At 39.4% G+C, this 56,273-nt stretch carries 52 protein-coding genes, 4 pseudogenes and 1 other annotated feature; of the genes and pseudogenes, 26 read left to right on the top strand and 30 right to left on the bottom strand.

From position 1 onward, the window contains the following. The first annotated feature begins 378 nt into the window (after positions 1-378). From hppD to AAEZ18_RS13490, 4 genes are all read left to right on the top strand, one after another. Complete coding sequence (gene hppD, locus AAEZ18_RS13475; protein WP_011328825.1) at positions 379-1,425, top strand: 4-hydroxyphenylpyruvate dioxygenase; 1,047 nt, start codon at positions 379-381, stop codon at positions 1,423-1,425. Positions 1,426-1,637: 212 nt separating this feature from the next. After that, positions 1,638-2,951: a fumarylacetoacetase gene (gene fahA / locus AAEZ18_RS13480; protein WP_350594124.1), complete on the top strand. Its 1,314-nt coding sequence runs from the start codon at positions 1,638-1,640 to the stop codon at positions 2,949-2,951. Between the two features lie 143 nt (positions 2,952-3,094). Beyond that, positions 3,095-4,258, top strand: coding sequence for a M23 family metallopeptidase (locus tag AAEZ18_RS13485; protein ID WP_197182108.1), 1,164 nt, complete (start codon positions 3,095-3,097; stop codon positions 4,256-4,258). After that, a complete protein-coding gene (locus tag AAEZ18_RS13490) occupies positions 4,248-4,730 on the top strand; it encodes a bactofilin family protein (protein WP_350594126.1) in 483 nt (160 codons plus the stop codon). The genes AAEZ18_RS13485 and AAEZ18_RS13490 overlap by 11 nt, the downstream gene beginning before the upstream one ends. Here the strand turns inward: AAEZ18_RS13490 and AAEZ18_RS13495 are convergent, their stop codons facing one another. After that, a complete protein-coding gene (locus AAEZ18_RS13495; RefSeq protein ID WP_089368608.1) occupies positions 4,731-5,204 on the bottom strand; it encodes a hotdog fold domain-containing protein in 474 nt (157 codons plus the stop codon). It abuts the gene before it with no gap. A gap of 380 nt (positions 5,205-5,584) precedes the next feature. On the opposite strand from AAEZ18_RS13495, the gene AAEZ18_RS13500 reads away from it, so the two are divergent. Genes AAEZ18_RS13500 through AAEZ18_RS13510 form a run of 3 tightly spaced genes read left to right on the top strand, consistent with a single transcriptional unit; the run spans position 5,585 to position 7,896 of the window. Beyond that, positions 5,585-6,778, top strand: a complete 1,194-nt coding sequence (locus AAEZ18_RS13500) for a multidrug effflux MFS transporter (RefSeq protein WP_011328830.1) — start codon at positions 5,585-5,587, stop codon at positions 6,776-6,778. Positions 6,779-6,780: 2 nt separating this feature from the next. Further along, the gene (locus AAEZ18_RS13505; protein WP_011328831.1) at positions 6,781-7,413 is read left to right on the top strand and encodes a LysE family translocator; all 633 of its coding nucleotides are present in this window, start codon (positions 6,781-6,783) and stop codon (positions 7,411-7,413) included. 18 nt (positions 7,414-7,431) lie between these two features. After that, complete coding sequence (locus AAEZ18_RS13510; RefSeq protein ID WP_011328832.1) at positions 7,432-7,896, top strand: methylglyoxal synthase; 465 nt, start codon at positions 7,432-7,434, stop codon at positions 7,894-7,896. Positions 7,897-7,907: 11 nt separating this feature from the next. On the opposite strand, the gene yegD is transcribed toward AAEZ18_RS13510, so the two are convergent. From yegD to AAEZ18_RS13535, 5 genes are all read right to left on the bottom strand, one after another. Next, positions 7,908-9,272, bottom strand: coding sequence for a molecular chaperone (gene yegD / locus AAEZ18_RS13515; protein WP_350594128.1), 1,365 nt, complete (start codon positions 9,270-9,272; stop codon positions 7,908-7,910). A gap of 82 nt (positions 9,273-9,354) precedes the next feature. Beyond that, positions 9,355-10,197: a DNA ligase gene (locus tag AAEZ18_RS13520; protein WP_350594130.1), complete on the bottom strand. Its 843-nt coding sequence runs from the start codon at positions 10,195-10,197 to the stop codon at positions 9,355-9,357. Positions 10,198-10,229: 32 nt separating this feature from the next. Then, complete coding sequence (locus tag AAEZ18_RS13525; RefSeq protein WP_350594131.1) at positions 10,230-10,886, bottom strand: HAD family hydrolase; 657 nt, start codon at positions 10,884-10,886, stop codon at positions 10,230-10,232. Between the two features lie 59 nt (positions 10,887-10,945). Further along, a complete protein-coding gene (locus tag AAEZ18_RS13530; protein WP_011328836.1) occupies positions 10,946-11,245 on the bottom strand; it encodes a hypothetical protein in 300 nt (99 codons plus the stop codon). 63 nt (positions 11,246-11,308) lie between these two features. Continuing rightward, positions 11,309-11,403, bottom strand: a sequence feature (Trp leader region). After that, positions 11,367-13,604, bottom strand: coding sequence for a TonB-dependent receptor (locus AAEZ18_RS13535; RefSeq protein WP_350594133.1), 2,238 nt, complete (start codon positions 13,602-13,604; stop codon positions 11,367-11,369). It overlaps the preceding feature by 37 nt. Positions 13,605-13,995: 391 nt before the next feature. Between AAEZ18_RS13535 and AAEZ18_RS13540 the strand changes: the two genes are divergently transcribed. Continuing rightward, entirely contained in the window at positions 13,996-14,544 is a 549-nt protein-coding gene (locus AAEZ18_RS13540) for an HdeD family acid-resistance protein (RefSeq protein ID WP_086998845.1), read from the top strand. 59 nt (positions 14,545-14,603) lie between these two features. Here AAEZ18_RS13540 and AAEZ18_RS13545 read toward each other — a convergent pair whose 3' ends face one another. Then, entirely contained in the window at positions 14,604-15,464 is an 861-nt protein-coding gene (locus AAEZ18_RS13545; RefSeq protein ID WP_011328839.1) for a mechanosensitive ion channel family protein, read from the bottom strand. Positions 15,465-15,653: 189 nt separating this feature from the next. Between AAEZ18_RS13545 and AAEZ18_RS13550 the strand changes: the two genes are divergently transcribed. The 6 genes from AAEZ18_RS13550 to AAEZ18_RS13575 all read left to right on the top strand — a co-directional run bounded on the left by AAEZ18_RS13550 (position 15,654) and on the right by AAEZ18_RS13575 (position 22,816). Then, positions 15,654-15,863 carry a hypothetical protein gene (locus tag AAEZ18_RS13550; protein WP_011328840.1) on the top strand — a complete coding sequence of 70 codons (210 nt, stop codon included), beginning with the start codon at positions 15,654-15,656 and terminating at the stop codon, positions 15,861-15,863. 218 nt (positions 15,864-16,081) lie between these two features. Next, complete coding sequence (locus tag AAEZ18_RS13555; protein ID WP_208834135.1) at positions 16,082-18,217, top strand: M3 family metallopeptidase; 2,136 nt, start codon at positions 16,082-16,084, stop codon at positions 18,215-18,217. A 147-nt stretch (positions 18,218-18,364) separates the two neighbouring features. Next, positions 18,365-19,792 carry an amidohydrolase family protein gene (locus AAEZ18_RS13560; protein WP_086998837.1) on the top strand — a complete coding sequence of 476 codons (1,428 nt, stop codon included), beginning with the start codon at positions 18,365-18,367 and terminating at the stop codon, positions 19,790-19,792. Positions 19,793-19,884: 92 nt separating this feature from the next. After that, entirely contained in the window at positions 19,885-20,739 is an 855-nt protein-coding gene (locus tag AAEZ18_RS13565) for a carboxylate/amino acid/amine transporter (protein WP_011328843.1), read from the top strand. Positions 20,740-20,780: 41 nt separating this feature from the next. Further along, on the top strand, positions 20,781-22,022 hold the full coding sequence (locus AAEZ18_RS13570) for a glycerophosphodiester phosphodiesterase family protein (RefSeq protein ID WP_350549667.1): 1,242 nt from the start codon (positions 20,781-20,783) through the stop codon (positions 22,020-22,022). A gap of 59 nt (positions 22,023-22,081) precedes the next feature. After that, the gene (locus tag AAEZ18_RS13575; RefSeq protein WP_350549670.1) at positions 22,082-22,816 is read left to right on the top strand and encodes a dienelactone hydrolase family protein; all 735 of its coding nucleotides are present in this window, start codon (positions 22,082-22,084) and stop codon (positions 22,814-22,816) included. 58 nt (positions 22,817-22,874) lie between these two features. On the opposite strand, the gene AAEZ18_RS13580 is transcribed toward AAEZ18_RS13575, so the two are convergent. Beyond that, positions 22,875-23,798, bottom strand: a complete 924-nt coding sequence (locus AAEZ18_RS13580) for a LysR family transcriptional regulator (protein ID WP_350549673.1) — start codon at positions 23,796-23,798, stop codon at positions 22,875-22,877. Positions 23,799-23,941: 143 nt separating this feature from the next. Between AAEZ18_RS13580 and AAEZ18_RS13585 the strand changes: the two genes are divergently transcribed. The 3 genes from AAEZ18_RS13585 (at position 23,942) to yghU (ending at position 26,245) form a co-directional block, all read left to right on the top strand. Further along, positions 23,942-24,625, top strand: coding sequence for a type 1 glutamine amidotransferase domain-containing protein (locus tag AAEZ18_RS13585; RefSeq protein WP_350549676.1), 684 nt, complete (start codon positions 23,942-23,944; stop codon positions 24,623-24,625). A gap of 113 nt (positions 24,626-24,738) precedes the next feature. Beyond that, complete coding sequence (locus AAEZ18_RS13590; RefSeq protein ID WP_192532112.1) at positions 24,739-25,332, top strand: rhomboid family intramembrane serine protease; 594 nt, start codon at positions 24,739-24,741, stop codon at positions 25,330-25,332. Between the two features lie 73 nt (positions 25,333-25,405). Further along, entirely contained in the window at positions 25,406-26,245 is an 840-nt protein-coding gene (yghU, locus tag AAEZ18_RS13595) for a glutathione-dependent disulfide-bond oxidoreductase (RefSeq protein WP_192532113.1), read from the top strand. A 75-nt stretch (positions 26,246-26,320) separates the two neighbouring features. Here yghU and AAEZ18_RS13600 read toward each other — a convergent pair whose 3' ends face one another. From AAEZ18_RS13600 to AAEZ18_RS13630, 7 genes and pseudogenes are all read right to left on the bottom strand, one after another. Then, positions 26,321-26,776, bottom strand: coding sequence for a hypothetical protein (locus AAEZ18_RS13600; protein ID WP_350549678.1), 456 nt, complete (start codon positions 26,774-26,776; stop codon positions 26,321-26,323). A 12-nt stretch (positions 26,777-26,788) separates the two neighbouring features. After that, the gene (locus AAEZ18_RS13605) at positions 26,789-27,067 is read right to left on the bottom strand and encodes an EF-hand domain-containing protein (protein ID WP_350549681.1); all 279 of its coding nucleotides are present in this window, start codon (positions 27,065-27,067) and stop codon (positions 26,789-26,791) included. 209 nt (positions 27,068-27,276) lie between these two features. Beyond that, positions 27,277-27,956: pseudogene (locus tag AAEZ18_RS13610) on the bottom strand (response regulator). 8 nt (positions 27,957-27,964) lie between these two features. Then, a pseudogene (locus AAEZ18_RS13615) lies at positions 27,965-29,415 on the bottom strand (ATP-binding protein). Then, positions 29,415-29,945, bottom strand: coding sequence for a hypothetical protein (locus AAEZ18_RS13620; RefSeq protein ID WP_350549684.1), 531 nt, complete (start codon positions 29,943-29,945; stop codon positions 29,415-29,417). The pseudogene AAEZ18_RS13615 and the gene AAEZ18_RS13620 overlap by 1 nt, the downstream one beginning before the upstream one ends. Positions 29,946-29,954: 9 nt before the next feature. Next, positions 29,955-31,613: pseudogene (locus AAEZ18_RS13625) on the bottom strand (YHYH protein). Between the two features lie 33 nt (positions 31,614-31,646). Continuing rightward, complete coding sequence (locus tag AAEZ18_RS13630; protein ID WP_011328856.1) at positions 31,647-32,255, bottom strand: flavin reductase family protein; 609 nt, start codon at positions 32,253-32,255, stop codon at positions 31,647-31,649. A gap of 120 nt (positions 32,256-32,375) precedes the next feature. Here AAEZ18_RS13630 and AAEZ18_RS13635 point away from each other — a divergent pair, with 120 nt between their 5' ends. The 4 genes from AAEZ18_RS13635 to AAEZ18_RS13650 all read left to right on the top strand — a co-directional run bounded on the left by AAEZ18_RS13635 (position 32,376) and on the right by AAEZ18_RS13650 (position 35,716). After that, on the top strand, positions 32,376-33,887 hold the full coding sequence (locus tag AAEZ18_RS13635) for a cryptochrome/deoxyribodipyrimidine photo-lyase family protein (protein WP_182684390.1): 1,512 nt from the start codon (positions 32,376-32,378) through the stop codon (positions 33,885-33,887). After that, the gene (locus tag AAEZ18_RS13640) at positions 33,877-34,014 is read left to right on the top strand and encodes a DUF2256 domain-containing protein (protein WP_182678345.1); all 138 of its coding nucleotides are present in this window, start codon (positions 33,877-33,879) and stop codon (positions 34,012-34,014) included. The genes AAEZ18_RS13635 and AAEZ18_RS13640 overlap by 11 nt, the downstream gene beginning before the upstream one ends. 124 nt (positions 34,015-34,138) lie before the next feature. After that, positions 34,139-34,567 carry an OsmC family protein gene (locus tag AAEZ18_RS13645; protein WP_197182172.1) on the top strand — a complete coding sequence of 143 codons (429 nt, stop codon included), beginning with the start codon at positions 34,139-34,141 and terminating at the stop codon, positions 34,565-34,567. A gap of 369 nt (positions 34,568-34,936) precedes the next feature. Further along, positions 34,937-35,716: an EAL domain-containing protein gene (locus AAEZ18_RS13650; protein ID WP_350549689.1), complete on the top strand. Its 780-nt coding sequence runs from the start codon at positions 34,937-34,939 to the stop codon at positions 35,714-35,716. Positions 35,717-35,782: 66 nt separating this feature from the next. On the opposite strand, the gene AAEZ18_RS13655 is transcribed toward AAEZ18_RS13650, so the two are convergent. Then, the gene (locus AAEZ18_RS13655; RefSeq protein ID WP_350549692.1) at positions 35,783-37,276 is read right to left on the bottom strand and encodes a dipeptidase; all 1,494 of its coding nucleotides are present in this window, start codon (positions 37,274-37,276) and stop codon (positions 35,783-35,785) included. Positions 37,277-37,451: 175 nt separating this feature from the next. On the opposite strand from AAEZ18_RS13655, the gene AAEZ18_RS13660 reads away from it, so the two are divergent. Then, entirely contained in the window at positions 37,452-37,640 is a 189-nt protein-coding gene (locus AAEZ18_RS13660) for a DUF2986 domain-containing protein (protein ID WP_011328862.1), read from the top strand. A gap of 147 nt (positions 37,641-37,787) precedes the next feature. On the opposite strand, the gene AAEZ18_RS13665 is transcribed toward AAEZ18_RS13660, so the two are convergent. After that, positions 37,788-39,914: a TonB-dependent receptor plug domain-containing protein gene (locus AAEZ18_RS13665; protein WP_350549695.1), complete on the bottom strand. Its 2,127-nt coding sequence runs from the start codon at positions 39,912-39,914 to the stop codon at positions 37,788-37,790. Between the two features lie 158 nt (positions 39,915-40,072). Continuing rightward, positions 40,073-41,371, bottom strand: coding sequence for a methyl-accepting chemotaxis protein (locus AAEZ18_RS13670; protein ID WP_208835185.1), 1,299 nt, complete (start codon positions 41,369-41,371; stop codon positions 40,073-40,075). Positions 41,372-41,907: 536 nt separating this feature from the next. Between AAEZ18_RS13670 and AAEZ18_RS13675 the strand changes: the two genes are divergently transcribed. Beyond that, positions 41,908-43,110, top strand: a complete 1,203-nt coding sequence (locus tag AAEZ18_RS13675; RefSeq protein WP_208835186.1) for an MFS transporter — start codon at positions 41,908-41,910, stop codon at positions 43,108-43,110. A gap of 60 nt (positions 43,111-43,170) precedes the next feature. Here AAEZ18_RS13675 and AAEZ18_RS13680 read toward each other — a convergent pair whose 3' ends face one another. The 7 genes and pseudogenes from AAEZ18_RS13680 to AAEZ18_RS19960 form a co-directional block, all read right to left on the bottom strand. Beyond that, positions 43,171-44,217: an NAD(P)-dependent alcohol dehydrogenase gene (locus AAEZ18_RS13680; protein WP_179807884.1), complete on the bottom strand. Its 1,047-nt coding sequence runs from the start codon at positions 44,215-44,217 to the stop codon at positions 43,171-43,173. Between the two features lie 158 nt (positions 44,218-44,375). Then, positions 44,376-45,089, bottom strand: coding sequence for a DUF1499 domain-containing protein (locus tag AAEZ18_RS13685; RefSeq protein ID WP_182678333.1), 714 nt, complete (start codon positions 45,087-45,089; stop codon positions 44,376-44,378). An 82-nt stretch (positions 45,090-45,171) separates the two neighbouring features. Next, positions 45,172-46,519: pseudogene (locus AAEZ18_RS13690) on the bottom strand (DUF1501 domain-containing protein). A gap of 10 nt (positions 46,520-46,529) precedes the next feature. Next, the gene (locus tag AAEZ18_RS19945) at positions 46,530-46,943 is read right to left on the bottom strand and encodes a hypothetical protein (RefSeq protein WP_407072699.1); all 414 of its coding nucleotides are present in this window, start codon (positions 46,941-46,943) and stop codon (positions 46,530-46,532) included. After that, positions 46,940-47,368: a DUF1800 family protein gene (locus AAEZ18_RS19950; protein WP_407072700.1), complete on the bottom strand. Its 429-nt coding sequence runs from the start codon at positions 47,366-47,368 to the stop codon at positions 46,940-46,942. The genes AAEZ18_RS19945 and AAEZ18_RS19950 overlap by 4 nt, the downstream gene beginning before the upstream one ends. Positions 47,369-47,373: 5 nt before the next feature. Then, on the bottom strand, positions 47,374-48,039 hold the full coding sequence (locus AAEZ18_RS19955; RefSeq protein ID WP_407072701.1) for a DUF1800 family protein: 666 nt from the start codon (positions 48,037-48,039) through the stop codon (positions 47,374-47,376). Between the two features lie 21 nt (positions 48,040-48,060). Continuing rightward, positions 48,061-48,423: a PKD domain-containing protein gene (locus AAEZ18_RS19960; RefSeq protein ID WP_372811437.1), complete on the bottom strand. Its 363-nt coding sequence runs from the start codon at positions 48,421-48,423 to the stop codon at positions 48,061-48,063. A gap of 170 nt (positions 48,424-48,593) precedes the next feature. On the opposite strand from AAEZ18_RS19960, the gene AAEZ18_RS13700 reads away from it, so the two are divergent. Further along, positions 48,594-48,809: a hypothetical protein gene (locus AAEZ18_RS13700; protein ID WP_011328869.1), complete on the top strand. Its 216-nt coding sequence runs from the start codon at positions 48,594-48,596 to the stop codon at positions 48,807-48,809. A 136-nt stretch (positions 48,810-48,945) separates the two neighbouring features. Here the strand turns inward: AAEZ18_RS13700 and AAEZ18_RS13705 are convergent, their stop codons facing one another. Next, positions 48,946-50,076: an S-(hydroxymethyl)glutathione dehydrogenase/class III alcohol dehydrogenase gene (locus AAEZ18_RS13705; protein WP_011328870.1), complete on the bottom strand. Its 1,131-nt coding sequence runs from the start codon at positions 50,074-50,076 to the stop codon at positions 48,946-48,948. A 135-nt stretch (positions 50,077-50,211) separates the two neighbouring features. Then, positions 50,212-50,538 carry a DMT family transporter gene (locus AAEZ18_RS13710; protein ID WP_011328871.1) on the bottom strand — a complete coding sequence of 109 codons (327 nt, stop codon included), beginning with the start codon at positions 50,536-50,538 and terminating at the stop codon, positions 50,212-50,214. 167 nt (positions 50,539-50,705) lie between these two features. Between AAEZ18_RS13710 and AAEZ18_RS13715 the strand changes: the two genes are divergently transcribed. Further along, on the top strand, positions 50,706-51,572 hold the full coding sequence (locus tag AAEZ18_RS13715; RefSeq protein WP_011328872.1) for a LysR family transcriptional regulator: 867 nt from the start codon (positions 50,706-50,708) through the stop codon (positions 51,570-51,572). Between the two features lie 75 nt (positions 51,573-51,647). On the opposite strand, the gene hrpB is transcribed toward AAEZ18_RS13715, so the two are convergent. Beyond that, entirely contained in the window at positions 51,648-54,074 is a 2,427-nt protein-coding gene (gene hrpB, locus AAEZ18_RS13720) for an ATP-dependent helicase HrpB (RefSeq protein ID WP_350549700.1), read from the bottom strand. Between the two features lie 149 nt (positions 54,075-54,223). Then, positions 54,224-54,637: a group II truncated hemoglobin gene (locus AAEZ18_RS13725; RefSeq protein WP_011328874.1), complete on the bottom strand. Its 414-nt coding sequence runs from the start codon at positions 54,635-54,637 to the stop codon at positions 54,224-54,226. Between the two features lie 266 nt (positions 54,638-54,903). Between AAEZ18_RS13725 and AAEZ18_RS13730 the strand changes: the two genes are divergently transcribed. Beyond that, on the top strand, positions 54,904-55,107 hold the full coding sequence (locus tag AAEZ18_RS13730) for a CsbD family protein (protein WP_350549703.1): 204 nt from the start codon (positions 54,904-54,906) through the stop codon (positions 55,105-55,107). A gap of 56 nt (positions 55,108-55,163) precedes the next feature. Here the strand turns inward: AAEZ18_RS13730 and AAEZ18_RS13735 are convergent, their stop codons facing one another. Beyond that, positions 55,164-55,919: a hypothetical protein gene (locus tag AAEZ18_RS13735; protein ID WP_350549706.1), complete on the bottom strand. Its 756-nt coding sequence runs from the start codon at positions 55,917-55,919 to the stop codon at positions 55,164-55,166. Positions 55,920-56,273: the final 354 nt, after the last annotated feature.

Here is a 56,273-nt window from a genome sequence, read left to right on the forward strand (position 1 = left end):
TTATCTTCCCCTTAGTCAGGGTGATAAGGCATCTTTCAGCCTATCGGGTTTGCCAGCTTCGCTGGGCAAACAAAAAACCTTGTTTTTACTAGAGTAAAAAAAGAGATTTAAGTTAGCTTAAATCTCTTTATAAAAAATAAACCACAACAAAATCAATAGCTAAAACTTAAAATACCGCACTTATTCAAACGTTTTAATACATACGCGTATTTAAAGCACTCAGCAAAAAAGTAACTTACTGCTAACCGTCCTATAAAATTTACACACGCGCTGTTTACTAAATAACAACGCCCTCTTCCCCAAAGTATAAATTTAGTTAATCATCTACAGCAATACGACAACAAATAATCGCAGTGCTTAATTGCGGGAGTAATGATAATGAGTGAAGTAAATAACCCTTTAGGTTTAGTTGGTATCGAATTTACCGAATATGCAACACCTGATGCAGATTACATGGATAAAGTATTTACCGACTTTGGCTTTTCAAAGCTAAAAAAATTCAAAGGTAAAGACATTGTTTATTACAATCAAAACGATATTCATTTTTTATTAAATAACGAGCGTGATGGCTTTTCGGCACAGTTTGCTAAAGATCATGGCCCGGCTATTTGTTCTATGGGTTGGCGAGTAGAGAATGCACAAAAAGCATTTGAAGCAGCGGTAGAGCGCGGTGCAAAACCAGCAACCGACTCGGCAAATAAAGATTTACCTTACCCTGCAATTTATGGCATTGGCGACAGCTTAATTTACTTTATTGAGCAATTTGGCGAAAAAGGCTCTATTTACGCACAAGACTTTGAAGATCTAGCCGAGCAAAACGTGGTTGACGATAAAGGCTTTATTCGCATCGACCATTTAACTAATAATGTTTATAAAGGCACCATGGAAAAATGGGCTAACTTTTATAAAGATGTATTTGGTTTTACTGAAGTACGCTACTTTGACATTAAAGGCCAAAAAACAGCGTTAATTTCGTATGCGCTTAAATCGCCTTGTGGCACTTTCTCTATTCCTATTAACGAAGGTAAAGGCAACGATAATAACCAAATCGATGAATACCTTGGTGAATACAATGGCCCTGGCGTACAGCATTTAGCATTTTTAACTGACGACTTAGTAAGCTCACTTGATAAGCTTGATAAATCGACTATTGCAACTTTAGATATTATTCCTGAGTACTACGATACTATTTTTGACCGTGTACCTTGGGTTGCTGAAGACAAAGAAAAAATTCGTGAGCATCAAATTCTAGTAGATAGCCAAAGTGAAAACTGTTACTTACTACAAATTTTCTCTAAAAACCTATTTGGTCCTATTTTTATTGAAATGATTCAGCGAGTTGACGATGGTGGCTTTGGTGAAGGTAACTTCCAAGCACTATTTGAATCAATTGAACGCGACCAAGAGCGCCGTGGCGTTTTATAAGTAGTTAGCATTTATATTTTAAAAGCAGCGTAACTCGCTGCTTTTTGTCGTTTTACGCTGATATTGAGTAACAATTCTACTCTGTCTGTTTAAATCGTGCTATTCATCACCATATAAGCTGTTAATAATAGATGTTTTTAATCTTTATATGCTTATTTAATAAATTGATATTTATACTGATTAGCACGACCAACTAAACCAAAGGAAATGTAATGAGTTTAATTAACGAAACCCATGATATAAATTTAACAAGCTGGGTAGCCTCTGCAAACGTTGCAGATTGCGACTTCCCTATTCAAAATCTACCTTTTGCTGAAGTTCGTCGTAAAAATAGCAACGAAGCTTTTCGTGGCGCTGTCGCTATTGGCGATCAGGTTATCGATTTAGCAAAACTAAATGAACTCGCTATTTTTAGTGGTGATGCGCAAACAGCCATTGCTGCTGCAAGTAACACAACATTAAATGAATTTATGAGCCTTGGGCAGCAATATTGGTCAGCACTGCGTTTAGCATTATCTAAAGCGCTGCGTGAAGGCTCTGAGCATCAGGCTAAATTAAGCGAAGCGCTTATTGCACAGGCTGATATTGAGTTTGCATTGCCGTGTCGCATTGGTGATTACACCGACTTTTACACCTCTATTTACCATGCAACTGCTGTGGGTAGCTTGTTTCGCCCAGACAACCCTCTACTACCTAACTATAAATGGGTACCTATTGGTTATCATGGTCGCTCATCATCTATTGGTGTATCGGGCCAACAATTTCATCGCCCTAAAGGCCAAACCAAAGCGCCAGATGCTGAAGTACCATCGTTTGGCCCGTGTAAACGCCTTGATTATGAACTAGAAGTAGGTATTTACTTAGGTAAAGGTAACGCGTTAGGTGATGTTATAGCGATTGAAAATGCTGAAAACCATGTATTTGGCTTTTGTGTATTTAACGATTGGTCAGCACGTGATTTACAAGCGTGGGAATATCAGCCGTTAGGGCCGTTTTTAGCTAAAAACTTTGCATCAACGGTATCTCCTTGGATAGTGACAACTGAAGCGCTAGCACCATTTAGAACAAGCTGGACACGAGATGAAAACGATCCACAACCATTGGATTATTTAGAATCTAAAGCGAACCGTGAACAAGGCGCGTTTGATATTCAAATGGATGTAAAAATTCAAACTCAGCAAATGCGTGATGAAGGTCATACACCAACGCGTGTATCAACCTCAAGCTTTAAGCACTCATACTGGACAGTTGCGCAAATGGTAACGCACCATACTGTGAATGGTTGTAACTTTATGCCAGGTGATATGCTGGGCTCGGGTACGCAATCTGGCCCAACCCATGAAGAAGCGGGTTCGTTACTTGAGCTTTCTCGTGGTGGTAAAGAAAAAATCACGCTGAGCAATGGCCAACAACGTAGCTTTTTAGAAGACGGCGATAACGTTATTATGCGTGGCTGGTGTGAAAAAGAAGGTTACGCACGCATTGGTTTTGGCTGTGTAGAGAGTACTGTACTCGCTGCAAAATAATTTAAAGAATAAATTGTTTTGCTAAAAAGGATGGCATTTATTGCCGTCCTTTTTTATTAATTCAGTCATAGTTACAATTTTTTTCTAGCTTTTTAAACTCAAATTGCTATCTTAGCTTGGTTAATAGCCAGTATTTATGTGTCATGCCTATATTTATAAAGTCTTTTTTTGAACAGTTTTTTCCCTCTCGTCAACTACTTATTCGCCAAAATGGTGAAGTTAAGCATGTGGTTTTGGCGCCTTGGCTGCAAGTTTTTATCGTATTACTTGTATTAGTTACTCTTAGTTGGGTAAGTATTTCGAGCTTTCGGGTTTACTCACAAACTACAAAAATATCAGATATTGAGCAAACTCAACTCGATGAGCAAAAACAATGGCAACAGCAAGTCAGCGAGCAAAAAACACGCCATGACGAACAAATAGCACAATTAGCTGAGCTTGAACAAAAACAAGCTTTACTCCAAAGCATGATCGAATCTCTTCCTGCTTCTCTTAGTAAAGATGTTATAAAGCTGGGTGACGAACTTGAATCTCCTATTGAAGAAGAGCAAAGCGAGTTTCATGAACCTTTAGTCGATGACAGCGCTCAAAGTAAACAGGGGCAAAATACGCTCCCTAGTACATTCGCTGCTCGCTATGCACAGCTAAATCAATACTACGAGCAAAATTTTTTATCGCTTGAAAGTCAAATTACCCAACGTCATAACGCCATTTTAGCCATGCTTAAAGGTGCAGGGCTAGAGTCTGCATTAGCGCAACATTTAGCATTAAGCGAGCAAACAACCGCTCAAGGTGGTCCGTTAGATGTATTCGATGAAGCAAAAATTCCTGGCACATTTTTAGCTATTGCCGATAAATTATTACTACTAAATAATTTAGAAAACTTTTTAAATGAACTGCCTAATACCTTACCGCTGCCAGCTGCAAAGTATTATATTTCTAGCAACTTTGGATTGCGAAAAGATCCAATGAATAGTCGCCGCGCCTTTCATAAGGGCGTTGATTTAGCCGGCTGGCATAAAACTGAAATATTTGCTCCTGCCGACGGTACTGTACTGCGCGCTGGGCGCAATGGCGGTTATGGTAACTTTATAGAACTTGAACATAAAAATGGCTTAGTCACTCGCTTTGGTCATTTAAATAAAGTTAAAGTAAAAAAAGGCCAAGCAGTCACTAAGCACGATGTAATAGGCTTAATGGGCAGCACCGGCAGAAGTACCAGCACTCACTTACATTATGAAGTGCTTATTGATGGCAAGCATGTCAATCCTCTTAAAATAACAAAGGCGCTCTCTCGTGTTTGGTAAAAAAAAGCAAGTAACAAATAACGCTTCATTAAAACGCGTTAATCACGCTCCTTCTATTATTTCAGAAGATATGCGCCTTACCGGGTCAATAATAAGCCAAGGTGAAGTGCAACTTGATGGCCGCATTGATGGCGACATTAAAGCTACTCATATAGTAATTGGCACTACAGGCGTAGTTGAGGGTATTGTTGAAGCGACAAGCGTGATTGTTAAGGGCAAAATAATTGGTTCATTAAATGCCAGTGAAGTTAACATTAAAAATAACGCTCATGTGCATGGTGATATTTTTCACGATACGCTTAGTATAGAAGCTGGTGCAATTATTGAAGGTAATTTAAAACAGCGCTTTGAAAAAGAAAACTTAACACTCATTAATGATGAGTCAAAGCCGGTGAGCGATGTAAAACCATTAATTAACGAGGACGATATCGGCTTGTCATTCGTAAATAAACAAGCCCCTAAAAAAAGCTAGTTACTTTTTAGCTGTAATGTACATAGTAATATCTGCAGTGAATACTAGTTCATTGCGGGTATTATATAATTTTACTGGCACCACTAAGTCTTCTTTATCTAGCCACTGGTGCGGTAAATCAATCTCTGCAATAGCGGTTACATCGGTATCTACTTTAGCTAAATACTGTACCGTCATACCTTTTGGGATCCAACGGTGAGTTTTAACCGGTACCGTGGCATCCACCATCACTCCAGCACATAACTCGGCCAAATTACACTGCGCTATTGCATGTATTGTACCTATGTGATTATGAACCCTACGCCGGTTTTTAACCCGCGCACTACAATGTCCTGCTTTTAAATTAAGTATGTAAGGCTTCATCGAGCCAAAGTATGGCGCTTTAAAACAGACTATTTTAGTAAATAGCCAGTGCCCAAAGGGTAGCTTTTTAACAATGCGCCATGCTGTTAAAACTGAAGATTTATTGCTCATTATTATTTTCCATCGTTCATTCTTTTGTAAAAGTAACACATCAGACCAGTTTGAGGTAGTGTCTTTAAAAGTCCCTTTTAGCTATTTAACCTTAACTTTGGTGAAGAGATTTACTAACGTATTGAATCATAGTTATATTTAAATTTATTTTTTCTAACCAGTGATTTTCAGTGACAATAAGGCGAATTTACGCGTCAACTGCTGATCTATTGCAAGTAAATTCAGCGCAGTTAGCGCTGAAAATATCTGCTTGAGATAGATTTATTACCCAGAGTTCATGTTATTTAAATTAAAAAATATCAATGTCGACGATACTAAGGGTCATAAGCCCTTTCTTTTTTATTAGTCCCCCCCTAAAATACGCGACAAAAGGAGAACTAATGCAAACACAGCCCGCTAAACCAAACTTAACTTTATTACTTATATTAGCGTTACTCGTTATTTTTTGCCCTATGGCTATTGATATTTACCTACCTGCATTTCCAACTATTGCTGAGCAATTTGCTGTTTCAGAGCAGCAAGTACAACAAAGTGTTGCTATTTTTATGCTCACTGTAGGCTTAGGGCAATTAATTGCAGGCCCCCTTGCCGATAAGTTTGGTCGTAAACCGGTCGCTGTCATTGGTATTAGCCTGTATGCGGGCTCTGCCTTGTTAGCCTATTACGCTCCTTCATTTAATATATTGCTGCTCGCGCGTGCTTTACAAGGATTAGGAGCATGTGCCACTTTTGTGGTTGCTTTTGCCATAGTACGTGATAAATACGGTGCACAGCGAAGTGGGCAAATGATCACTTATTTAAATGGTATTATTTGTTTTATTCCAGCATTAGCGCCCATTTTAGGGGCATGGTTAACCGTGCAGTTTGGCTGGCGGATGAATTTTTTATTTTTAACTTTTTTTGCCATTTTTGGCTTAGTTATAACCTTATTATTTTTTAAAGAAACACGCCCAGCAGACAGCTACTATCAAGGCCATATTTTAGATTTACGCCGTTTTATGCCCATTATTAGCACTCCTATATTTTTATTTAATAGCTTACTTTGTATGGTCGCAATGTCGGCAATACTGGTGTACGTAACACTTGCGCCGGGTTGGTTAATTACTCACTTAGGCGGTACAGTTGCTGACTTTACTTTTTGGTTTACACTCAATGCGGTATGTAGCATTGTGGCGAGTTTTATAGCGCCTATGTATATTAAAAATAATAGCCAGCGTGCTTTGCGTCTTGGGGTTGGTTTATTGATTTTTTCGGGGTTATTAATGCTTGCGCTTAGCACCATACAAACCGCGCTGGCACTTATGTTACCTATGCTTATTGCTGCACTTGGTTTTGCTTTAAGTTTAGGCTCAGCAGCTGGTATGGCACTCTCTCGCTTTGCAAAACAAGCCGGAACCGCTTCAGCGCTACTTGGCGCAATGCAAATGAGTGGTGCGAGTATATTAGTGTTTGCAACACAGTTTTTAGGGTTAACTACACCATGGCTAATAGCCTTTCATTTACTATTGTTACTTCCTCTTTGGCTTATTTTAATAAGTAAAAAAGGACATGCTTTACACCCAACTCAAGGCTGATCATGATAAACCCTGATTTTTTAGTTTCTTTTTTACTGGCTAGCTTTTTAATTGCGGTGGCCCCAGGGCCTTCTAATGCCTTTTTAATGGCACAAACCTTTGCTAATGGCCGTACGGCAGGAATGCAAAGTGCGTTTGGTTTTGCTCTCGGTGGAGTAGTACATACATTTTTTGCTGTTGTTGGTTTAACCGCCATACTTAAAGCCTCTGAGGTAGCTTATAGTGCAGTGCAATATGCAGGCGCTGCTTATTTGTGCTACTTAGGGATAATGATGCTTAAAAGCACTTTTATAAAAGAGCCTATTGAGCAATCAGACAAACCACATATAACTACGAAGAAAAGTAAAAATGTAATGTTTCAAGCTATGATGACCGAAGTACTTAACCCTAAAGTGGCATTATTTTTTATCGCGTTTATTCCACAATTTGTTGATCCAGCACTTTCTTCGGCTACTTTTCAGCTCGCCTTTTTTGGTTTGCTGTATCCGCTTTTTGCTTTTCCGATTGATTGCGCTTATATTTATTTTGGCGATAAAATTGCGCGCTTTTTTAGAGATAACCCAAATAGCCAAACTTGGATAGATAGGATCACCGGCATTGTTTTCATTGCCCTTGCTATTAACTTATTACTTTAACAATAAAAAGAATTTTTTATGGACCAAAAAATACAATCGCTACCGGCTAAAAAAAATATTGCACTAGTAGCGCACGATGGTAAAAAAGCGGCTTTAAAATTATGGTGTATAAAACACCTAAACGCACTGAGCGAGCATACATTATATGCCACAGGCACCACAGGGCATTTAATCAATAAAACCACAGGGCTAGATGTAATTCAATTGCTTAGCGGCCCAATGGGTGGCGATCAGCAATTAGGGGCTAAAATTGCTGAGCATGAAATACATATGCTGGTGTTTTTTTGGGACCCGCTGGCATCGCAACCCCACGACCCAGATGTAAAAGCACTACTACGCTTAGCGGCAGTGTGGAACATACCAGTAGCTTGTAATGAAGTAAGTGCTGACATGCTCCTAAGCTCGCCATTAATGAATGTTGAGCTTGAGCGCACCTTGCCAGATTACGAAAAGTATTTAGCAACCCGACAAATAGATATTTAATATTTAATGGCTTAGCTGTAAAGCATGCTAGCCCATTTAGTTAAACCGGCGGTTACACTACCAAAGTGATCGCCATTAACCATTTTAATATCGCCTAAATGTTGGCTAAGCGCTGCTTTAATAAGAGGCGACTGTGCACTACCTCCGGTTAAATAAATAACATCAGGCGTAGTATCTGCATCATTTATAGCTTGCTTCGCTAAAGTGACTATTTGGCTAATGCTATCATCTACCGCTAATGCTAAATCACTGACTGAAACATCTTTACTTAATGACGCATCTAAAAAGCTAAGATCGCAGTTATAATTAGTGGCTGAAGTTAATGCTATTTTAGCAGCCTCAGCTTGTTGTACTAATTGATGCCCTTGCCTATTTTGCTGCAAATGTATTAATCGTTTAAATAGCTCTGGCGCGCTTACATCACGCAATTGTGCGCTAAGTTCTCTATAATGGTTAGCACTATAAAATTGGCTTTGTAAGTTTACATCGTTAATTTTACAGGCTTGCCAAAAAGCTTGATTAGGCAAAGGTAGCCCTGATTTAAACGTACTGCCTAAGCCTAAAAGCGGCATCAAGCCATAGTAACTTAAAGCTATGTCTAAATCGTTTCCACCAATACGCTTACCGCTGTGAGCTAAAAAGTCAGCGTCACGGTCATTTTTATCCCGAAAGCTTGGCCCCATTTGCACAAACGAGCAATCGCTGGTACCGCCACCAATATCAATAACCAGTACTTTTTGGTTTTGTGTTAAGTTGCTCTCGTAATCAATACCGGCCGCCAGTGGCTCGTATAAAAATGCTACATCTTTAAAGCCGGCACGTTTTGCAGCGCGCTCTAAAATACCAATTGCTTGCTGATTTGACTCCTCACCGCCTACCGCCTGAAAGTTAACCGGACGACCAATAACGGTTTGGGTTAACGTTTTGCTTAGTGATTGCTCAGCACGTTGTTTTATTTTTAAAATCATTGCGGTGGCAATGTCTTCAAAAAAGTTAATTTGTCCTTGTTTTAAACCTGTAGCGCCAAAAAATGATTTTGGTGATTTAACAAAATAACCCTCTTCAGGAAATTGCACATACTCGCTAATTGCTTCGCGACCAACAAATAAGGTTTCGTCTGTGGGGTGTAAATCTAAGTCAGATTTAATTCGTGGTAATGAATTTAGCAATGCTTGGCGCTGGGTTTTAAACGCAAGCTCATCGCTGCTACCTTGTAAATGCTTGGCAACATAGTCAACTACCAACGCACTATGGTGGGTATAAAGTGTTGAAGGTAGGTAATGTTTTCCTTGCTCTAACGGCACTAATTGAACGTTACCCTCGTTCATTACACCCATAGCACAATTAGAACTACCATAATCAAAACCAACAAACATATATCACCATACATCACTAAAAAGGCCGCGCAATTTAGCATACCTAGCAATAAATATATACTCATATAGGGCTGAATAACTGTTAGAGTGACTCTCTCACGCGTAAAAAACTAGCAAAACGAGGTAAGCCATTTTTTGTTAAACCATGGAATCGATAAGTAATGGTGCTACCCAATGCTGGCGGGCTTTCGCGCTCGGCATCGCTAAATCCGGTGCCAATTGAAAACAGTTGCCCTTGCGGTGTTTTTACTCTTAACGCTCCTAACATGCCTTGGTATTTACCTTTACCCGGTAGGTATGCAATCACTATTGCCTCTGCATCTAAGTAGGGCTTTAATTTTAATAGCGCATCGCTGCGCCCATCGGCATGTTTTGCGCTTGCTAAATGCAGCATAACGCCTTCGCCACCTTGCGCTGTTATATTTTTAAAATAGTTAGTTAATAATTGGTTATTAGTAAACTGATGCTGCTTTATAGCTTTTATATGAGGTGAATTTAAACCAGCAACAAGGTGGCTGTAATTGCTGTAGCGCTGGCTAAAAGGCACGTTTGCATCAGGCATATCAAATACTTGATACGTAATACTTTGCCAATCATGATTATTGGGAGTTTTAGTGCGCACAATGCCACTGAGCACCGCAAAGTGCTGATGTTTAGTCCACAGTTCACCATCAAGCCATACTTTAGGTAAGGGTGCTGTAAACCATTCAGGCGCGTTTATTACATTACCTTGTCGGGTAACAAACTGTTTGCCTGTCCAAATAGCCCTTACACCATCAAACTTTTCACTAACTAAATAGTTACTTACATCGCTGTGCTTAGTTTCATCATACACTTTAGCAAGCAGCACCTTGGGCAATGTTGCATTCACAATAGAGCTAAAAAGTACTGCTGTGATTAAAGTAATTAATTTTATATAAAACATCAGCGCGTCCAAGCAAGGTAATGTGGCTTAAACTATAGTTGAGATTGCAGCCATTGCCAAAACTCTTGCAGATCATCCATACGGTAACTGGCTTGGCTAAAGTCATGGTTTTGCGTATGGCTATTAGCAATCGCCACAACACTTACAGCGGCGTTGTTTGCTGCAGTTACTCCGGTAAAGGTATCTTCTACTGCAATGGCATCTTTAGCAGCTACATTTATCTGCTTGAGTGCTAATAAGTAAGGATCTCCGGCTGGCTTTGGATTAATAACATCATCTTTAGTGACTACTGCGTCAAATAGATCATAAAAGCCAAGCCCTTTTAATATTGGTTCTGCTTCGTGGCGAGCGCTGCCTGTTACTAACGCCATTTTTAAGCCGCTGCTTTTAACCGCTATTAATGCTTGTTCTGCAAAAGGCATTAGTGCTGGTAAATTGGTTTTTACATATTGTGCAAATAAACAGTATTTTTCATCGGCTAAATAGTCACTGCTAACCGATAAGTTATGCTGTTGCTTTATTTCACTTGCAGCTTCGAGCGTTGGCCGCCCCAAAAAACGCTGACAAAACTCACCCTCTTCGTAGTTTACATTAAATGGCGCAAGTACCTGGCTCCAACATGCAAAGTGCATGCTCTCAGAGTCGACTAACGTGCCATCCATATCAAATAATACTGCTTTTAAAGTCATTTTTATTCCTTATCACAGCGCTAAAAAAGACGCCTAAGCGCCTTTAATATGTTTATAAATTACTCCGTTAAACCCGCCGGTGGCTCACCAGTGGCCTCTTCACCTGTTTCAACATCAACCAACTCATAACCACGCGCTTTACGCGCCACTTTTAAAACAGGTTTTTCAAACGCTGTTTTTAATCGCTCAGAATCAGCTTTTAATTCATCAAGCGATGTACCAAAAGGAGCTGCTCCGGTTTCAGACCAATTAGTTACTTTACCATTAAGGTTATATTCTACTTCATGTATTTGATACTGCGCTGCTTCATCTTTTGTGGCTTCACAAAAAATCACTCGGTAGTTCCAAAATCCAGCCATTTTTCATCTCTTTATTTTGCAAATCAATTAACGCTACTTTAGCAGTAATATTAATGAATATAAACGAAAAAGCCCGCTATAAAAGCGGGCTCTGTAGTATTTTTACTATTAGTGTTTAAGCTTAAAAGAAGTTAACTTTAAACTCTACACCAACGTAACGCTCTTCATTAACCATTACAGTATTATTGTTGAAGTCTACGCCACCAATAGATTGTTGCTCGTCAAATAAGTTACGCACAAATGCTGACACTTGGTATTCATAGTCGCCATCTGCCCATGCGTAACCGGCACGTAAGCCAGTTTCAACAAGCGGCTTACCTTCAAACTCAACTGATTCATATAAGAAAAAGTTAATTTTGCTACGATAAGAAACATCGCCATAAGCAAAGAATTCACCATCAGCTAGCTCTTTGGTATAACGTAATGTGAAGTTAGAAATCCACTCTGGAGCATGCGGTAAGCTGTTACCATCGAGTAATACTTTACCATTTACTACTGGGTTAGTAATTGTCAACGTTGGGCGGCTTGGAGCTGCTATGCTAAGCGTGTCATCTTTAAGCTCAGTTTTGTTATAACTTAAGTTGAATGTAGCATTTAGCTCATCACTTAACACCCACTCAGAATCTAGCTCAAAACCATAACCTGTGGTTTTATCAACATTTAACAAACGGTTAAAGTTAGCACCACCACCTACAGCTGTTAACTGTTGGTCATTCATTGTGTAGTAAAAAACAGTGGCGTTAACACGGCCTTGACCGTCTAGTACGTCTGACTTAATACCTGTTTCGTATGAGGTTACCGTTTCTGTTTCTGCGGTAGTTACATCATTACCATATAAAATACGCCCTTGTAAGCTAGGTGCACGGAAGCTATTAGCAATACGTGTGTACCAGTTTACGTCATCATTTACTTTATAGCTTGTTGAAATATCCCAGCTAATATGGTCATCACTTACATTGATGAGTCCACTAGATAGCGGACCAGCACCAATTGGGCTTTGAGTACGGTTTGCAGAAAATTCTTTTTCATCGTCTGAATAACGCAGACCTGCAGTTACCTTTAAATCATCGCTAATCGTGTAATCAACTGAGCCAAATACCGCCCATGCTTTTGTATCTTGTTGCTGTATTACATAACCGGTTTCATTACCTGCAGGTGATGAAAACGTATCATAGCTGAAATTTTCAATTGTCAGCGCTTCATCAAAGTAAAACACACCTACTTGGTAGTTTACATCGCCAGCAAAGTTGCTTGATAAGCGTAACTCTTGAGTGTATTGATCGTGGTCAGGAATACCATCAGCACTTTCTGCTGAGCTAAAACCAGCCTCATAAGCACCATCAATGTCTGCACGAGAATATATTTCTGCACTTTCCCACGCCGAAATAGAGGTTAATGTGTGATTATTAAAATCCCACTCAAGCTTTAAGCTCGCACCTTCTGACTCAACTTGCTGCGTCGCACGTGATGCCGCATCGTGGTAAACCACGTCATTTTCAAAGCCATCAACTAAATCGTTAGTACCTGGCTTGATAGAATTACCAAAGAAGGCAATTGGTTTACCGTCCATATCACGCACGTGGTAGTTAAATAAACCAGTGAAGTCATCGCCTTCGTATAAAAACTGAATACGGGCTGCTTTATCTGTGTAGCCGCCTAGCGCGTCTTTTTGTTCAAACCCTGGAGCACGACTATCAATGTAATCGTCTTTATCTTGCCACAGTACTGATACACGCGTTGATAAACGGTCAGTTAAACCACCGCCTACCGCACCTTCAAAATCTACAGCGCCACGGCTACCGTAAGATACCGAGCCGTAACCTTCAAATTCTTGGCTTGGTTTTACTGAATCAAATTTAACAAGGCCCGCAGGCGTGTTACGCCCAAACAAAGTACCTTGTGGTCCACGTAGTACTTCTACACGTGAAACGTCAAATACTGGAAAGCCTTTTAAAATAGCGTTTTCTTGTACTACTTCATCTACAACCAATGATACCGGTTGTGATGCGTTTAAATCGAAATCTGTATTACCTAAACCACGTACATAAAAGCGTGGGAATGAACGACCAAATGAAGACTCAATTGATAAACTTGGGATTTTCGCATTCATAAAACGAATATCCATACCAGCAGAGCTGTAAGCATCCAAGCTATCGCCTTGCAGTGCAGAAACAGCTACTGGTACTTCTTGTGCATTTTCTACACGTTTACGAGCAGTAACTTGAATAACTTCTAATTGATTTTTCTTTACCGCTGGCGCTTGCTCAGCAGCAATAGTAGAAAATGAAGTGCCTGCTACGGCAGAGAGTAACGCTGCATTTACTAGGGTTGCTAACGTAGATCTTTTCATTGCTTTCATGTCGGGGATTAACCTTTTTAGTGCACTCTTGTTCAACGGTTGATGTGTTGCGCCACTTACAATAGCGGACTCAGGCAATTTTTCGCGATACGCTACGCGGACCTCTTTCTCGAGAGTGCAAAACGAATTAAAGAGGCTGAATGAGTGGTTAATATTATAACACCCTGACGCTCTTTTACTGCATAAAAGAAACATAAAAAAAACAATTTGTGCAAAAAATACATCTCTTAAAATAATTAAAAATAAACCCTTTAAAAAACAAAAATAGCGGACATTTGACCTGTTTCAAATTAAAGTTATGCTATATAGACTTGATATTAAACTTGTTTGACCCTGCTAATAACAATAGCTACCTTATCTGGGCGCTCATACTATTTACTTAAGGATTAAAATGAATCTTACGAATACACTCACCAAAAACTGGTCGTTACTTTTACTTCGTGGTGTTATAGCCATACTGTTTGGTTTAATAACCTGGTTTGCACCTGAGGCGTCGTTGCAAGTTATGTTATTAGTTTTTGCTGGCTACTTTTTATTTGATGGCATATTAAGAGTTTGGGTTGCCATAACATCAAAAAAATCAAATCCCTTTTGGATGCTATTATTAATTGGTGGCTTACTGAGTATTATTGCCGCTTTTGTCACTTTACTTGCACCAAACCTTACCGCCTTATTGTTACTTTATTATGTTGCTGCGTGGGCGATTGCAATTGGTGTAGTAGAAATATTTTTAGCCCAAAAGTTACGTAATGAAATTAGTAACGAATGGATTTTAATTATTAGTGGTTTTATTTCTATAATATTTGGACTGTACTTAGTATTTAACCCAGGTGCAGGCATTTTAACCTTGCTTTGGTTAGTTGCTGCATACGCTATAGTATTTGGCGCGCTTATAGTTGGTTTAGCGCTTAAATTAAAAAAATTAAATCAAAGCCGCTAATTCAGTTGGCTTAGCACCAAAATGCTAAGCCACTTTTCTTTATATTTAATGGGTGCTAATTACAGTGGCGTATTGAATTTTTTATCATCAATATGAATAATACGTTGTGGTAAGGCAATTTTAATATTATTTAACTTAAACTGCTTATAAAGACTAAAACGAATATCGCTGCGAACTTGGCGCAACATCGTTTCAGACTCTGCATACACCCAAAAATAAGCACTAAACATCATCGCGCTTTCAGCAAAGTCATCTAACAACACCGCTTTTGGTAAGGTGGGTAATATTGCCGGATGATCTGCAAGCACTTGTTGCATCAGTTTTTCAACCAATTCAACATCTGAGCCATACATTACACCCACATTAACCGAGGTACGTGCATTACGATCAATTAGCGTCCAATTAGTTACTGTGTTTTCTAATAATTGGCTGTTTGGTACTAGCATATGTACGCCATCGTTACGGCGAATACGGGTTGAGCGAGTGTTTATCGTTTCAACTACGCCCTTAGCATTGCCCACCTCTAAAAAGTCACCAATACGAATTGGTCGCTCCCACATTAATATCCAGCCACTAATAAAGTTATTAATGATATTTTGCGCACCAAAACCAACACCTATCGCAATAGCACCCGATACAAAAGCAAAAGCGGTAAGCGGTATATTTAACACCTCTAAAGAAGTGAAAATTAAAATTGCGATACTTAAAATAAAATAAATTCGCGTAAACAATAGCACCGCATCAGGGTTCATTTTACGTTTAAGTAATGATTTTTTTATTAACTTACCAATACGAGTAACCACAAACCACATAGTAAATAATATCAATGGGATCTGAATTACTTTTACCACTGTAATTTGCACATCGTTGTAACTAAAAAGTACAAAAGCAAGCATTTGATTTAATTGTTCTAGTGTCATTTATTATCCAAATAAGTAAGAAGATACCGCTCTATAAACGTGTGTCTAAAATAAAAGTAAAACTGGTTCAGGGTTCGCTAAGTTTAGCACGTCATAATATTAGGGGAATAAAATCAATTTATACAATCAACTAACCTTTTATGGTACTTAGTGCTATATAAATAGTGTACTTGCACTGGAGATAACATTATGACGCAACTAACTTTAGCTCAAAAACTAGCAACCTTGCAGCCGCAGGTTGACCTTAATTTATTTGAAACTAGCCTCGAATACCGTAATAAAATTTTATCTTTACTCGCTCAACAAGAACAAGCACTGGCAACTATTAATCAAGAATTTGGCCAACAGCAACCGGTAAACTTTAGCTCTGATAAAAAATTTGTACTAGGTTACAATTAAAATTTGGATACTTTTTTTGCTTATTTACTTAACTAAGTAGCTCAAACGTTTATATTTAGAGCTACTTTTACCCACCTTTTCCTCTATTATTCGCTAATTTGCGTTTAAATCCCGCTTAATACCGATAAACATGATTGTATATAACTCTAAATTTGATAAGTTAACTGTGTTTTTCGACTCGCACAGCCTATTTCGGCTAATATTTTTATGGAGTTACTATGCGTAAAACATTGATCGCCACTACTATTGCTAGTGTTTTAGTATTATCTGCCTGTACATCAAACGATTCAAACAACATGGCAAAAGAGAGCGCTACACAAGTGCAAAACATTAACGCAAACAATGTATTGTTCAAATCAAGCCCATTACAATATATGGCACCAGAATTTAATAAGTTCTCTACTAAAGATTACGAAGCTGCTTTCGATGCCGGTATTGCTCAGCATAAAGCACAAGTATTAGCAATTGCTAACAACCCTGCCCCAGCTACATTTAAAAATACGTTAGTTGAAATGGAGCTGTCGGGTGAGTTATTAAATCGCGTATCTACTGCATTTTATAACTTATCAGGATTAATTTCTGACAGTGAATATCAACGTATCGATGAGAAAATGGCGCCTGTACTTTCAGCGCACTCAGACGATATTTACTTAAATGGCGCATTATTTAAACGCGTACAAACTATTTACGACAATAAAAGCAAACTAAATGCAGAAGATCAGCGTCTTGTTGATTTTTACTACAAACAGTTTGTTAAAGCCGGTGCCAAATTAAACGACGCTGAAAAAGCAAAAATGCGTGAAATTAACTCTGAGCTTGCTAAGCTTTCAACGGCATTTTCGCAAAACGTTTTAAAATCGTTTAAAGAAGATGTAATTGTTGTTACCGATAAAAGTAAATTAGCCGGTCTTTCTGAAGGCGAAATTGCAAGCCTAGCCGATGCAGCTAAAAAAGCAGGCAAAACCGGTTACATGATCACTTTAGTAAACACCACGCAGCAGCCAATTTTAAGTAGCCTAGAAAACCGCGACTTACGCGAGCAAGTGTTTACAGCTTCAACTAAGCGTGCGGCTAAAACTAACGGCCCTATTATTATTAAAGAAACCAACCTTCGCGCTCAAAAAGCAGAGCTTTTAGGCTATAAAGATTGGGCTTCTTATGTAATGACTTCGCGTATGGCGCAAACCACTGAAAATGTTTACGGCATTTTAGATGACCTTGCACCTAAAGCAGTTGAAAAAGCAAAAATTGAAGCTGCAGCAATTCAAAAAGTAATTAACGATTCTGGCGAAAGTTTTGAACTTAAACCGTGGGATTGGGCTTTTTACGCTGAAAAAGTACGTGCTGAAAAGTACAACCTAGACCCAGCCCTAGTTAAACCTTACTTTGAATTACAATCGGTAATTCATAATGGTTTATTCTTCGCTATGGAAAAACTATACGGTATTACTTTTAAAGAACGTAAAGATCTGCCGGTTTACCACGAAGATGTAACTACCTTTGAAGTATTTAATGCTGATGGCAGTGCAATTGGTTTATTTTACATGGACCCATACGCACGTGAAGGTAAGCGTGGCGGTGCTTGGATGAGTGCATACGTAGGACAAAGTGGTTTAAAAAATACTAAACCTGTTATCTACAACGCGCAAAACATTCCAAAACCAGCAGCAGGTCAGCCTACATTATTAACGTTTGACGAAGTATCTACTTTGTTCCATGAGTTTGGTCATGCGGCGCATGGTTTATTCTCAGATGTTAAGTACCCAAGTCTAGCGGGCACAGCAACAGCGCGTGACTTTGTTGAGTTTCCTTCTCAAGCAAATGAAGATTGGATGATTGAACCGACTGTATTAGCTAACTACGCTAAGCACTACAAAACTGGTGAGCCAATTCCACAAGACTTGCTTAACAAAATGTTAGAATCACAAAAATTCAACCAAGGCTTTGGTACTACTGAGTACTTAGCTGCGGCATTGCTTGATATGGAATGGCATTCATTTGGTTCTGATAAAAAAATAGCTGATGTAGAAGAGTTTGAGCAAAGCGCGCTAGAAAAACATGGTATTGCTTACTACCCTGTACCACCGCGTTATAAATCAAACTACTTTAGCCACACTTTTGCCGGTGGTTACTCTGCAGGTTACTACGCGTACCTTTGGACTGAAGTATTTGCAGCCGACGCCTTTGCCCATATGGAAAACAACGGTGGCTTAACGCGCAAAAATGGCGATAAGTTCCGTAAAGAAATCCTATCTAAAGGCAATAGCCGCGACTTAATGCAAAGCTACATTGAATTTAGAGGTCAAAAACCAACTACCGACGCACTTCTTAAGCGCCGTGGTTTAGTAGACTAATTAGTTAACTAATTAACACCTTTTAAAGAGCCCGCTTGCGGGCTCTTTTATTGCCATTAACTTAACCCACTTTTATAACCTTTTAACTCAAAGAAAATACCACTTTAAACAACTATGTTAATCTGAATAAAAAATTCAGGTGCCGCTATGAAACTCATATTAATACTCCCCATCACGCTTATTTTAGCTGCTTGTAACCAAGTGACTCAAAAACAACAAGCCGACATTATTATTAACCACGCCAATGTAATTAATATGATGACAGGGCAAATTACGGCTAATCAATCCATTGTTATCAAAAACTCTACTATTGTAGCCCGCGGCGGCAATGAGCTAAATTTACGTTACAGCGCTACGAGTCAAATTGATGCCAGTGGTCAATATGTAATGCCTGGGCTTTGGGATATGCATGTACACTTTGGCGGCGGTGAGCAACTAATAACAGAAAACAAACAGTTACTGCCGTTATATTTAGCCTATGGCATAACCACAGTGCGCGATGCAGCCGCTGATTTAAGTGAATCGGTATTACAATGGCGCGAGCAAATTAATCAAGGCACATTAATAGGCCCTACTATTTATACCTCAGGGCCAAAGCTAGAAGGTAAAGACTCAATTTGGCCTGGCGACTTAGAAGTAGAAACCAGCGCAGAAATGCACGCCGCCATTGATAAACTTGAGGCCATGAATGTCGATTTTATTAAAATTACCGACAGCGCTTTAACGCCACAGTTATACTTACAAGCAGTAAAAGAAGTTAAAAAGCGCGGTTATCAAATTTCGGGGCATATTCCTTTTTCGCTTTCGGTAACCGATGTGTCAAACGCAGGGCTTGATGCGATTGAGCATATGACCTACATGTTAAAAGCCGCCGCCGATAACGAACAAGAAATTTCTGCTAAGGTAAAATCAGGTATACTGAGCTACTCCAGTGCGCTGCCAATTATTACTGAGCATGTTGACAAAGCCACAGCAATGAAAAAATATCGCGTACTCGCAAAAAATAATACCGCTGTTGTGCCTACCTTAATTGGCGGCCAAATTACGGCCTACATTGATGAAAACGACCATCAGCAAGACGAGTACCTAAATTATTTAGGCAAAGGATTAAAAGCCACCTACCAATGGCGAGTTGATCGCGCAAATAAAGATACCCCTGAGCAAATAACACAACGCAAAGAGCGCTTTATAAAAACGGCAAAATTACTCCCTTGGGTGCAGCAAGCTGGCGTATCAATTATTGCAGGTACCGACGCCGGTTTTTTAAATTCTTATATTTATCCGGGATTGTCGTTGCATCAAGAACTCGCTATTTTTAGTGATTATGGGCTTACCCCGTTACAAACACTACAAAGTGCCACAATAGCTGGGCCTAAATTTTTAGGAAAAACGCAGCAATTTACCAGTTTAGAGGTAGGTAAAGTGGCAGATATTATTATTTTAGCGCGCAATCCGTTAGTTGATATTCGTAACACGCAATCATTACAAGGCGTTATTAGCCATAACCGCTACTACAATAAAAAAGCGCTAGAGCATTTAAAACTACAAGCAAAGCAATTTGTAAGTTCACAATAGTTACTTTTTAGTCCACTTATTTATCAAGTGGACTATTACCCTTTTTTATTATCTAGGTTAAACTCGTTGTTTTATTTGGAGTTATAAAAACCATGGCTTACTTGTTTGCCGTCACCCTATTATGGGCGTTCTCGTTTAGCTTAATTGGTGTGTATTTAGCAGGCCAAGTTGATGCATGGTTTAGTGTGCTAATCCGCATTGCACTGGCTGCATTAATCTTTTTACCGTTTTTAAAGGTTAAACAGACTCCTAAACCATTGGCGTTAAAATTAATGCTTATTGGTGCAGTGCAACTTGGTGCTATGTACAGCTTTTACTATCACTCATTTTTATATTTAAGCGTGCCTGAAGTACTACTATTTACAGTGATGACCCCGCTTTATATCACCCTACTAAACGATGCTTTAGAAAAACACTTTAACCCTCGCTTTTTTATTGTTGCTATTATTGCTATTGGCGGCGCGGTAGCCATTAGGTATGAAGGCATAAGTAGCGACTTTTTGCTTGGCTTATTATTAGTCCAAGCGGCTAACCTGTGCTTTGCCATTGGCCAAGTGGCCTATAAACGCTTAATGAGTAACAGTACTCTTGAGCACAAATCGGTGTTCGGTTGGTTTTTTATCGGCGCTTTGTGCGTTGCTTTAGTGTGCTACCTGCTGTTTGGCAATACCGATAAACTACCGACAACCACAACTCAATGGAGCGTGCTTATTTATTTAGGAATCGTAGCGTCTGGGTTTGGTTATTTTGTTTGGAACAAAGGGGCTACCTTAGTAAATGTGGGGGCGCTGGCGGTAATGAATAACTTACTGATCCCTGCTGGTATTATTGTTAATGTGCTTATTTGGAACAGAGATGCCGATTTATTCAGGCTAGCTATTGGTGCTGGAATTATTTTAGCTGCATTATTGGTGAATCAATACTTTAATAAAAGTGCCATAAAATAGCGCTACACTTACAGCATCTTAATAATTTAAAGTTGTTTTAAATGCTCGGTAAAATAATTTTAGTCGCCTGTTTTATTTTTATAATTACTGGCTGTAGCAATACCCTAATTAACAAACAAAATACTCAACTGGGTACGCGTCCTTATTATTTAATTAACGATATGGACGCTGGTGATTTAAAGGCACAATTAGAATCGTGTAGTGAAGGCCCTTTTTATCGCACCGACTTTTCAATTGGGCATCGCGGTGCGTCTATGCAGTACCCTGAGCACACTAAAGAAGCCTACACTGCTGCAGCAAGAATGGGCGCAGGTGTTGTAGAGTGCGATGTTACATTTACAAACGATAATGAGCTTGTATGTCGCCATTCACAATGCGATTTACACACCACAACCAATATTTTAGCCATTCCTGAATTAGCTGCTAAATGCAGCGAACCATTTATCCCCGCCGACGCTGAAAACGCAGTAACCGCCTCTGCAAAGTGCTGTACTAGCGACATTAGCTTGAGCGAGTTTTTAACGCTTAAAGGCAAAATGGATGGTGCAAACATTCAAGCAACTACTGTTGCACAGTATATGCAGGGCACACCTAGTTGGCGCACCGACTTATACGCAACTAATGGCACATTAATGACGCATAAACAAAGTATTGCGTTATTTAAAGCACTCGGGGTAAAAATGACCCCTGAGCTTAAATCACCAGAAGTTAGCATGCCTTTTAAAGGCATGACGCAAGAGCAATACGCGCAAAAAATGTTAGATGAATACACTCAAATGGATATACCGGCGTCGCGAGTATACCCGCAATCATTTAATCTTGATGACGTAAAATATTGGATAAACAACAATCCTGATTTTGCTGATCAAAGTGTCTATCTTGACGGGCGCGATAGCGATGCTGGGTTCGATCCAAGTAGTCCACAAACATGGCAACCTAGCATGGATGAACTGGTTGCTAATGGGGTGAAAATTTTAGCCCCGCCTATTTGGATGATGTTAAAAATAGATAACGAAAGCAATATTGTGCCATCACAATACGCAATTGCCGCTAAAGCTGCAGGCTTAGAGCTTATTGCATGGAGCCTTGAGCGATCAGGTCCACTTAACCAAGGTGGTGGCTATTATTATCAATCAATTGCTGATGTAATAAATAACGATGGCGACATGATGAAAGTAGTTGATGTACTTGCGCAAGATGTTGGCGTAATGGCTATATTTTCCGACTGGCCAGCAACCGTAAGCTACTACGCAAGTTGCAATAAAATGCCTGCTAGTCTTTAACTAGTCGTATATTTTATCGCGCTCAGTTACCATATAAATTTATATAACTGAGCGCAATTATGATCATCGAACAACATAACGCCGACTTGCCTACCCCTACAGGGTTGATGCGAACCACTATATACCGCCCTCAGGCGCAAGGGTTGTTTCCTGCACTTATTTTTTACTCTGAAATTTTTCAGCAAACCGCCCCTATTGCCCGCAGCGCCGCTATTTTAGCAAGCTATGGCTTTGTAGTATTAGTACCTGAAGTATTTCATGAGTTAAATCCTATTGGCACTGTGCTCGCTTACGACGACGCAGGTAAAGACAAAGGTAATGCCGACAAATGGGCTAAACCTTTAGAGCATCACGATAGCGACACCCAAGCCATGATCGACTTTGTAAAACAACAAAACTATTGCACAGGTACGCTTGGTGTAATGGGTGTATGTATTGGTGGGCATTTAGCATATAGAGCCGCATTAAACCCTGAAATTAAAGCTGCATTTTGTTTATACGCAACCGATATTCACAGTAATACATTACCGGCAAAAGCAGGTAATAATTCATTTGAACGTATGGCTGATGTACAAGGCGAAATTCACTTTATATGGGGTAAACAAGATCCACATGTGCCGCAAGAAGGCCGCACTAAAATTTATCAGCAATGCGTTAATACGGGTATAAATTACCAATGGCAAGAAGTAAACGCACAACATGCCTTTATGCGCGACGAAGGTGAGCGATACGACGCAGCGCTTGCAATAAGTATGTATCAACAAGCTGTGGCATTATTTAACCGCACTTTATAAATTAGATGATTAAATTAATCCAAACGCTGGATAATAAATCTTTTAACCAGCGTTCATGTTAAATATTTTTTAGCATGCCTAAAGCAGTATGTTGTTTTACAAAGTAGGCTTTTAAATAATCTATAAATAGCCGCAATTTTTTAGAGCCTGCTGCGCCTGGCGGAAACACCCCATAAAGCTCAATATCTTTGCTTTTGTAATCGTCTAATATAATTTCTAGCAACCCTGCTTGCACTTTAGGCCACGCATCGTACAGCGGTATACGGCCTATGCCATGCCCGGCTTCAACAAAAGCAGTACGGGCAGCAGCGTTATTGGTACTTAAACCGCCTTGCATTGTAATGTCGTATTTTTTACCTTCTTTTGAAAAGGTTAACGTTTTACTGCCCAATTGATACACCACCCATTGATGCTGAGCTAACTCAACAGGGTTTTTAGGTTTGCCAAAATGAGCAAAGTAATCTGGCGAGCCACAAATACAGGTACTCATTGTTGTGAGTTTCGTTGCTTGTAAATTAGAGTCGCTTAGCGCCACCCCACGAATGGCAAAATCAAAACCATGCTTTATAATATCAACTACATCATCGCTAAGTTGTAGGTCTATGTTAATTTTGGGGTATTGGCGTTTAAAGCTATTAATAGCAGGCACTATTAATTGCATCCCTACATTTACCGGACAACTAATTTTGAGCAGCCCCTGAGGCTCACTTTTTATATTTTCTATTTGTTGATTTGCCGCATTGGCTTGCTCAGTAATTATTCTGCAGCGCTCGTAATACGCCACTCCCGCCTCTGTTAATGCCATAGTGCGTGTTGAGCGATTTAGTAGGGTAATTTCAAGTTGGGTTTCTAATTTTTTTAAATGGTAACTTGCCACCGCACGCGTTAAACCTAAATGCTTAGCCGCAGCGGTTAAACTACCCTGCTCTACAATTTGTGCAAACACCACCATACTTTTTAACTGCTCAAACGACACTTTCATAACATCTCCTAAATCCACTGTATTATTGTATCAATTATTGAATCAATAAAGTTAAATTTATCATCGTTGTTTAAAGCATTATTAGTGCATATAGTAGTTGGTAGCAAAGTTAACTAATTTAAATCATCAAAAGGAATATCCTAATGGCTAAAAAAATACTTATGGTTTTAACCTCACATGCAGAATTGGGCAACACAGGTGAAAAAACAGGTTTTTGGGTAGAAGAATTCGCAGCCCCTTATTACGCATTTAGAGATGCAGGCGTTGAAGTCACTCTTGCATCGCCAAATGGCGGCCAGCCCCCGATAGACCCTACAAGTACTCTTGCTGATTTTCAAACTGATGCAACTAAACGCTACGACGCAGACAGCGCCGCACAAACATTAATGGCCAATACCAAAGTGCTTAGTGAAGTAAATTCGACAGATTTTGACGCGGTATTTTACCCAGGTGGCCACGGCCCACTATGGGACTTAGTAGAAAACACCGACTCTATTGCACTTATTGAAAGCTTTATTAAAGAGCAAAAGCCAGTAGCGGCTGTTTGTCATGCCAGTGCCGTATTTTTGAATACTAAAGATGCCGATGGTAATGCACTTGTTGCTGGTAAAAAAGTAACTGGTTTTACTAACAGTGAAGAAGCGGCAGTACAACTTACCGACATAGTGCCGTTTTTAGTAGAAGACGAACTGATTAAAAAAGGCGGCGACTATCAAAAAACGGATGACTGGGGTGTACTTGTACTCGAAGATGGCCTAGTAATTACCGGTCAAAACCCAGCAAGCTCAGAACTTGCTGCTAAAAAGCTACTAACCAAACTAGGTTAATAACGATTTATAAGTAAAAAGCACAGCATTTAATGCTGTGCTTTTTTAATTGCTTTGCATTAGCAAATACAATTCCTATACTGGCAACTATTAAGCTCAACTAGGACGATTATATGGCAACCAAGCCAACCACACGGTCATTACTAACAAGCAAACGCTTCGCTATTTTTAGTATTGTTACAATTTGCTTTGTGTTACAGCTAATTAATAGCTTACCTGGCATTAATCTTAATGGTTTTGGCATTTATCCGCGCAGCATTAATGGCTTAATTGGCATACTGAGCGCGCCATTTTTACATGGCAGTTGGTGGCACTTTGCCAGTAACATGCTGCCTTTTATGGTTTTAAGTTGGTTGATTTGCCAATACAGCGTTAAGCGTTTTTATAACGTATTTATTTTTACCGCATTAGTAGGTGGTTTTTTAGTATGGGCATTTGGTCGTAGTAATATTCATGTTGGCTTAAGTGGCGTTATATATGGGTTGTGGGGTTTTATACTTTGCTATGGCGTAATTAGACGTTCATTTAAATCCATTGTTATTGCTGTTGTCGTTGCCCTACTTTACAGCGGATTTGTTTGGGGTGTACTACCACAGCGCTTGCATATTTCGTTTGAAAGCCACTTATTTGGAGCATTGAGCGGATTATTTTTAGGCTATAAATTAGCAAAATCCGACAAAATTAAAAGTCAAAAAACTCGCCTTTAATTTATTTTAATGGCCACATTTATTAATACATATATTTTTTTATATGTATTTCATTTAAACAGAGGTTATTTTTATGAGTGATCAAAATCAATACACCCCACCCAAAGTTTGGACATGGGACAGTGAGAGTGGCGGTAAATTTGCCAGCATTAATCGCCCCATTGCCGGCGCAACTCATGACAAAACCTTACCTATTGGCGAGCACGCATTTCAGCTTTATTCGCTTGCTACACCAAATGGTCAAAAAGCCGCTATTATGTTTGAAGAGCTGTTAGAGCTGGGCTTAACCGATGCAGAATACGACGCATATTTAATCAGCATAGGTGATGGTGATCAGTTTGGTTCTGACTTTGTTGATATTAATCCAAATTCAAAAATTCCAGCGTTAATGGATCATTCAACCACGCCGCCAACGCGTATTTTTGAATCGGGCTCTATACTGCAATACCTAGCAGAAAAGTTTGATGTGCTTATACCTAAAGATTTAAAAGCTAAAACTGAATGTCGTAACTGGCTATTTTGGCAAATGGGCTCAGCGCCGTACTTAGGTGGTGGCTTTGGCCACTTTTATAGTTATGCACCCACTAAAATGCAATATCCTATTGATCGTTTCACCATGGAAACCAAGCGCCAGCTTGACGTGCTAAACCGCCATTTAAGTGCAAACGAATACATGGCAGGAGCTGAGTACTCAATTGCCGATATCGCAATTTGGCCTTGGTATGGCTCTTTAGTGCTTGGCGACATTTATGATGCAGCTGAATTTTTAGATGTTGCCTCATACACTCATGTTGTACGTTGGGCTAAACAGGTTTCAAAACGCCCTGGCGTAAAACGTGGTCGTCGCGTTAACCGCACATGGGGACCTGAAGAAGAGCAACTAGCAGAGCGCCACAGTAGTAGTGACTTTTAACCTTGCTGTTATTGATAAACTAAAAAATCAGCTGTAATAGCTGATTTTTTAGTTTAGGTGTTGCCTTATTTATAATTACGCTTTAACACTCAGTATCGAATCACCTTGTGATAAAGCAAACTTTTCTTGAACCGCCGATAAAATAGAACTTTTATCTTCGTCATTTAACTGGCTTGAATACTGCGCTAACAACTCATCTAAATAACTAACTACATCTTTAGTATTTACTTGCTCAATTGAATTTTTAGGCGGTGGTGGCGGGCGCTGACCTTCAGGTCGAGCATCATCACCTATGCTTTTAGCGTCAAACTCCAACTCGCCCATTAGCTCAGCCAACTCTTTTGTTGGCGCTATACCTTGCTCTTTAAGTGCAGCTTGAATACTTAGCGCGTTTTCTGCCGTTAAATTTTCGGCATCGAATTCAGCGAGTGTTTGTTTTACAAAGTCACTTTGTGCTGTTGTTAACTTTGCGGTTTGGCTACTTTGTTGCTGCACCAGGCTTGCAGAATTACTGCTAATATTATTAATCATTACAGTATCCTTTCAACGCTTACGACGAGGTGGTTTATGATCATTTACTTCTTGCTCACTAATTTCGCCATTACCATCTGAATCTATTTCGTCAAAAATTGTTTGTGCGTCTTCGCCGTGTGGTGGTTTTTTAGCGCTAAACTCTGCATTGCTAATTACGCCATCGCCATTGGTATCCATGCTTGAAAAATCAGGTTTAGGTGGTTTGCTATCGCTGCCTCTTGCTGCAACATTTACTGAAAAAGCAACCGACAATAGTGTAATAATTGTAAGTGATGATAAGTGTTTCATGCTCGTAACCTTTTGTTTAATTAATAACAAAAGATTACGCTGTAAAAATGCAAATAATGTGCAAATAATGAGGAAGTTAAAATAATGTATATCGCTAATGCATAAATTTAAAATGATAGCGAAATGCTAATGCGAGTAAATAGCTAAAGTGGCTATTAATTACTTACGTTAACGCATCGTATTATGCTAATTAATCAAACATTTTGTTGTTAATTACACTGCTGTGGATTTACAAAGCGATAACCAACACCATAAACCGATTGAATAACGCTGTCGGTTTTGGTTAATTCCTCCAGCTTTTTACGCAATTTTTTTATATGACTATCAATAGTACGCTGGCTCACAATACGTTGATCGGCGTACATAGTATCCATTAAGCTATCGCGCGAATAAATACGGTTAGGGTTGTTAAACAAGGGCTTAAATAACTGAAACTCAACATTGGTAAGCTCAATACTTGCTGCTTTGTATTTTACACTGTAGGTGCTTTCATCAAGTTGCATAACATTGGTTTTGGCTCAACGTTATTCAAGCGCCTTAAAATAGCTTTAACACGCGCCACCAGCTCCGCATAACTAAAAGGCTTACAAATATAATCATCGGCTCCTAATTCAAGCCCAAGTAATCGGTCAATCTCCTCTACCTTTGCCGACACCATAATGATAGGCACATTAGAGAACTGCCTAATTGCTTTACACAATTCAATTCCGCTTTGACCAGGTAGCATTATGTCGAGCAAAATCACACTAGGCTTGTTAATTTCAAGCCAAGGTAGTACTTCATTACCATGATGTATTTGATGCGTTATGTAATGATGGCTTGTTAAAAAATCGCTTATTAAGTTAGCCAGCTTAACCTCATCTTCTACAATCAGTATTTGCTCTTGCATAGTGTCCTCTAAGCTTTAAATAAGGGTAATTTAATAATGATAGCAAGACCGCCTAAACTAGATTTTTCAGCTTTAATCTCGCCTTTATGACCTTTAACTATGTGCTGACAAATAGATAACCCCAAACCCGAACCGCCCTCTTGGCGATTTCGCGAACTATCTACTCGGTATAAATACTCAAATAAGTGCGATAAATGCGATGGCTCAACCCCCACGCCATTATCTTCAATAATAAGCTGTAAATACATTTGCCCTTTAATACTTATATTACTCGCCGTTAATGAAATAGTAGAGCATTGTGCGTAATGCACTGCGTTCATTAAAATATTATCGAATAACTGTAAAAGGCGTGTTTTATCTGCTTGAACGGTTATATTTTTTGCAGCATTTAATAGGTAAAGCTTTATATTATGTTGCTCAAGTATAACCTGATATTTTTGCTCAATAGTATTTAATAACAATGCCATATCAGTAGCTTGCATAGTGTAATGCATGCCCCCTAACTCTGCGCTATTGAGCATATGCAAATCGTCTATTAAGCGCTTTAAATGCAGGGCTTCGTCGTTGGCCGAGTTTATATTTTTTGCATTTGGCTCGCGTATGCCAAGTAGCATAGCTTCAAGCTCACCAAGCAAAATGCTCATTGGCGTTCTAAGCTCATGAGAAATATTGGCAAGCCAGCGTTTACGTACTTGCTCGTCTTTGGCAGCGTAAATGCAAGCGTATTAAAATCCTCGCTTAACTGCCCTAGTTCGTCTTTTCGATCTAGGGTCAGCTTAGTCTCGTAATTGCCTTGCGTTAAGCGGTGCATACCGTTAGCTATTTGTTTTACTGGGCTAACTAAATGCCGAGATAATAAAAAGGTAACCAGTAATGTAAGCAGTACCGCCGCTAAAGCAATAAACCATAAGTAGTTTGTTTGCTGCTGTAAAAAATCAAGTTCGTAGCCATCAACTAAGCTATCTCTTTTGGATACAGCTAAATAACCAACCGCTTTATTATTCACTGTAATGGCTGTAGTCATATAGTTTAAATTACTTAAATACCTGCCCACTATTCGCTGTTTATTTTCGTCAAGCAAAGCATAATGAGCAATATTTTCAGGAGGTGGTCGGCGCGCGCCTAAAACAATATGCTCGGATGGTGGTGGCCGGCGCATCATTCGCCCTCTTGGATCAGGGCTTTTTGGTAACTTAGATAAAAACTGGCTGTTTTCTAGTTGCGATTCTATAAGCATTCTAAAGTTTTTGTCGCCGCCAATAACTAACTCCCACGAGGGCGTTTTTTGATACTGCTTTGCAAGTTGTAGCGTAAGTGGTTCTAATGCTTTTATCTCTTTTGCATTAACAAAATCAATAACGCCTTGCCCTATACTCCACTGTATAAGTATTACCATCCCTGCAATAACACTAAAGGTAAAACTAAATAGTATTAAAAAAAGTTTATTATGAATTTTCATTAATGCGTATTTTTAACCTTGCTAGGAAAGCTTTCAAATCGGTATGTTATAAACTCTTTGGTTTGGTCGTTAACATACAGCGTAGCAACTATTTTTTTACCTTGAGCGGTCCAATACATATGACCATGATTATTTAAAGTAACCGATACGGTATTTATACCCGTTTTAAATAAGTTAGCAGGTAAATGCAACGCTTGTCCGTAAATTCGCTGTATTTTAACCCCATTAATGTATAAATGAGCATGACCTTGTAAAAAACCGGTGTCTTGGTTTGTTGTCGCAACCATCATTTGTTGCATGTTCATCGTGCCCTCTGGCGGCACAGACAAATCATAACGCTGTGTATCTAAAATTAAGTTATAACCCGACATACTATCTTTTAATAACTTAAGGCTCAGTGCCGGTGTGGGTGCAGCGTTTGGTACTGCAATAGGCATATGGCTATGATCCATCATTTCCTGCTGCGCAAAGAGCTTAAAGCTCAATAGCACAGCAGTAGTTAGGATCAATGCGTATTTAAAATAACGCATAGTTACTCCTTACCTTCTTGGTGGTGGACCCATTGTTTCGCCCGTATCACAGCGACCAATTGAATTATCAGCTAATTGACCTTTAAAACGTGGCCCAATTTGATAAGGGAACGAAGGCTGTAATTTACCATCGCTGTCTAACGAAAGTGTTATGTGGTAGTGATAACCTTTATCATCGTTGGTATCGTGGCCGTTATGCTCATCAAGTTGTGCACCTGCTACTGTTTTTTGGGCGTAGTAATAATCTTCAAAATAATAACCGTCGTCGGCATTTAATGTATTACCTGAAAGTGTTGTTACTTCTGCGCCAATAGCTGGGCCTGTATCGCTTATTTGTGTACCTTGGCTAATATCGTATTGATTGACTAAAGTACAGCTTCGCTCACCTTGCGTACCACAACCGCCCTCGCTTGTTGATGCACCATAATCGCGCATTTCCCAACCGCTTAATGCAAGTTGCCCGTTACTTTCATAAGGGCCATAAAGTGGGTAGCCATCAGCTGCAAAACCATAAATTGGTGAATGCGCATCGCCATCATCTTCAAGTAAATCAGCTAAGCAGCTCGTGTAAAAATGATGATGATATTCTCCGTTAGCAGCGTGTCCGCCACATACATCCACATCGTATTGTTCGGCAATTGGCGCTAACGTATACCAAACATTATTACCGTAGCTCATACCATCGCCCCAATTAAATATGCTGGTGCCATTAACCATTAAACCAACTGTACCTAGGCCAGTTTCACAGGTTTCGGTGTCAGGTAAATCGGTGGGTGTTATTGGAAAGTACGCTTCTACAGCTTGTTCAGTCGGACAACCAGGTCCTGGAGGCCAATAGCCTGCACCGCCTGTATCATTACAATTTTCAGTGCTGCTGTTATAACCTATGTCTTCACCAAAAGAGATTGTTTGCCCTACTGCTGCTGAGGTTACACCGTTATAAAAATCGGTGGCTACACGTGGGCGGTTATTTAGCGCGTCTACTTACTCTTGTGTAAGCGTTACGTCATATTTTGGAATATCTGTGGTTTGCACGTACATGTATTCAACGTCAGCATCATCTTGTGCAACGCTAACAACTTCAACTGATTGCACATCTTCAACCACTGCACCATTATTTTGTATATAAGTAGAAGTTGTATCCTTGTTAATTAGCCAACTAGCAAGCTTTGCACTGGTATTGGTATTGCTAGTATAATCTGATGATGCACGCACAGTAATTGTTACACTATCTATAACAACATCATTAGTGCCATCATCTGCACTGAGTTCAAATATCAGTGCTTCGTCGGTTAATACCTCAGGTGCTACAAACTCTGTTGACGTTGCAGTACTTAAAGATAAACTAACGGTTGTGCCCGATGTTTGCGACCAGCTAACCGATACTTCACCATCATCTTCAACCGTAGCGTTTAAATAAACGGTATCACCCGCATTAACTATTTGATCAATACCCGCATTAACTGTTGGAGCTGCATTACTGACTATTTCGCCTTCAATAGTTGCACTTGTTGAATCGCTATTACATGCGCTTAAAGCGATGCAAAGTGCACTTAATGCGAATAACTTAGCTACATTCGAGGTTTTTGTTTTAGAGTGCGTTTTCAATGTTTGAACCTTTACATTAACGTTTAATAAAACAAAGTTAACAAGTAAAAGTGCAAACAATGTGCACAAACTAAGGAAGAATCTACATTAAAATTACAATTGTGGCCTTTTGAGCACAAATTTATCTTTGGTTGTACTAAAGTAATCGCCGCCCATTTTGCCCACTGCATTTAATAATTCAGGGTCAATATAGCCATTACTCATCACGCTATCGTTTATACAAATACCCACTACATCCAATAACATCATTTTTCCGCCGCCAGGCTCATTGGAAATGCTAATAACCTCGCGTAACTTACATTCAAACCGTACTTTTGAACCGGCAACACTTGGCGCGTTAACTAACAGACTTGGAGCTTGGGCGATGTTAGCTGCATCAAATTCACTTATATCACTAGGATAATTTGCACAACTTTGATTCATTTTTTCAACTAGCTCTTGGCTAACTATATTAACCACACATTCTTTAGTTGCCATTAAATTACTGAGCGTATCTTTATTCGTTTTATCACTTGGGTTTACTTGCGTAACGCTTAAAACAGGTGGTTTGCAGCTAGCCACAGTAAAAAATGAATAAGGCGCAATATTCGCAATACCTTCACTATTTAATGTGCTTATCCATGCAATTGGTCTAGGGCTTATTGCGCCTACTAAGTAGGAGTAAACATTTTGACTGGTGTTTTCGGTTAGATCTAAAAACATACTTTTCCCTTTAATACATTAAAACTAAATCTTAATTCAAAGTAGTTACGTATAGGCTTGGCTGACTTAGCTAAATAACAAACTAATTTTTATCTCCATTTAAAGCAATAAACAAATTATATGAAAATAAACATAGTGTGGTTTAAACGCGATTTACGTCTTAGCGATCATCAACCATTAAAAAATGCATTTAGTAACGGCTTACCTACCCTACTACTTTATAACTTTGAGCCATTAATGCTTGAAGATGCACACTACAATGAGCGGCATTGGCGCTTTGTATATCAATCAATAGTTGAGTTAAATAATCAACTAACACGCTTTAATGCCTGCGTTTATATATTTAATTTAAACATGGGTGACTTACTTGAATCGTTAAAGACGCAGTTTGAAATAGTTAATATTTTTAGCCATCAAGAAATAGGTTTAAACAATACCTTTGAGCGCGATAAAGCCATTAAAGTGTGGTGCCAACATAACCGCATTAATTGGCAGGAGTCGCAAACAGGCGCAGTAATTCGCGGCAAAAAAAATCGTAATAATTGGAACGAGCGCTGGCAGCAAACAATGCAAGCACCTATCGCGGTTCCTAATTGGAAAAGTATAAAAACAATTACCCTCAATAATTACCAAGCACCTGAGCTGCCAAGCGCTTACACCCAAAATCACGACAGTTTTCAACAAGGCGGCCCGCTGCAAGCACGCACTGTATTACAGAGCTTTTTTGCCGAGCGCGGTAAAGGTTATCAAAAAGGAATATCAAGCCCAAGTTTGAGCCAAGTACATTGCTCTCGGCTCTCGCCGTATTTAGCCTGGGGGAACATTAGCCTTAGGCAAGTGTACCAAATGGCCTTTGACAAATATCATTCAAAACATCCTGATAAAAAAGGCTGGAAGCGCCCACTTGCTGCGTTTGTATCGCGCTTGCATTGGCACTGCCACTTTATGCAAAAGTTTGAAAGCGAATGCTCTATGGAGTTTTTAGCACTTAATCCGGGTTATCACGTATTTCCGTATCGTGATGACGAACATGTAAAAAGCGATATTGAACGCTGGGCGCAAGGTCAAACAGGTATTCCAATTATTGACGCTTGCATGCGCTGTTTAAAAGCCACAGGTTATATAAACTTTAGAATGCGCGCCATGCTTGTAAGCTTTGTAACACATCATTTAAATATAAGCTGGCAGCAAGCAAGCTTTCCTCTTGCTAATTACTTTTTAGATTTTGAACCAGGAATTCACTACCTGCAAATTCAAATGCAAGCCTCAGTAACTGGCATTAATACCATTAGGCATTACAACCCAATAAAGCAGTCGGAAGATCAAGACCCAACAGGCGCGTTTATTAAAAAGTGGTGCCCCGAACTTGAAAAACTCCCTATTGAATATTTACACCAGCCTTGGCAACAAACTCCTATGGAAGCGCTATTTAACGATTTTAAGCTAGGGGAAGATTACCCCGAGCCCATGCTTGATTTAACAGCAGCCTCAAAAGCAGCGCGCGAACGTTTATGGCAATACCGCGAGCGAGCAGATGTTAAACGCGCCATAGGAAGTATTCTTAGAAGGCACGTAGCAATTACAGCAAAAACAAGCCAAGTAAAAAATAAAACCACTAACGATGGCTCATAAAAAGCAAAGCTTACCTCAAAAAACATGCCCCATTTGCAATAAACATTTTACGTGGCGTAAAAAATGGCAACGCGACTGGGACAATGTTATTTACTGCTCAAAGCGCTGTAAGTGCAATAAGCAATAATAGCTGGCGCTCATCTTGCACTAACCTTATAAATACAACGCTTTTTAGCTATTTTGTGATTATTTTTGCAAATAACACTCACCTAGTATGAAAAGCTTACCGCCAATGCAATAAGGAGAAGATGATGACAATTAAAAAATCTGCAAACTCAAAATGGTCTGGTGATATTAAAACAGGTAAAGGGAGTATTTCTACGCAAAGTGGCGCGCTTAATAATCAACCCTACGGATTTAATACCCGCTTTGAAGATAAACCCGGCTCAAACCCTGAAGAATTAGTAGCTGCGGCGCACAGTGCATGCTTTAGTATGGCATTATCGCTAGCATTAGGTGAAGCAGGGTTTACCGCCGACAACATTGATACCAAAGCGGTAGTTAGCTTAGATGAAGTAGACGATGGTTTTGCTGTTACCCACATTGCGCTTGAAGTTAATGCTAAAATTGCTGATATTGCAAACGAGCAGTTTCAAGCTTTATGCGATCAAACCAAAAAAGGCTGCCCTATTTCTAAACTAATGAATGCTGAAATATCACTCACAGCAAACTTACTTTAAAGCCCTTAACCTAGCTTGCTAGTAATTACATAAATAATTACACCAATAGGCCAAGCATTATGCTTGGTCTACTTCCTAGTTAATCACCTTATTAATTAACCTTTTGATTAATTAAACAATTAACTCACTAAAGTAGTAAATACCTTTTCGTACTTTTATTATGTTTTGCGGAGTTATAATTGATACAAGGTAGATTTACTTAAATAAAAATGATCTTTCTAATACTGAGTAAATTTGTTACTTTTTATTAAAGCTGTTTTCGAATAACCTTCGTATATAGCAATTTTTATTACACTTGCTCCACCAGCTCTTCTACAGATAAAAGCATAACACAGTAATTACCCCCTCTAAATTGAAAGGACTATAATAATGGATGATAAAGCAATAAATTGTGAAAAAGTCTCATGTAGTAATTGCGCAGATTTAGATGAGCTCGGATTTGATTTTACCATGGCTTTTCAACCTATTATTAACTGTAAAACCCAAAGTATTTACGGTTATGAAGCATTAGTTAGAGGGCTAAATAATGAGTCGGCTTATTCTATTATTTCTAAAATTACAGTCGATAATCGCTATACGTTTGATCAACTGTGCCGTATAAAAGCCATTGCATTAGCGGCAAAATTAAAAATAGACTCCATTTTAAGTATAAACTTTCTTCCTAATGCTATTTATAAACCTGAGCGTTGTATTCGCACTACATTAGAAGCCGCTGAAAAGTATAACTTCCCAACAAAAAATATTTTATTTGAATTTACCGAAGTTGAAAAAATTGAAGATACCGCCCATGTAAAACGCGTTGTTAACTATTATCAGTCTCTTGGGTTTAAAACAGCCACTGATGATTTTGGATCGGGTTATTCTGGCTTAAATTTATTAGCCGATTTTCAAACCGATATTATTAAGCTTGATATGGCACTTATACGCGATATAGATAAAGATGCAAAACGCCAAACAATTGTGACTCATTGCTTAAATATGTTTCGCGATCTGGGAGTTATAACATTGGCCGAAGGCATTGAAACATTAGAAGAATATACATGGCTTAAAAATGCGGGTATTGAGCTTATGCAGGGGTATTTGTTTGCTAAACCGGGATTTGAAAGCTTACCAGATGTAAACTTTGCTAACTTAAATTGCCAAGCTTAAATACCGGCTAATATTTATATTTAGCCGGTATTTTTATGCTCCTTTTATACTAAGGAGAGAGTAAAGTTACATATTACCTAGCTCTATCATCATCGCTGTGTACATGCGCAAGTTAAGTTTAAGCTGCTCAAGGGTAATAAACTCATGCTCAGAGTGCCCGGTGTAACGCTTACCTGGCATTGATGGGCCAAACGATACCGCATTATCAAATAACTTAGCGTTAGTACCGCCGCCAATAGAGACAAAACCCGCTTGTTGATCACCCGTAAAGTGCTTAAAAATATCAAGTAACTTTTGCGCATGCGGCGCGCCATCAAGTAGCATAGGCGTACCAATAATGGTTTTAACATCACTTAATGTTACATCGTTAGTAGCTTGCCATTTTGCTAGTGCACTGTCTATTTGTTGCTTTAACACCAACTCTTCTTTGCCCATAGGGCGGCGCGCATTTACACTAAGCGTTAGGGCATTTCCCTCTCGTTCAATCACAGTAGGTGCCACTGTCATTGGCCCCATAAAATCATGTTTATAGGCAATATCGCCAAACTGTTTGCCATGAATATCTAAACCAATTAGCTGATTTACAAAGTTAATTAACTGCCCATCGCTATTATTTTCAAGCACTAGACCTTTAAATATTTCGGCTAAATAAGCAATTGCGTTAACACCCGACTCTGGCTCTGATGAATGCGCCGATACGCCTTTTACACTAATTGCGACAGCAGTATCGCTTTGCTGAGCAAAGTTAAACTCTACTTGCTTAAGCGTACTGGCTTTGGCTTTTAATTGAGTAAGTAACTTAGCATCGGCATTATGCAGTACTAGGCTGGCGTCTTCTGGTATTTGGCTTACAAATGCACCACCTGCAACATCACTAACATAAACGCCTGTTTTTGCCGAGGTAGCATTGAACGTTGGCGCAATTAAACTCCAACCTTTTTCAGCCACCACTACCGGGTATGACGCATCAATTGTTACTGCGTACTTTGGCTGCTCATAGGTTTTCATAAACTCAGTAAGCGGGCCCCAATCAGACTCCTCAGCAAGGTAAATCATTAACTCAATACGGTTATTAAGCGTTATGCCTTTATCTTTAATGGCTTTCATGGCGTAAAGCGCTGTCGCTATTGCGCCTTTATCGTCTTCGGTACCGCGGCCAATTAAGCGCCCAGGCTCTGATGTTGTATCAATAATAAATGGGCTTTGCTGCCACTTACTCGCATTAGCTGGTTGCACGTCGCCGTGTGTTACTACGGTTACTTTATCGCTTTGTTCCCCAAGTCCAATTAATACTGTGTAGCCTAAATCCTGATAATCTAAACCCAGCTCGGCCGCTTTCATTTTGAGTAAGGCTTTAAAACCAATAAAGTCGGGATTTTGTGGTGCGCTAATATCGCTTTTATTCACAGTAGGAAATGATACTAAATTGGTTAGTGTATGTACCTGGGCGCTTTGGTAGGTATTTACGGCATAATTGGCAACACTATCAATATTTTTATTTAACTGTGCTTGGGCACTAAACGCAAATAATGCAACACTGGCTAACGCTAACTTTTTCAAAACAATTCCCATTTAATTAATCACTAAGAAACATAATTATAACCTTGTGCATCTCACACAAACAGCGCTTTGCGGTAAAATCACATAACAACCAGTGCAATTAGTTAAATATTTATATAGTTGCTTTTATACTTGGTGCTATATAATGCGCGCCTTAAAATTATGAGTATTAAACATGAACCGTCGCAAAAAAATCGTTACTAAATTTCAAAAGAAAGACAAGCGCACCAATGCCAAATTACATAAAAGCAAAAAGCCAGGTTATGTATCAAAAGCTGAGCGCGAAAAACTTGAAAAACTTACTGACGAAAAAGTAGAACAAACAACTGAGCAAACCGCTGAACCTGAAGCTGAGCAACAATAAGCGCTTTTAGGCGCTTATTGCTTTAAGTTTTTACGGATCTATTGTGGTAAAAGTAGCGTATCGCTCAATAACCTACTACCACAGTGGTAACTATTAATTTAAAAGCCATAGTAAATTTATATAGCCTTTCTATTTACCGTTTCAACCTTAAAACGCGTAGCTTAATGCTAAATTTAATGATCTTCCTTGTCCTGCTAATTGTGTAAAGCCGGTTGCGTTATCTTGTTTAAACCCAGCAATGCTAACCCCACCTAATGGTAGTTGGTAATACTGATCAAATAAATTTGTTACCTCAACACTTAGCGTAAATGCATCCCACACTGTTTTAGAACTTAAATTAACTAAATGATAGCTATCGGTTTGGTTTTCAAAGCGGTTGTTATCTACTCTCGTTTTAGTATCGACCCATTGCCATAAAAGTGAGTTTTCAACATTACCAACTTGCTGGCTAATACCAAGCTGGGTTTGCAATGGTTTAATTTGATAAAGCGGCTGAGTGCTAGAGTTACCGTCGCGTTTGCCACGGGTGTTAGTTATATTTGCTTTTAACTGCCACTGACCTAACTGTTCAGATTGATAAATACTGGCACTTAAATCTACTTTAGCGCCATATAAAATGGCGTCTACATTAGTAAACTGCAAAATATTGCGACTATTACCGTCAATGCCTGAACTATTAAAGTTCCTTACTATGTCAGCATCAATATAATCACTCACATCGGTATACCAAATATTAGTGCTTAAACGCCAGCTGTCGTCTTTTGCCAATTTAGTATAAGTAGCACTCATTGTATGTGCGATTTCAACGCCAAGATCTGGGGTGCCAATATAACCATTACCATCGCCGTACCAGCCAATCATGGTGGTTGCCATATTGCTAACCCCCCAACTGTATCGCTCGTATAAGTTTGGCGCGCGATTTTTACGAGCAATACCAAGTTGCAGTTCATCAACGTTAGTTATTTGGTAATTAATTAATACGTTTGCATCAACTACAGTATCGGTTTTATTTCTACTCCCTGCATTAAACGTATTTGCTGCCATAGCGTCACTTGGCCCTATATGCATACCGCCCATGTGCATACCTGTGTTATATGCCTGTACTTCACTTACTTGGGTATTTATATTTTCAATACGCACACCCGTGTTTAACCATAGTTTTTTACTATTTTGGCTTTCATATTCTGCAACAAGTGCAATGCGTTCACGCTTTCCATTATTAATATTTTTATAGTCGTTTGGCCCCATCATGGCCGAGCCTGTAATACTTGGCCACCAATCATCAATACTATAATGGTAATATTCTTGAGCTAGCAATATGCTGCTATCGTTATCTAAATTTATACGCCATTTTAACTGGCTGCTTATATCTTCTGCGTCGGTTTTCATTGGCATCATGCCGATTTTTTCTGCGCTAAAAAATCCCATATCGTGTTTTACGCTATGCCAATTTACTTGTCCTGTAAACTCGCTGCTCGCAAATGCTCGTTTGTATTGCGCTGTAACCCCGTAACTGGTGTTATCTCTCATATCCATATACTGATTAGCAAAGCCTTGATACGGAATTTTTTGATGACTAAGCTTAACTACAACCTGCTGTTTATCGTCGCGTATAGCTGCGGTTAAACTGTGATTTTGGGCGCGATACAACGTATCAAGCACTACATCGCCGTTACCGTCTTCATAGCTGTTTGCATCACTAAACGAGCCCTGATAATTAACGCTAAGTGTATTACTTGCTAAACGTGCACCTACTCCAAAATTACGACCATTGTCAGCAGTGCTGTACTTTGCCGATACATAACCAGAATGCCATGCTAAATCGCTATTTTGAGTGTATTGCGGTGCAATAGAGTTAACACTTATTACACCTGCTATATTATCGCCACCTGCACTTACCGGTGATACACCGGCAACCACATGATAAGACGTAACTTGGTTCGCCGAAATGTAAGACAACGGCGGATTCATTTGATTAGCGCATGCCGCCGTTATTTCTGCGCCATCAACTAATACTTTTACTCTGTCGCCCATTAAACCATTTAAAATAGGTAAATTAGATACGCCACCAGCTGCTGAAAAATCGACACCTAAATCACTTAATAGCGACTCTGTAGAGCCAAGTACTAAATGTTTATTTTGAGCATGCCCATGTACTTCAATCACTTCTAAAGATGTATCGTCGGCAAATACTAAAGGAGATAGCACACTACTAATAAAAAGTGCAACAGGGGTAAGTAGGTATATTTTTTGAGTTTTACTTTGATAAACCATTGTTAATTTATGCCACTGTAATAATTGGCGTAATTATATAATGAGCTGTAAAAACAAAAGCGCGACATATTGTCGCACTTTATCAATTTAGAATGTTATTAAGCGTGTTTGAGCACTTAAGAGGCGGCTTTAAACGTAAAAATTATGTAATTGATTAACTAAACATTCAATTTAGATACCGTTTGAGAAACAATATCTGCCCCAAAGCCAATCTCTTTAATAACCTCGGACACACTCATAATAAGCTCTCTTCCTTGTTCTGATGAATCTGAAACTGATGTTATTTGTTTTGATATATTGTTAGTTAACTCTTGATTGTTTTTAACAACCGTTGCTATTTCATTAGTTGATCTACTAGTGCTTGCTGCAAGTTGCCTTACTTCATCAGCCACTACAGCAAAACCTCGCCCGTATTCACCTGCACGCGCCGCTTCTATTGCCGCATTAAGTGCTAGTAAATTGGTTTGATCAGCAATGCTATTAATTGTAGAAACAATGGCACCTATTACAGCTGACTGCTCATTAAGATTTTTTATTAAATCTACCGATTTAAGTACTTGGCTTACGATTTCGTCGGAATTCACAACAGATTTTTGTAATATCTCAGAGCCTTTTTTAGCTGTTTGCACTGTAGCAACTGCCGACTCATAGGCTATCGCAGCAGCTTGCGTTACCGCACTATTATTTTTAACTCGAGCTGTAATGTTTGACGCAAATTTAACTATTTTAGTTACTCTGCCTTTGTTATCTAAAATTGGATTGTAGGTTGCTTCTAGCCAAATTTCTGAACCATCAGCACTAATACGCTTAAACTTTCCTGACTTAAACTGCCCTTGTGCTAACTCACCCCAAAAGTGAGGGTTTTCCTCATAAAATGCTTCAGTACAAAACATCTTATGATGTTTACCTATTATGCGGTTTAAGCTATAGCCTATTGTTGCTAAAAAGTTTTGATTTGCATTTAAAATATTACCTTCGGGAGTAAATTCGATGGTAGCTAACGCTTTATCTAGTGCACTGGCAATAGCTTCTTGCGACTCTCTTTGTATATAGCTAGTGGTAATATCTGAGGCTATTTTAATAACCTTGGTTACAACACCGTTATTCTTTACTGGAAAATAGGTTGCCTCAAGCCAAAGCTTATCACCATTAGCTTTGTACCTTAAAAAAGCGCCTGCTTTAGAATTACCCGCCTTTAATTCTTGCCAAAATCGGCTATATTCAGTTGAGCTTGCATAATCGCTCTCGCAAAACATACTATGATGCTTACCAATTATTTGCTCTTTTCTGTACCCAATCGTTGTTAAAAACAACTGATTCACGTCTAATATTATTCCTTCAGGTGTAAATTCTATATAAGCAACATGCTCATTAATTGCCGATAAAACAGACTGTTTTTGAATTAATTGAAGCTCCATTTCTTCAATTTTTGCGTTCATTTTAGAAATGCCAAACATGTAAAATCTCAAAGAATAAATCAGCATTAATATTAACAATATTAATGAGATAGAAACACAATTTATGAGCGTTTTTTTATTTTACACACACTAATCAATGCTTTTTTCTAGTTAAAATATTAAAAACCAACCAAAAACAACTAGGCCGCACTTGTCTGTCGAGATTGAATTTTAAACAGCTCATTTGTATCTCAGGTAAGGTAGGGGTTATGTATATCACTCCTATAAATAAGCGACAACTATGTATAACCAAAAGCGCAGCAGCTTTGCATATGTAGCCAGTAAAATAATGCAGGAGCAGTTATAACTCACAAAATTACAAACCTTACACTGCGATAAAATGGTTTCTTGATAAAAATTTAATCCTAAAAGACTAATACGCTCTTGTTTATGCATGACTCTGTACTTTTTTTAACTTAGAATGGCGCCCTCACAAATTACCCTCTCACATCAAAATTTAAGCATACACATTATATTTTCTATTCAGAATTTATTATGCATTTACATTTTTAAAATTAAACCTTAAGGGCTCATATATGACCGCAGATGTAGCGCCGCCATCTAATCAACTTAACCGAACAGCTATATTAATCGTGCTTGCGCTCGGTACTTTTATTTTAGGGTTATCTGAATTTTCGATGATGCCTATGCTGCCACTGATCAGTGAAACTTTTGGCTCAACGCCTTCGCAAAGTGGCTACGCTATAAGCGCTTATGCTTTAGGTGTTGTTGTTGGTGCGCCCATTTTAATGTTAACTACTGCAAACATGAGAAAACGCAAAGCGTTGCTTATATTTTTAAGCTTAATGTGTATTTCTAATAGCTTAAGCGCTTTTGCAACGTCACTTGAGCAATTGGTATTGTTTCGCTTTTTAAGTGGCTTGCCCCATGGTGCTTATTTTGGTGCAGCTATTTTATTAGCCTCTGAAATTGCCCCTGCAGGTAAGCGTGCAAGCTTTATGTCGAAAGTTTTTATGGGTTTGACCATTGCCACCATTGTTGGCGTACCTGTGGTAACTTTAGTAGGGCAAAACTTAAGCTGGCGTTACTGCTTAGCCGGTGCAGGTGTTTTAGCTTTTATTGCTTTTATTTTTGTATATAAAGTTGTGCCAAATATTGAAAACACTAAACCATCTAATTTACTTAATGAGTTTGGAGTATTAAAAAACAAGCTGGTTTGGTCTATTTTGGGGATTGTAATTATTGGTTTTGGTGGGGTATTTTGTATTTATACCTATGTTGCCGATACTATTTTAGAAGTAACCGAAACAGCGCCCTACACCATTTCGATTGCTATGGTGATGTTTGGTATTGGCTCAACATTAGGCAATTATGTATTAGGTAAAGCGGCAGATAAATCTGCAATTAAAACAACTGGCTTAGTACTGGTTTGCACTATTGTATTTGCCTTTGCTTATGTAACCGCAAGCTATAACATTTGGCTGCTTTATGGGGTTATATTTTTTATTGGCTGCAGTTTAGGTTTAGCAACGCTAGTACAAACCTTACTAATGGATGTGTCTCCTAATGGGCATGCCATGATAGGCGCGTTAGTACAGTGTGCTTTTAATGTTGCTAATGCAATTGGCCCTTGGGTTGGAGGCATTGCAATTGCGCAAGGTGCCGCGCCAAATCAAACAGGCTATGTTGCCGCTGCTCTTTTTGTTGGTGGGTTTATTATGTGGTTACTTAGCTACTTACAAATGAGCAATAAATCGTTTGTAGCAAAAGAGGCTTAATAGTTAACTAAAAAGAGCCGCTAATTTGCGGCTCTTTTTATTTTTAATTACTAAGTGTAATTAAACACTTAACGATGCCATATCAATAACAAAACGATAACGAACGTCAGACTTTTCCATTCGCTCATAAGCTGTATTTATTTCATCAATATTGATCATTTCACATTCGGGTAATACATTATGCTCGCCACAAAAATCAAGCATTTGCTGCGTTTGTGCAATACCACCAATAAGTGAGCCTGCAATACGGCGACGCCCCATTAATAATGGCACTGTGCTTAGCTCATCAACCGGGCCAACCTGACCAACAATAACCAGCGTACCATCAATATCTAGCAGTGGTGTGTAAATAGATAAATCGTGCTTTACCGGTACGGTATCAATAATAACGTCGAAGGCTGACTGCGCACTTTTCATTGCATCATCGTTTGACGACACTAAATAATGCTGGGCACCTAGTTTAACCGCATCGTCTTTTTTAGACTCACTACGGCCAACTACCGTAACGCTTGCGCCCATAGCGACAGCGTTTTTAACCGCCATATGGCCAAGACCACCTAAACCAACTACAGCAACACGACTGCCTTTTTTAACGCCCCACTTATGTAATGGCGAGTAGGTAGTAATGCCTGCACACAACAGCGGTGCAACACGCGACAGCTCTAAGTTTTTAGGTACTGAGAGTACGAACTCTTCACGCACTACAACATGTTTAGCATACCCACCTTGGGTCATATCGCCGTTAACACGATCTGTTCCTGCGTATGTGCCTACCATGCCTTCACGGCAAAACTGCTCTTCGTTATTATCGCACTGATCGCAACTTTTACATGAGTCGACCATACAGCCAACAGCAACCGTATCGCCTTGCTTATATTTTGTAACGTCGCTACCTACCGACATAACCTTACCAACAATTTCGTGTCCGGGTACTAACGGGTAGCGACTACCGCCCCAATCATTACGTACCGCGTGCAAGTCTGAATGACAAACTCCACAGTATAATATTTCAATTTCTACATCGTTATTTCGTAAATCGCGGCGCTCAAAAGAAAACTCGGTGAGTTCTGAACCTTGGCTTTTTGCTGCATATCCTACTGTTTTCATAATAACTCCATAGTATGTTAAAAATATAAATACCAAATAAGTATACTTGCTTAGCTGTGAACACTAACTGATGATAAAAAACCCAAGCCGTACGCTTGGGTTCCATTTGATTGTTGGTAACTTAATTGTTAGTAACTTAACATTTAGGTTTGCCCTAATTATTTTGCCAGTACCGCGTTTAATTCATCTACAAATGTATGAATACGCTCTGCATTTTTACCTAAATCACTGCGACCAATACGCGACTTACTACGAATATCAACAAAACGCTGAGAGCCTTCATCTTTAATACGCACCACTATATCGTCTTTAAAACCAAACCAGGTGGTAGTCTCGGTTGCTTCAACAATCCCTTGGCTAGCATCGCTATTAACTAACTCCCAACCCAAATTTTTAATCGCTTGCACTGTAGCCACTACTAGCTCACTTTTTGGGTAAGCATAATTAAGGGTAGTCAGTTCTGGGTAAGCTTTAAGCTGTTGCGCAGCCGTTTCTGCCCCGGCATAAGCCACTGGGTTTGGCGCATCGGCACGCAGTGGTGCAATAGCTACAAACTTTGGTGGATTAACTACATCTGTCGAAATATCATGAATTGGCGGCACACTTTTCGCTTTATCCATCATATTAAGTGGCATAAAAATAGCAATACCCGCAAATACAACGGCCACTATAGTACTACTTACAGTGGCTGTTTTACGCATAAATATGACCTGCACTAAAAGTAATACAAGCGCAGCTCCCCCCACGTAAACACCAAACCTAAATCCAGCAAACGCAGTGCCTAATTCAACAACGCCAAATTTATATAATGGCCCGGGCAATACAACCATTAAAAAGGCGATTAAACTCACCAAACTTACTAAAACTTTCATTAATTTACTCCATTACATGAATTTTTTATTCGCAAACAGTTTTATACTGTTTGCGATGGAATTTGGGTTAATTAATAACGAATTAAACCATAAAATCTAATGTCGACTGATTAAAGTATCTTAAGTTTGGAAATATATCACCTAATTCTGATGCAGGAACACCAAACCACTTAGCTAGTGTGGCAAAATATTGCTCATTTGCAACACTTGGTATTAATCGCCCTCGGCCGGTATCTTGTGGTCCGCCTAAATGTTGAGTTAATAACTCCCCATATATATTGGCGCCTTTAACTGCGCCTCCCATAACGATTTGGTTTCCTGCCCAACCATGATCCGTGCCATCGCCATTAGATGTTAGCGTACGGCCAAAGTCCGACATAGTAAACGACGTTACTTTGTCAGCCATATTCAGCTCATTCATCGCACTATTAAACTCGTTAAGTCCTTGTGCTAGTGTGCTAAGCAATGCAGGGTGAGTATTCAATTGATTATCGTGTGTATCAAACCCTCCCATAGAAACAAAAAACACTTGGCGCTGCGTACTTAACTTTGCTTGCACACTAATCGCCTTAGCTACCGCAGCTAGTTGCTTCGACAACCCTGTATCGCTAAATGAGGTAATAAGTTCAGGGGCGGCTTCAAGCGCACTATTCATTGTTTGGGTATTTCTTATCGCTGAATTAAAACTATTAGCGTAAGCACCCGTTAATGGATGATTCGTATTACCCATTATACGGTTCATAATATTGGTTACATGCTCAGTTCTTGGCTGATAACCGCCAAAAGCGTTTACTTTACTGATACCGCTTTTATTAAGCGAAAACGCCTTAGTTTGAGCGCCTGTTTGCCAAAGATTGGTGCCATCGAGCGATATGTTTGCAGCAAACTGATCTTGCTGATTTAAGCGCTCTAGCAAACGCGCTCCCCAACCATTATTTAGCGATTCCTTTTCACGACCATACATCCACGCTGCTTGTTGATTGTTGATTGTTATGTGAAAACAAGTGTTGAGGCAGCGGTACTGCTTTATTTTTATAATCGTCAAGCGTGGTTGGTGCAAGCAAAGTACCTACTCCGCCAACAAATGCCAAGTTAGCCGAATCAAACACACTTTGCATGGGTGCAAGCGCTGGGTGCAGCCCTACACCACCAGCAAACGACGAATTAGTATTAAGCGCAATAGGCGAAGCAACCGCCAAGTTTTGCCTGCTTTTTTCATACAAATTTCGTTGCTCGCCCTCTAACGGCATTAGCATATTTAGTGAATCGTTACCGCCATATAAAAATATACATACTAGGGCTTTATAATCCCCCAATTCAATAGCATTTGTTGAACCCGTTAATGCTTGAAGTTGTAAGCTGGTTAGCGCCGCTGCCGACACCCCGCCTTTTAAACATAATGACAAAAATTGCCTTCTATTTATGCTCATTATGCCTCTCCTAATACTGCAAATTAAATTCAGGTGAAATAGCAATCATATAAAGTAAATACGATACCCGCTGACGATCTTGATTATCAATAAAATAGGCACTTAAATCGAGTAACGCCTGGCGTGTTTCGTGGCTCATTGAACCGGCAAAATACAACACATTGTACTGATCAAGTAACGACTCTATGCCATAATTTTTTAGATGGTTCATATCGTTTTTAATATAGACGTATAGTAATTTTGGACTTAAAGATGTTTTTCCTTCAGCCGCATTCCACACTAAATCTGCAAAGTGCTTATTCATTATGCCAGTTATTGTAGAGTCATTTGCTATTTGTAACTCTGGAGCAACTAAGCCATCACTACGTAAATAAACAGGTTGGTAATCGGGCCTGTAAAAGTTAAATACTGAGGGCGACTTCATTGGCCCCTGTCCATAGGTATTGTATAAACCCCACGTGTTCTAATATTAGCATCTAGATTTCGCCAAAACTGTATTGTGGTTATCAGTGGCTCTTTTAGTTTCCCTTGATAATTTAAAACACTGCCAAAATGGCGTGCCTCATCATCTAAATAAATAGCCTTTATTACCGCGGCTAAATCTCCTCGTACTCCAGCGCCATTATCATTAAAAACACGAGCAACACGGGTAACATATTGCGGTGTTGGGTTTGAGGTAATTAAACGCTGTATGAGTTGTTTACTAATAAATGGCGCTACATTATTATGATTAAATAGGTTATCGAGCGCTATTTGCAGTGTTTCTTCTGGTCCGTAGCCCTCGGGGATAATTTCGCCATTTAACAATGTTTTTTGTTTACTAGAGTGATACTCGCTAAACGCTTTCATTGGATTTACATAATCACGTTTTTTTTCTTAAAAGTTTCACTAGCTGCAAATGTCCACCCAGTAAAAACGCGCGCAAATCCTTCTATTTGAGCCTGACCGTAGGTGGCAATTGTATTACCTTGCGCATCAAGCTTTGGAGTAGCGTCTAAATTTAACTCTTCAAGGCCTATTGTAAGTAACTGCATTACTTCGCGGGCGTAGTTTTCATCTGGGCGAATATTAAGCTCATCATTTGCCTTTTCATTCCCTAAATGGCTTAAAAAAGTACCCATAATTGGCGACAGCGTTACGTCTTCTAGTCGCTCTCTATAGTTACCAAAAGCATGTTTAAGCAAAATATCGTAGTAAGTGATCATGCCCTCGGGCTGATTACCTACATTACTACTTGCATCCGATACAACCAATATTTGACTCAATGCAAAGGCAACACGTTGGCGTAGTTGATCGTTGCTATGCAACCCCCCCTTCCACCACGCATCAATCCTATTAATATACTGAAATTTGTTTCCATCAGGGCTTTTCACTAAATAACCACGATGGTAGTTAATTGGTAACGCCATTTGTTGCTCAAGCCACTGCTGTTCGCTTAACCCTTGAGCTTGGCGTATTTCACTTAATGTGGGGCCCATACTGCCTTGCTGTAATATACGTGCGGCAGCAGTTTCATCCATACTATTACGCGCAAAAAAAACTCACAGTTTTAACGTTGGTAGCCCTTCATTATCGGTTGCCGTTACGCTAAAAGCGTACTCCATTGCTGCATGGCTTTGCGCATCTGGTAAAGTAATAGTGATACTACTGGCATTTACAGGTGCATTAAGTACTTTAAGCCCCGCAGTTTGTTCCCACACAACACTACTGATAACGCCATCGGCATCGCCAACTGTTGCATTTAAGTCAATAGTTTGACCTTTAACTATATCGTTTTTGATATTGGTTATTGATAGGGAGGGGATTTTATTTGTGCTTATAACTGCTGTCTCATCTGAGCCAGAGCCACCGCAAGCACTGATAAACAAAGCAGAGCTTGCTAGTAAAAAAGTTCTATAGTACATGTAAATTTGTTCTCACCTTTAATTAAAGCACAACAGTGCTTACTGCAATTAACACATCAATTGAAACATAAAAATTACATGTTTACTCTTTATTTTTTGTAACCGAAACTTGACTAATTAGCAAAAATGCACAAACTACGGGGGTTAAACTAGCCAGAGCCTTATTATTTATGAAAACAGAAATTAGCTATCGTTTTGAATCTTCTCAAGTTGCCAACCGATTTATACATCTACTTAAAAATTGGCCCATTAATGATGTAAAAACAAAATTATTTAATGGCGGCAATTGCGTAAAGGTTAATTATGACTATGACGAGAGTGGTTTTGACTACACAGTTGCAGAGCTTGACGATTTAGCCGAAACACACGGCGGTAAAGAAATTTAAAAACAATGCTTATATATTTTGAAGTGTTTTTGGCTGGATCTACTTTTTTTAAAACTGATGGATTGTTGATTAGTAACTATAAATTAAACAAAAAAAGCACTATGGTTTAATTAAACCATAGTGCTGCTGTTTATCGTTATTTATCGAAATGAATAACAGTGCGAATACTTTCGCCTCTGCGCATTAAATCGAACGATTCGTTAATATCTTCAAGTCCCATTGTATGGGTAATAAAGTCACTTAACTTAAATTCACCCGCTAAATAACGTTCTACATAATCAGGTAATTCGCTGCGACCTTTAACCCCACCAAATGCTGAGCCTCTCCATACTCTACCCGTTACCAATTGGAACGGACGGGTTGAAATTTCTTGCCCCGCACCAGCAACACCAATAACCACAGACTCACCCCAGCCTTTATGGCAGCACTCTAGCGCAGAGCGCATTAGGTTAACATTACCAATACACTCAAACGAGTAATCAACACCGCCATCGGTCAACTCTACAATTACATCTTGAATTGGTTTGTCGTAGTCTTTAGGGTTAATAAAGTCGGTAGCGCCTAGTTTTTTTGCTAATTCAAACTTACTTTCGTTAATATCTATAGCAATAATTCGGCTCGCTTTAGCCATAGTTGCGCCAATAACTGCCGACAAGCCTATGCCACCAAGGCCAAATATAGCTACTGTTGCGCCTTCTTCAACTTTTGCAGTATTCATTACCGCGCCCATGCCGGTTGTAACACCACAGCCTAATAAACACACCTCTTCTAATGGTGCAGATTTATTAACTTTTGCTAACGAAATTTCTGGTAATACCGTGTATTCAGAGAAAGTTGAACAACCCATATAATGAAAAATTGGCTGTCCGTCTTTGTAAAAACGAGTGGTGCCATCAGGCATTAAGCCTTTACCTTGAGTTTCACGAATTTTTTGACACAAGTTAGTTTTACCCGATAAACAAAACTTACACTCGCCACACTCTGGTGTATATAAAGGAATAACGTGATCCCCAACTTTTACACTCGTTACGCCCTCGCCAACTTGCTCAACGATACCACCGCCTTCGTGGCCTAAAATAACCGGAAAAATCCCTTCAGGATCATCGCCAGATAAAGTAAAAGCATCGGTATGACAAACTCCAGAGGCAATAACTTTAACTAATACTTCGCCCTTGCGCGGCAGCATTACGTCAATTTCTTCGATAGATAAAGGCTGTTTTGGACCCCATGCTATGGCGGCTTTCGATTTTATAAACTTATCTGACATCTCGTTCTCTCTTAATTAATAAATTATTTAATATAAATGAACGTAAACACGTATTTTAGTTTAGTTCAGTTACCTTAATAATGCGCTGCTGCATATTATTTTTGGCTTAGAATTATGCTATTCATTTTAAAGCAATTAATGGCTATGCCCTTGCGATAGGTTAATCATTGCAATGCCTATGGCCACCAATGCCATTCCTAACCAAGTGGATAGATCTAAATGCTGTTTATATACAAGGGTAGATAGTAGCGTAACGGTAACAATAGCTAACCCTGCCCACATCGCATGCACAATACCTACAGGCATGCCTTTCATTGCTTGGCCTAAAAAAACAAACGCAGCCAAATGGCCCAATAACACCACTATGCTGGGCAGTAACCTAGTAAAGCCATCTGTTTGTTTTAATGCCACATGCGACATTGCTTCTGCAATAACACCTAAAAATAAAAATACCCAACTCATATTTTTTCCTATTTATTTTGCGAGCTGTTGTATTAATGTCGATAACGTTATATCGACGATTTAACTTATTCACAGCATCTTTGTGTTGATGGCTGCTATTATATTTGTTTCTGTAAAAATGATAATATGCTATTTTTGAAATTAACTTGTACATATAGGTAACAATCATGCAGTGGGAAGGTATTAGTGAATTTGTACACGTTGCTGAAAATGCCAGCTTTACGCAAGCCTCAAAAAAAATGGCAATATCTACAGCGCAAGTAAGCAGGCAAATTAGTGCGCTCGAAAACCGGCTGAATGTGAAGCTGTTTTATCGTACTACGCGCAAAGTGTCGTTAACTGAAGAAGGCCGAGTGTTTTATCAGCATTGCCGCAGTGTGCTTGATGGCTTAGATGCTGCAGAGCGGGCTATAACTAATTTACAAACAACGCCCCAAGGTAAAATAAAGCTTACGGCTTCGGTAACTTATGGAGAGCAGCAAGTACTGCCTTTGGTTTCTGACTTTATGCTGCAATATAGTGAGGTCGCGGTTTCTGCTTACTTGAGTAATCAACAAATTGACTTAGTTGAAGGCGGATACGATTTAGCTATACGTATTGGTAAGCTGGCCGACTCGTCAATGATGGCAAAAAAACTCGGAACCAGAACCAGTTATGTGTGCGCATCGCCAGAATATCTGGAAAAACACGGCATACCACATGCAATTTCTGAACTGAGTAAACATAGTTGCCTACTAGGCACGCTTGATTATTGGCACTTTATGGAATCGGGAAAAGAAAAAAACATTCGCGTTGCCGGTAAGCTAAGATACAACAGTGGCTATAGCCTAGCGGATGCAGCATTAAAAGGATTAGGAATAGTACAACTGCCCGATTACTACGTGCAAAATCACCTGCAAAGTGGTGAACTAATTACCTTATTAGATAGCTATCGGGTGCCTGATGAAGGCATTTGGGCCATATACCCTCATAATCGTCACTTATCGCCAAAAATAAGGTTGTTGGTCGACTATTTAGCAAAGCATCTTAGTTAGTATTTACGTATTTGAATAATATTAATCTCGAATTTAACTGTGAGGTTAATATTATTACTTCAACTAAGTACACGCTCACATTTTACTTTTCACTTTGTTAGTTGCAATACTGGTTGCAGGGCTATCGGGCCAAAAATGCTTGGGGTAACGCCCTTTCATTTCTTTTTGTACATCGCGATAACTGGTATTCCAAAAGTGCGCTAAATCTTGAGTAAGTTGCAACGAGCGTTTCCCCGGCGACAATAACTCCATCAGCAGTGGCAATTTCCCCTGCGCCAACAACGGCGTGCTGGTCATACCGTATACTTCTTGCATACGTACACTGAGCTTTGCAGGGCCTTCAAGCTGATATTCAATCCTAATATTAGAGCCGCTCGCTACCGTTAAACGCAGTGGCAGTAAGCTTTTTAAGGCACTTTGTTGTTGCCAGTCAAAACAATTTTGTAATGCCTCAAAGTAGTTAAACTTTTTAAGCTGCTCCAGGGTTTTAATATCTTGTAAAAATACACCTAGCCACTGCGGTGCCGTTTGAATAAGTTGTTGCTCGTTAATTTTCGGAAACTTTTCGCTCATTAGCTTACTTGCTAAGCTCATTCTAATTAATAGTTGCTCAGCGTCTTTTTGTTCATTAAACAGTGCAAAGCCATGTTTAGTAAATAAATTTAACCATGCTTTGGCGCGCTCACTTTTATCGAGTTTTTGCGCACTTGGCTGGCTAGTAAGCGTAATAGCGCCAAGTTTAACTTCGTCTTGATGGATAAAGCGTGCGGTTTTTTCATCAAACTCACAGCGAGTTTGCATGCTAAATAAATGCGGCAAATAGGCTTGCAGCTCAAATGGGCTAAGTGATGTGGCACTAAAAATACGCCCGCCTTTGTGCCCGCCCATAGTGGCAATTGCAAGGTAGTCGTCGTTATGCCAGTAATCGCGGTTTAACTCAGCGCCTGCACCATTGGCAAGTAAGTAACCATTGCCACGCTTTTTCGCGATTCGATCGGGGTAAGCAAGCGCCACCAGCAAGCTTAAGTGCTCGGTATTTAAATCGCCATTTGATTCTTTTACTTTTAAGCGACTTTGCCAATATTTTAATTGCTGCTTGAATACCGGATGTAGCCGTTGTTGTTGGCTATGCAGCGCTAAGCTTAGCTCATTAGCAGTATTAACTCGGCTTTCAAGTAATGCCACCAAATAAATAGCGAGTCGATAAATACCGGGGAGTGCTTGCTCTAATGCCTGCGCTTTTAATAGCATATGCGCCAAACGAATATCAGCGCCAAAGCCTAACATTTTACTGCCCAGCGGTGTGAGCTTACCTTTGCTGTCTATGGCTTCAAGCATGCTAAGTAAGTTACTTGCCTGTATGCCTTGCTGCTCGGTAGGCTTATCAAGCAAGGTTAGCTCCTCAATGCTTGTCCCCCACTGCTTAGCTTCTAGCATTAGTTGGCTAATGTCTGATGTGAGTATTTCAGGATTGTCGTGACTATTACGGCGCTCAAAAGTTTGCTTAGAGCCAAGCCTATAAACCACACCTGGCTCTATTCGCCCTGCACGCCCTGCACGCTGCACTGCCGATGAGCGCGATATGCTTTGTGTTGTGAGTTCAGTAACACCGGTTTTTAAATTAAAGGTCGCGGCGCGGCGTTTACCGCTATCAATCACAATCCTTATGCCTTCAATGGTTAAGCTAGTTTCGGCCACATTGGTAGTAAGTACCACCTTGCGCATCCCTTCAGGCGCAGGAGCAATAGCTGCTTGCTGGTTGGCTTTATCTTGCTCGCCAAATAGCGTTGCCACTATACAATTGTTTGGTAAGTCAGTGAGTGCTTGTTGTACCCTGAGTATTTCGTGCTGCCCTGGTAAAAACACCAACGCGCTGCCTGTTTGCTCACTCAGTGCTTGTTTTATTATAGTGGGGATTGCATCAAACCAGCGGCTTTCATCTTTTATGGGTATATATACTTCATCTATTGGATAGCTGCGCCCATTTGATTGAATTACAGGGCAAGCAAAAAACTCAGTGTAGCGCTGGGTATCAAGGGTTGCCGACATCAACATTATGGTTAAATCTTCGCGCAGCGCACTTTGAGTCTCTAACGCAAATGCCAATGAAGTATCGGCTGCAATAGAGCGCTCATGAAACTCATCAAACATCAGTAAATCAACATCGCTAAGCTCAGGATCGTTTTGCAGCATACGAGTAAGCATGCCTTCGGTAACTATTTCAAGGCGCGTATTAACACTTGCTTTGCTCTCACCTCTTATACGCAGGCCAACACTTTGGCCAACACTCTCGTTTTGACACTTTGCCAAGTAACTAGCAATATTACGCGCAGCTAAACGACGCGGCTCTAGCATTACAATACGTTTAAAGTGCCCATCACGCATAAGTTGCAGCGGCAACCAAGTAGACTTACCTGCACCCGGCGGCGCTTGCAGTAGCGTAATTGGGTTGCTTTGTAATGTTATTACGAGTTGTTGATATATGTTTTGAACCGGCAGCACAGCTATTTACCCTAAATTGCTTTACCGGCATTGTAACAAAAAACCGCAGCGTGACTGCGGTTGATGTTTAATAATTAATACTCTTTTACAAGCAACTAAGCTCAATAGGTTGCCCATTAGCTACCCACTTTCTACCTATTAACTCTCTACTAGCTACCCGATACCATTCTAATTCGCTCTGCGGGTACGCGCAATTGCTGCATTAAATACACTTTAAACGACTCTGCATAAGGCTGATCATCTACGGCTTTTTGCATGCATAATAGCCAAGCTTCACTTTCGGCAACGCCTACCGCCAAATGTTTATGCGCCTGGGGAATGTTAATGCTGCCAAAATGCTCCGCGTACAGCTTAGGTCCGCCCATCCAACCTGACAAAAAGTAAGCTAACTTTTTACGCGACTGCGACAAGTCTTTACTGTGCATATCTCTTATGTGCTTAGCCTCTTTTAACTGTTGCATATAATCATAAAATGCATCAACCAGCTGGGTAATACCTACTAACTCCCCCGCCATTTTGTAAGAGCAATCTCCTACGCCATATTCACACACTTTAGTATCCATAACTCACTCATACCGTCTGTTTTATCGCAACATAATAACTTAAAACCTATATTGGATAAGCAATTATTACAAACTGCTATGTATATTTTGTATGCATTTAAAGAAGGACCACATAATTACACCCACCTTTTAGCCTTACTCTATTTATGATTGATATTAAGCTACTGATATTAATTACAAAAAATATTTATACTTTTTTTTTGGTATACGACTTGCTACTTTATAGTTGACTGTTAATTTCACTAATCTAAAGTAAGGAGCTACTTATGAACAGCGATCGTATCAAAGGTAATTGGAAAGAACTTAAAGGTAAAGCGCAACGTAAATGGGGCGACATAACCGACGATGATTTAGATAAAATTGAAGGTAGCCGCAAAGAGTTAGTTGGCAAAATTCAACAGCAATACGGTAAGTCGAAAGAAGAAGCCGAACGCGAAGTTGATGAATTTGAAAAAGACCATTCATTTTAGCTATTAGCTACTTAAAAATAACCGCCTTTGTTGGCGGTTTTGTTTTTGGCTAAACATTAATGAGCACTTATCACATCTTCAGCTAATAGTAGCTCATCGCCTTTAAATACTTCGAGCCAACCTGGCGGGGATGTATCGCAACCAATAATAGTTACCTGTAACACATAACTATAACGACCATTTTTAAACGTATAATTATGATTGCCACCACTACCTTCAAATGTAATATCGCCATTTAGTAAAACCATATCAGGCTTGTCGCTTGGCTTTTTATCAATACCCCACACTGCATAACGAAAATTATGATCGCCTAAATCATCAACACGAATATGGTAGTTAGCTGTTTTCCAATCAAGTACTGGCTTTTCAAAAGTATTGATACTTGCATGCAAAGATTGCTTACCTTGTTTTATTAAGCTTTTAGCAAGTGCCTGCTCTTTAGCGTTTTGGGTATTTACAGCAATAATTTTACCGTCGGTATCTACCCACATAACGCCGTTATTGAGCATAATACCGCGCCAACCTACACTATCCCAATCGGTATCAATGCTTGAACTGGCAATAACTGCGGTGAGTTCATCGTCAAACACTTCATCAAAGCGGTTAATAAGCTCAGCCTCATCTTTAATGTCAGGTATGGGGTATCGTCGTTTTAATGGGTAATAAACAAGCGAGGCAATAGCTGCTTTATCGTCACCCTCAAAGGCAGCAATAACAGGTAAAATGAACTCGTGATATTTTTGCTCAAGCGCGAATGTGTTCGATGTAAAAAGTAGAGATAAACAAAATACTATGTGATTAATAAATTTCATTTATAGTCCTTTAATTTGATATTTTTCCGTTTCTAACAATTAGCAATATTATAATGAAACGAAGCATAAAAAACATAGAATGACACCCATCCTAATAATTAATCCTTTTGGTGTTTATCTAAAAAAACATTGCTGAGCTTAAAATCCCCTTAGCTTTGACAATCTCTCTGCTTATTTAAATAATATTCAAATAACGCTGTTTTTATTCATTTTTAGGCATGCGAAATACTGTGTTTTCACAGAGCATAGAAAACATAGAATGACACCCACCCTAATAATTAATCCCTTCAGTCTTTATCTAAACAAACATTGCTAGGCTTAAAAGCATCCTTAATTTTTAAAATCCCTCTGCTT

Origin of the sequence: Pseudoalteromonas sp. 19-MNA-CIBAN-0066 (assembly GCF_040308705.1) — a bacterium.
GTDB lineage: Bacteria > Pseudomonadota > Gammaproteobacteria > Enterobacterales > Alteromonadaceae > Pseudoalteromonas > Pseudoalteromonas nigrifaciens.

Coding starts and splice junctions, on each gene's coding strand:
- AAEZ18_RS13645 (WP_197182172.1), top strand. CDS start 34,139: ATGACAATTAAAAAATCTGCAAACTCAAAATGGTCTGGTGATATTAAA.
- yghU (WP_192532113.1), top strand. CDS start 25,406: ATGAGTGATCAAAATCAATACACCCCACCCAAAGTTTGGACATGGGAC.
- hppD (WP_011328825.1), top strand. CDS start 379: ATGAGTGAAGTAAATAACCCTTTAGGTTTAGTTGGTATCGAATTTACC.
- AAEZ18_RS19955 (WP_407072701.1), bottom strand. CDS start 48,039: ATGGATGAAACTGCTGCCGCACGTATATTACAGCAAGGCAGTATGGGC.
- AAEZ18_RS13650 (WP_350549689.1), top strand. CDS start 34,937: ATGGATGATAAAGCAATAAATTGTGAAAAAGTCTCATGTAGTAATTGC.
- AAEZ18_RS13620 (WP_350549684.1), bottom strand. CDS start 29,945: ATGCGTTATTTTAAATACGCATTGATCCTAACTACTGCTGTGCTATTG.
- yegD (WP_350594128.1), bottom strand. CDS start 9,272: ATGTTTGTTGGTTTTGATTATGGTAGTTCTAATTGTGCTATGGGTGTA.
- AAEZ18_RS13685 (WP_182678333.1), bottom strand. CDS start 45,089: ATGAAAGTTTTAGTAAGTTTGGTGAGTTTAATCGCCTTTTTAATGGTT.
- AAEZ18_RS13705 (WP_011328870.1), bottom strand. CDS start 50,076: ATGTCAGATAAGTTTATAAAATCGAAAGCCGCCATAGCATGGGGTCCA.
- AAEZ18_RS13735 (WP_350549706.1), bottom strand. CDS start 55,919: ATGAAATTTATTAATCACATAGTATTTTGTTTATCTCTACTTTTTACA.
- AAEZ18_RS13715 (WP_011328872.1), top strand. CDS start 50,706: ATGCAGTGGGAAGGTATTAGTGAATTTGTACACGTTGCTGAAAATGCC.
- AAEZ18_RS13570 (WP_350549667.1), top strand. CDS start 20,781: ATGCTCGGTAAAATAATTTTAGTCGCCTGTTTTATTTTTATAATTACT.
- AAEZ18_RS19945 (WP_407072699.1), bottom strand. CDS start 46,943: ATGAAGTCGCCCTCAGTATTTAACTTTTACAGGCCCGATTACCAACCT.
- AAEZ18_RS13725 (WP_011328874.1), bottom strand. CDS start 54,637: ATGGATACTAAAGTGTGTGAATATGGCGTAGGAGATTGCTCTTACAAA.
- AAEZ18_RS13530 (WP_011328836.1), bottom strand. CDS start 11,245: ATGGCTGGATTTTGGAACTACCGAGTGATTTTTTGTGAAGCCACAAAA.
- AAEZ18_RS19960 (WP_372811437.1), bottom strand. CDS start 48,423: ATGTACTATAGAACTTTTTTACTAGCAAGCTCTGCTTTGTTTATCAGT.
- AAEZ18_RS13700 (WP_011328869.1), top strand. CDS start 48,594: ATGAAAACAGAAATTAGCTATCGTTTTGAATCTTCTCAAGTTGCCAAC.
- AAEZ18_RS13485 (WP_197182108.1), top strand. CDS start 3,095: ATGCCTATATTTATAAAGTCTTTTTTTGAACAGTTTTTTCCCTCTCGT.
- AAEZ18_RS13730 (WP_350549703.1), top strand. CDS start 54,904: ATGAACAGCGATCGTATCAAAGGTAATTGGAAAGAACTTAAAGGTAAA.
- AAEZ18_RS13680 (WP_179807884.1), bottom strand. CDS start 44,217: ATGAAAACAGTAGGATATGCAGCAAAAAGCCAAGGTTCAGAACTCACC.
- AAEZ18_RS13640 (WP_182678345.1), top strand. CDS start 33,877: ATGGCTCATAAAAAGCAAAGCTTACCTCAAAAAACATGCCCCATTTGC.
- AAEZ18_RS13580 (WP_350549673.1), bottom strand. CDS start 23,798: ATGAAAGTGTCGTTTGAGCAGTTAAAAAGTATGGTGGTGTTTGCACAA.
- AAEZ18_RS13670 (WP_208835185.1), bottom strand. CDS start 41,371: ATGTTTGGCATTTCTAAAATGAACGCAAAAATTGAAGAAATGGAGCTT.
- AAEZ18_RS13520 (WP_350594130.1), bottom strand. CDS start 10,197: ATGTTTTATATAAAATTAATTACTTTAATCACAGCAGTACTTTTTAGC.
- AAEZ18_RS13560 (WP_086998837.1), top strand. CDS start 18,365: ATGAAACTCATATTAATACTCCCCATCACGCTTATTTTAGCTGCTTGT.
- AAEZ18_RS19950 (WP_407072700.1), bottom strand. CDS start 47,368: ATGAAAGCGTTTAGCGAGTATCACTCTAGTAAACAAAAAACATTGTTA.
- AAEZ18_RS13630 (WP_011328856.1), bottom strand. CDS start 32,255: ATGTTTTTAGATCTAACCGAAAACACCAGTCAAAATGTTTACTCCTAC.
- AAEZ18_RS13500 (WP_011328830.1), top strand. CDS start 5,585: ATGCAAACACAGCCCGCTAAACCAAACTTAACTTTATTACTTATATTA.
- fahA (WP_350594124.1), top strand. CDS start 1,638: ATGAGTTTAATTAACGAAACCCATGATATAAATTTAACAAGCTGGGTA.
- AAEZ18_RS13605 (WP_350549681.1), bottom strand. CDS start 27,067: ATGAAACACTTATCATCACTTACAATTATTACACTATTGTCGGTTGCT.
- AAEZ18_RS13565 (WP_011328843.1), top strand. CDS start 19,885: ATGGCTTACTTGTTTGCCGTCACCCTATTATGGGCGTTCTCGTTTAGC.
- AAEZ18_RS13600 (WP_350549678.1), bottom strand. CDS start 26,776: ATGATTAATAATATTAGCAGTAATTCTGCAAGCCTGGTGCAGCAACAA.
- AAEZ18_RS13495 (WP_089368608.1), bottom strand. CDS start 5,204: ATGAGCAATAAATCTTCAGTTTTAACAGCATGGCGCATTGTTAAAAAG.
- AAEZ18_RS13585 (WP_350549676.1), top strand. CDS start 23,942: ATGGCTAAAAAAATACTTATGGTTTTAACCTCACATGCAGAATTGGGC.
- AAEZ18_RS13635 (WP_182684390.1), top strand. CDS start 32,376: ATGAAAATAAACATAGTGTGGTTTAAACGCGATTTACGTCTTAGCGAT.
- AAEZ18_RS13665 (WP_350549695.1), bottom strand. CDS start 39,914: ATGGTTTATCAAAGTAAAACTCAAAAAATATACCTACTTACCCCTGTT.
- AAEZ18_RS13510 (WP_011328832.1), top strand. CDS start 7,432: ATGGACCAAAAAATACAATCGCTACCGGCTAAAAAAAATATTGCACTA.
- AAEZ18_RS13575 (WP_350549670.1), top strand. CDS start 22,082: ATGATCATCGAACAACATAACGCCGACTTGCCTACCCCTACAGGGTTG.
- AAEZ18_RS13540 (WP_086998845.1), top strand. CDS start 13,996: ATGAATCTTACGAATACACTCACCAAAAACTGGTCGTTACTTTTACTT.
- AAEZ18_RS13660 (WP_011328862.1), top strand. CDS start 37,452: ATGAACCGTCGCAAAAAAATCGTTACTAAATTTCAAAAGAAAGACAAG.
- AAEZ18_RS13505 (WP_011328831.1), top strand. CDS start 6,781: ATGATAAACCCTGATTTTTTAGTTTCTTTTTTACTGGCTAGCTTTTTA.
- AAEZ18_RS13710 (WP_011328871.1), bottom strand. CDS start 50,538: ATGAGTTGGGTATTTTTATTTTTAGGTGTTATTGCAGAAGCAATGTCG.
- AAEZ18_RS13525 (WP_350594131.1), bottom strand. CDS start 10,886: ATGACTTTAAAAGCAGTATTATTTGATATGGATGGCACGTTAGTCGAC.
- AAEZ18_RS13545 (WP_011328839.1), bottom strand. CDS start 15,464: ATGACACTAGAACAATTAAATCAAATGCTTGCTTTTGTACTTTTTAGT.
- AAEZ18_RS13555 (WP_208834135.1), top strand. CDS start 16,082: ATGCGTAAAACATTGATCGCCACTACTATTGCTAGTGTTTTAGTATTA.
- AAEZ18_RS13590 (WP_192532112.1), top strand. CDS start 24,739: ATGGCAACCAAGCCAACCACACGGTCATTACTAACAAGCAAACGCTTC.
- AAEZ18_RS13535 (WP_350594133.1), bottom strand. CDS start 13,604: ATGAAAGCAATGAAAAGATCTACGTTAGCAACCCTAGTAAATGCAGCG.
- AAEZ18_RS13550 (WP_011328840.1), top strand. CDS start 15,654: ATGACGCAACTAACTTTAGCTCAAAAACTAGCAACCTTGCAGCCGCAG.
- AAEZ18_RS13675 (WP_208835186.1), top strand. CDS start 41,908: ATGACCGCAGATGTAGCGCCGCCATCTAATCAACTTAACCGAACAGCT.